40 protein-coding genes, 1 tRNA gene and 3 rRNA genes (1 of these 44 running past the window's edge) are annotated in these 57,671 nt (G+C 59.4%); 40 read left to right on the top strand and 4 right to left on the bottom strand.

Annotated features, from left to right (window positions below; genetic code table 11):
• The 15 genes from recJ to uvrB form a co-directional block, all read left to right on the top strand.
• Window positions 1-2,692, top strand: partial view of a single-stranded-DNA-specific exonuclease RecJ gene (gene recJ, locus DXD24_RS00220; protein ID WP_117563488.1) — the 3' portion only. 596 nt of this gene lie to the left of the window's left edge; only the last 2,692 of its 3,288 coding nucleotides appear in the window; its start codon lies off the left edge, out of view; its stop codon occupies window positions 2,690-2,692.
• Between the two features lie 15 nt (window positions 2,693-2,707).
• On the top strand, window positions 2,708-5,068 hold the full coding sequence (locus DXD24_RS00215; protein ID WP_089573299.1) for a bifunctional (p)ppGpp synthetase/guanosine-3',5'-bis(diphosphate) 3'-pyrophosphohydrolase: 2,361 nt from the start codon (window positions 2,708-2,710) through the stop codon (window positions 5,066-5,068).
• Window positions 5,069-5,152: 84 nt separating this feature from the next.
• The gene (locus DXD24_RS00210) at window positions 5,153-5,836 is read left to right on the top strand and encodes an MBL fold metallo-hydrolase (protein ID WP_089573298.1); all 684 of its coding nucleotides are present in this window, start codon (window positions 5,153-5,155) and stop codon (window positions 5,834-5,836) included.
• Window positions 5,837-6,030: 194 nt separating this feature from the next.
• Window positions 6,031-6,897, top strand: a complete 867-nt coding sequence (gene fba, locus DXD24_RS00205) for a class II fructose-1,6-bisphosphate aldolase (protein ID WP_035137086.1) — start codon at window positions 6,031-6,033, stop codon at window positions 6,895-6,897.
• Between the two features lie 351 nt (window positions 6,898-7,248).
• Window positions 7,249-8,682 (top strand): transglutaminase-like domain-containing protein, encoded by a 1,434-nt coding sequence (locus DXD24_RS00200; RefSeq protein ID WP_117645698.1) that lies wholly within the window; start codon window positions 7,249-7,251, stop codon window positions 8,680-8,682.
• Window positions 8,683-8,721: 39 nt separating this feature from the next.
• A tRNA-Leu gene (locus tag DXD24_RS00195) sits at window positions 8,722-8,808 on the top strand.
• 433 nt (window positions 8,809-9,241) lie between these two features.
• Window positions 9,242-9,811 (top strand): translation initiation factor IF-3, encoded by a 570-nt coding sequence (gene infC, locus DXD24_RS00190; RefSeq protein WP_006234423.1) that lies wholly within the window; start codon window positions 9,242-9,244, stop codon window positions 9,809-9,811.
• A 32-nt stretch (window positions 9,812-9,843) separates the two neighbouring features.
• Window positions 9,844-10,035 carry a 50S ribosomal protein L35 gene (gene rpmI / locus DXD24_RS00185; RefSeq protein ID WP_006234422.1) on the top strand — a complete coding sequence of 64 codons (192 nt, stop codon included), beginning with the start codon at window positions 9,844-9,846 and terminating at the stop codon, window positions 10,033-10,035.
• Window positions 10,036-10,081: 46 nt separating this feature from the next.
• Window positions 10,082-10,441, top strand: coding sequence for a 50S ribosomal protein L20 (gene rplT, locus DXD24_RS00180; RefSeq protein WP_006234421.1), 360 nt, complete (start codon window positions 10,082-10,084; stop codon window positions 10,439-10,441).
• 533 nt (window positions 10,442-10,974) lie between these two features.
• Window positions 10,975-12,480, top strand: a 16S ribosomal RNA gene (locus DXD24_RS00175).
• Between the two features lie 396 nt (window positions 12,481-12,876).
• Window positions 12,877-15,850 (top strand): 23S ribosomal RNA (locus tag DXD24_RS00170).
• Between the two features lie 146 nt (window positions 15,851-15,996).
• Window positions 15,997-16,112 (top strand): 5S ribosomal RNA (gene rrf / locus DXD24_RS00165).
• The 16S, 23S and 5S rRNA genes sit together here, the layout of an rRNA operon.
• A gap of 193 nt (window positions 16,113-16,305) precedes the next feature.
• Window positions 16,306-16,947, top strand: a complete 642-nt coding sequence (gene coaE, locus DXD24_RS00160) for a dephospho-CoA kinase (protein WP_117564883.1) — start codon at window positions 16,306-16,308, stop codon at window positions 16,945-16,947.
• A complete protein-coding gene (locus tag DXD24_RS00155; RefSeq protein WP_089573603.1) occupies window positions 16,940-17,521 on the top strand; it encodes a lytic transglycosylase domain-containing protein in 582 nt (193 codons plus the stop codon). The genes coaE and DXD24_RS00155 overlap by 8 nt, the downstream gene beginning before the upstream one ends.
• Before the next feature lie 51 nt (window positions 17,522-17,572).
• Entirely contained in the window at window positions 17,573-19,813 is a 2,241-nt protein-coding gene (gene uvrB / locus DXD24_RS00150) for an excinuclease ABC subunit UvrB (protein WP_089573604.1), read from the top strand.
• A 65-nt stretch (window positions 19,814-19,878) separates the two neighbouring features.
• On the opposite strand, the gene DXD24_RS00145 is transcribed toward uvrB, so the two are convergent.
• The 4 genes from DXD24_RS00145 to DXD24_RS00130 form a co-directional block, all read right to left on the bottom strand.
• Complete coding sequence (locus DXD24_RS00145; RefSeq protein ID WP_117564882.1) at window positions 19,879-21,519, bottom strand: NAD(P)/FAD-dependent oxidoreductase; 1,641 nt, start codon at window positions 21,517-21,519, stop codon at window positions 19,879-19,881.
• Between the two features lie 80 nt (window positions 21,520-21,599).
• Window positions 21,600-22,871 carry an NAD(P)/FAD-dependent oxidoreductase gene (locus DXD24_RS00140; protein WP_117564881.1) on the bottom strand — a complete coding sequence of 424 codons (1,272 nt, stop codon included), beginning with the start codon at window positions 22,869-22,871 and terminating at the stop codon, window positions 21,600-21,602.
• Window positions 22,872-23,702, bottom strand: coding sequence for an Mrp/NBP35 family ATP-binding protein (locus tag DXD24_RS00135; protein ID WP_022094864.1), 831 nt, complete (start codon window positions 23,700-23,702; stop codon window positions 22,872-22,874). It lies immediately after the preceding gene.
• 145 nt (window positions 23,703-23,847) lie between these two features.
• The gene (locus DXD24_RS00130; protein WP_158548973.1) at window positions 23,848-26,001 is read right to left on the bottom strand and encodes an LTA synthase family protein; all 2,154 of its coding nucleotides are present in this window, start codon (window positions 25,999-26,001) and stop codon (window positions 23,848-23,850) included.
• A 193-nt stretch (window positions 26,002-26,194) separates the two neighbouring features.
• Between DXD24_RS00130 and uvrA the strand changes: the two genes are divergently transcribed.
• From uvrA to DXD24_RS00005, 25 genes are all read left to right on the top strand, one after another.
• Window positions 26,195-29,074, top strand: coding sequence for an excinuclease ABC subunit UvrA (gene uvrA, locus DXD24_RS00125; RefSeq protein WP_117645696.1), 2,880 nt, complete (start codon window positions 26,195-26,197; stop codon window positions 29,072-29,074).
• A gap of 132 nt (window positions 29,075-29,206) precedes the next feature.
• Window positions 29,207-29,707 carry a Cys-tRNA(Pro) deacylase gene (ybaK, locus tag DXD24_RS00120; RefSeq protein WP_089573609.1) on the top strand — a complete coding sequence of 167 codons (501 nt, stop codon included), beginning with the start codon at window positions 29,207-29,209 and terminating at the stop codon, window positions 29,705-29,707.
• Window positions 29,708-29,812: 105 nt separating this feature from the next.
• On the top strand, window positions 29,813-31,393 hold the full coding sequence (gene murJ, locus DXD24_RS00115) for a murein biosynthesis integral membrane protein MurJ (RefSeq protein ID WP_117564878.1): 1,581 nt from the start codon (window positions 29,813-29,815) through the stop codon (window positions 31,391-31,393).
• Between the two features lie 6 nt (window positions 31,394-31,399).
• Window positions 31,400-33,340 carry an excinuclease ABC subunit UvrC gene (uvrC, locus tag DXD24_RS00110; RefSeq protein ID WP_370446213.1) on the top strand — a complete coding sequence of 647 codons (1,941 nt, stop codon included), beginning with the start codon at window positions 31,400-31,402 and terminating at the stop codon, window positions 33,338-33,340.
• 365 nt (window positions 33,341-33,705) lie between these two features.
• Complete coding sequence (locus DXD24_RS00105) at window positions 33,706-35,319, top strand: ABC transporter substrate-binding protein (RefSeq protein ID WP_117564876.1); 1,614 nt, start codon at window positions 33,706-33,708, stop codon at window positions 35,317-35,319.
• A gap of 157 nt (window positions 35,320-35,476) precedes the next feature.
• Window positions 35,477-36,433: an ABC transporter permease gene (locus DXD24_RS00100; protein WP_055251823.1), complete on the top strand. Its 957-nt coding sequence runs from the start codon at window positions 35,477-35,479 to the stop codon at window positions 36,431-36,433.
• A 3-nt stretch (window positions 36,434-36,436) separates the two neighbouring features.
• Window positions 36,437-38,452 (top strand): dipeptide/oligopeptide/nickel ABC transporter permease/ATP-binding protein, encoded by a 2,016-nt coding sequence (locus DXD24_RS00095; protein ID WP_035138893.1) that lies wholly within the window; start codon window positions 36,437-36,439, stop codon window positions 38,450-38,452.
• Window positions 38,453-39,280: an ABC transporter ATP-binding protein gene (locus DXD24_RS00090; protein ID WP_089573612.1), complete on the top strand. Its 828-nt coding sequence runs from the start codon at window positions 38,453-38,455 to the stop codon at window positions 39,278-39,280.
• A gap of 80 nt (window positions 39,281-39,360) precedes the next feature.
• Window positions 39,361-40,338, top strand: a complete 978-nt coding sequence (locus DXD24_RS00085) for an acetylxylan esterase (protein WP_117564875.1) — start codon at window positions 39,361-39,363, stop codon at window positions 40,336-40,338.
• Complete coding sequence (locus tag DXD24_RS00080; protein WP_117564874.1) at window positions 40,331-41,182, top strand: acetylxylan esterase; 852 nt, start codon at window positions 40,331-40,333, stop codon at window positions 41,180-41,182. Before DXD24_RS00085 ends, DXD24_RS00080 begins: the two co-directional genes overlap by 8 nt.
• A 68-nt stretch (window positions 41,183-41,250) precedes the next feature.
• The gene (locus DXD24_RS00075) at window positions 41,251-42,171 is read left to right on the top strand and encodes a dihydrodipicolinate synthase family protein (RefSeq protein WP_089573615.1); all 921 of its coding nucleotides are present in this window, start codon (window positions 41,251-41,253) and stop codon (window positions 42,169-42,171) included.
• Between the two features lie 172 nt (window positions 42,172-42,343).
• Complete coding sequence (locus DXD24_RS00070; RefSeq protein WP_022094876.1) at window positions 42,344-43,309, top strand: ROK family protein; 966 nt, start codon at window positions 42,344-42,346, stop codon at window positions 43,307-43,309.
• Window positions 43,310-43,379: 70 nt separating this feature from the next.
• Window positions 43,380-44,066 (top strand): N-acetylmannosamine-6-phosphate 2-epimerase, encoded by a 687-nt coding sequence (locus DXD24_RS00065; RefSeq protein WP_022094877.1) that lies wholly within the window; start codon window positions 43,380-43,382, stop codon window positions 44,064-44,066.
• A gap of 101 nt (window positions 44,067-44,167) precedes the next feature.
• A complete protein-coding gene (rapZ, locus tag DXD24_RS00060; protein ID WP_022094878.1) occupies window positions 44,168-45,088 on the top strand; it encodes an RNase adapter RapZ in 921 nt (306 codons plus the stop codon).
• A gap of 6 nt (window positions 45,089-45,094) precedes the next feature.
• Window positions 45,095-46,024 (top strand): DNA-binding protein WhiA, encoded by a 930-nt coding sequence (whiA, locus tag DXD24_RS00055; protein ID WP_117645694.1) that lies wholly within the window; start codon window positions 45,095-45,097, stop codon window positions 46,022-46,024.
• A gap of 193 nt (window positions 46,025-46,217) precedes the next feature.
• Window positions 46,218-47,243 carry a type I glyceraldehyde-3-phosphate dehydrogenase gene (gap, locus tag DXD24_RS00050; protein WP_099431436.1) on the top strand — a complete coding sequence of 342 codons (1,026 nt, stop codon included), beginning with the start codon at window positions 46,218-46,220 and terminating at the stop codon, window positions 47,241-47,243.
• A 140-nt stretch (window positions 47,244-47,383) separates the two neighbouring features.
• Window positions 47,384-48,574, top strand: a complete 1,191-nt coding sequence (pgk, locus tag DXD24_RS00045; RefSeq protein WP_117564871.1) for a phosphoglycerate kinase — start codon at window positions 47,384-47,386, stop codon at window positions 48,572-48,574.
• Window positions 48,567-49,334 (top strand): triose-phosphate isomerase, encoded by a 768-nt coding sequence (tpiA, locus tag DXD24_RS00040; RefSeq protein WP_117564870.1) that lies wholly within the window; start codon window positions 48,567-48,569, stop codon window positions 49,332-49,334. Before pgk ends, tpiA begins: the two co-directional genes overlap by 8 nt.
• A gap of 5 nt (window positions 49,335-49,339) precedes the next feature.
• Entirely contained in the window at window positions 49,340-50,893 is a 1,554-nt protein-coding gene (gene gpmI, locus DXD24_RS00035; protein WP_117564869.1) for a 2,3-bisphosphoglycerate-independent phosphoglycerate mutase, read from the top strand.
• Between the two features lie 164 nt (window positions 50,894-51,057).
• Window positions 51,058-51,312, top strand: a complete 255-nt coding sequence (gene secG, locus DXD24_RS00030) for a preprotein translocase subunit SecG (RefSeq protein WP_006236144.1) — start codon at window positions 51,058-51,060, stop codon at window positions 51,310-51,312.
• 290 nt (window positions 51,313-51,602) lie between these two features.
• Window positions 51,603-53,279, top strand: a complete 1,677-nt coding sequence (locus tag DXD24_RS00025) for an ABC transporter substrate-binding protein (RefSeq protein ID WP_117564868.1) — start codon at window positions 51,603-51,605, stop codon at window positions 53,277-53,279.
• Between the two features lie 156 nt (window positions 53,280-53,435).
• Complete coding sequence (locus DXD24_RS00020; protein WP_089572952.1) at window positions 53,436-54,473, top strand: ABC transporter permease; 1,038 nt, start codon at window positions 53,436-53,438, stop codon at window positions 54,471-54,473.
• A gap of 14 nt (window positions 54,474-54,487) precedes the next feature.
• Window positions 54,488-55,423: an ABC transporter permease gene (locus DXD24_RS00015; protein ID WP_089572954.1), complete on the top strand. Its 936-nt coding sequence runs from the start codon at window positions 54,488-54,490 to the stop codon at window positions 55,421-55,423.
• A 2-nt stretch (window positions 55,424-55,425) separates the two neighbouring features.
• Window positions 55,426-56,517, top strand: coding sequence for an ABC transporter ATP-binding protein (locus tag DXD24_RS00010; protein ID WP_117564867.1), 1,092 nt, complete (start codon window positions 55,426-55,428; stop codon window positions 56,515-56,517).
• A complete protein-coding gene (locus tag DXD24_RS00005) occupies window positions 56,518-57,546 on the top strand; it encodes an ABC transporter ATP-binding protein (RefSeq protein ID WP_117564866.1) in 1,029 nt (342 codons plus the stop codon). It begins immediately after the preceding gene.
• The last annotated feature ends 125 nt before the right edge of the window (window positions 57,547-57,671 follow it).

Below are 57,671 nucleotides of genomic sequence, written 5' to 3'. Positions count from 1 at the left end.
GCTTGCCGGTGCCGGCGTGGCGCTCAAGCTGGTGCAGGTCCTGGGCGAGCGTTTGGGCAAGCCGTCGTATTGGCGTTCGCTGATAGAGGTCGCAGCGCTGGGCACCGTGTCCGACATGATGCCGCTCACGCCCGAGAATCGCGCACTGGTCGCCGAGGGCATCCAGCAGATGCGCGTGACGGCCCGCCCCGGCTATATCGCGCTTGCCGCACTTGCCAAGGCCGACCTTTCTACCATTACGGCCGACGGCCTGTCGTTTTCGCTCATCCCTCGTCTGAATGCTGCCGGCCGCATGGCTGATCCCAAGCTGGCGCTCGACCTGCTGCTTGCCCGCGACCCCATCGAAGCGAGCACTCTTGCCGCCGAGCTCGAGGAAATCAATCGCCAACGCCGCGAGATCGAGGCCGAGCTTACGCGCGATGCCATGGCGAAGGTCGAGGAGACTTATGACGGCGGGCGCGCAATCGTCGTGGGTGGCGAGGGCTGGCACGAGGGCGTCAAGGGCATCGTGGCAAGCCGTCTGACCAACCGCTATCACGTGCCGGCGCTACTGTTCTCGATCGAGGACGGTATCGCGCGCGGCTCTGGTCGCTCGGTGGGCAAAGTTAACCTGTTTGACGCCGTCGAGCGCTGTTCCGACCTGCTGATTCGTCGCGGCGGACATGCCGGTGCGGTGGGTGTGACCATCGAGGCATCCAAGCTCGATGAGTTCCGCCGCCGCCTTTCCGCCGTGCTATCGGAGCTTCCCGCCGAGGACTTTGAAGACACCGACGAGGTCGCCGCCACCGTCGACCTTTCCGAGCTGAATATCGAGACCATCGAGCAGATCTCCCGTCTTGAGCCGTTTGGCCAGGGCAACAAGGTGCCGCTGCTGGCTGCCGAGGGCGTGACGATGTGCGACCGCGCCGTGGTGGGCAAAACCGGCGAGCACATGCGCTTTGTGGCGACCGATGGCGCCGCGAGTGTGCCGGCCATTATGTTCCGCGTGCCGCAGATCGATAAGCTCATCAATTGCGATAGCGCCGTCGACTTGGTGTTCGAGGCCGTGGCCGAGCATTGGCAAGGTCGCGTAAAGCCAAAGCTCATGATCAAGGATGTTCTGGTTCGCGATACCACGCTGCCCAGCGTCGATGATCCGGCGTGCGAGCTTCGCCGCGGCGTGCAGCCGGCGGATTCTGGCCTGCGCCTGGAGTCGCGTAAACGCGAGACGCTCGCCCAGCTTTCCTATACCGAGCTCACGCGCTCGCTTATCCATAGCTTTATCGGATCGAACCAGCCGCACCGCGCGCAGGTTGAGGCGCTCGATGCCTTGGCCGACCACCAGAGCGTCTTGGCCGTTATGGGAACGGGCCGCGGCAAGTCTCTCATCTTCCATGTACATGCTGCGCGCGAGGCTGTCCTTCGCGGACGTGCGAGCATCTTTGTCTATCCGCTGCGCGCGCTTGTTGCCGACCAGGCCTATCACCTCTCGTCGACGATGGCAGCGCTTGGCATTGGCGTTGGCGTGCTGACCGGCGAGACCGTGGAGGCCGCACGCGATGATGTGTTCGCCGGCCTAGCTTCGGGCCGCACCGGTATCGTGCTCACGACGCCCGAGTTCCTATCTATCCACCGTGACCGCTTCGCGCGTTCGGGCCGCATCGGCTTTGTCGTTATCGATGAGGCGCACCACGCCGGCCTTGCCAAGGGCGGCGACCGCAGCGCCTATCTCGACATGCCCGATATCCTCAAAGCCCTGGGCGACCCGGTTGTTATGGCTGCGACGGCCACCGCGACGGCTCCGGTCGTGGCCGAGCTTGCCCGCATGCTGCCGATTACTCGCACGGTGGTCGACGAGACGGTGCGCGAGAACCTGCAGCTCGAGGACGACCGCGACCTTGCGAGCCGCGAGAACCGTTTGGTGTCGATCGTGGCGACGGGGGAGAAGACCGTCATTTACGTCAATTCGCGCGACCAGTCCGTGGCGCTCGCCAAGACGTTGCGCAAGCGTGTGCCCGATTGCGCAACCCATATCGCGTTCTATAACGCGGGGCTTGCGCGCTCCGATCGCCGCCGCGTGGAGGAAGCATTCCGAGACGGAAGCCTCAGCTGCATCGTCTCGACCTCTGCCTTTGGCGAGGGTGTCAATCTGCCCGATATCCGCCATGTCGTGCTGTACCACATGCCGTTTGGCGCCATTGAGTTCAACCAGATGAGCGGGCGTGCCGGTCGTGACGGACAGCCCGCCGTGATCCACCTGCTCTATTCGTCGCGCGACGCCCGCATCAACGAGCGCCTGCTCGACTGCTACGCACCCGAGCGCGACGAACTCGTCACACTCTATCGTGCGTTGCAGACCATGTGGCGCTCCAACCGCGGTAAGACCGGGGATGATTCATTCTGCGCAAGCGATATCGACATCGCGCAGATGTGCCTTGCCATCGATGCTCGCACGCCGGTCGACGAGCGCTCGGTGGAAAGTGGCCTGGGAATCTTCGAAGAGCTTGGTTTCTGTCGCATTTCGGGGTTTGACGACACCCGTCGCATCGCGATGGCCGAAAACCCCGGCCGTGTGCAATTGAGCAGGTCAATTCGCTATTTGGAGGGCTTGCGCTCGCGCATGGAGTTCTCGGCTTTCCGGAGTTGGGCGCTCGATTCGTGCGCTTCTGATATGCTAGCCAAAGTTAACCGCCCGATCGTACCGCGGGCCTAGGGGAAGGGGACCTCGATGGATGCCGCAGCCCGTACCGCCCATGATTCCACCCTCCAGCCGTTCTCGGAGATGGAGCACTATAAGCATGCCGATGAGCTGCCGCCCGAGATTATGGCGGACAGCTACGACAAACTGGAGCGCCTGTGCCTCAAATATATGAATGAGGACGACTTTTCTAAGGTGGAGCAGGCCTATTGCTTTGCTGCCGAGAAGCACTGCAACCAAAAGCGCCGCTCGGGTGAGATGTACATCAACCATCCCGTCGAGGTGGCCATCATTTTGGCCGATCTCAAGATGGACTGCGATGTAGTGTGCGCCGCGCTGCTGCACGATACCGTCGAGGATACCGAGACCTCGCTTGCCGATGTTTCCGGCCTGTTTGGCGATACGGTGGCCGAGCTCGTCGATGGCGTGACCAAGCTCACCAACATCGAAGTCGACAGTATGGACGAGAAACAGGCGCTCACGCTGCGAAAGATGTTCCTCGCCATGTCCAAGGACATCCGCGTCATCATCGTTAAGCTTGCCGACCGTCTGCACAACATGCGCACCCTTGCAGCCCTGCGTGAGGACCGTCGCCTGTTTAAGGCTCGCGAGACCATGGACGTGTATGCGCCCCTGGCCGACCGTCTGGGCATGAGCTCCATTAAATGGGAGCTCGAGGACCTGTCCTTCTTCTACCTGGAGCCCGATGCCTACCAGCGCATCGCACGCATGGTGGCGGAGTCGCGCGAGGTCCGTGAGCGCTATCTGGCCGAGACCATCAAGACGCTCACCGACGAGCTCAACCGCATTGGCCTGGAAGACTTCCAGATCAACGGCCGTTCCAAGCACTATTGGTCCATCTACCAAAAGATGAAGCGCAAGGGCAAGGAATTCTCCGAGATCTACGACCTGGTGGCACTGCGCGTCATCACGCATTCGGTGCGCGATTGCTACTCCACGCTCGGCGCGGTGCACACGCTGTGGCACCCCATGCCCGGCCGCTTTAAAGACTATATCGCCATGCCCAAGGTCAATAACTACCAGTCGCTCCACACGACGGTCATCGGCCCCACGGCTCGCCCGCTCGAGATTCAGATTCGAACCTATGAGATGCATGAGCAGGCCGAGTACGGCATTGCCGCCCACTGGCTATATAAGAAGTCGGGCGGATCGTCTGCTTCCAAGACCAATGACGCTCAACGTTTGGACGACCAGATCAACTGGCTCAAGCATTCGCTCGATTGGGCGGCTTCCGACGAGATCACCGATGCCAAGGAATACCTGCATTCGCTGAAGGTCGACCTCTTCGATCAGGAGATCTTTGTCTTTACGCCCAAGGGCGAGGTCATGGCGCTTCGTGCCGGCTCCACGCCGCTCGACTTTGCCTACGCCGTTCACACCGAGGTGGGAAACCATTGCGTCGGCGCCAAAATCAACGGTGCGGTGGCTCCGCTCACGCACGAGATTAAGACGGGTGACCGTGTCGAGATTCTGACTAACAAGAGTTCCAAGCCGTCGCGTGATTGGCTCAAGATCGTTAAGACACCTTCCGCCAAGTCAAAGATCCGCCGCTATTTTGCCGCTGCGACCAAGGACGACGACGCTGCTGCTGGTCGCGATATGCTGGCTAAGGACCTGCGTAAGCGTGGCTATGGCATTTCTACGCCGCGTTCGACGCGTGCGCTCAACGCCGTGGCGGAGCAGTTTAACTTCAAGCAGCTCGAGGACCTGTTTGCCGCCGTCGGCGCCGGCAAGGTTGCCCCGCGCGCTGTGGGCAATAAGGTCGAGCAAATCTTGGACCCCAAGCCCGAGGAACAGCTCACCAAGGCCGAGGCTATCGCCGAGGTCGTGAAGCAGCCTGCTCGCGGCTCCAACCGCAAGCCGCAAAAGCGCGGCAAGAGCGCCAGTAACGGCATTATCGTCAAGGGCGAGAGCAACAGCGGCCTACTGGTCCGTCTGGCTCATTGCTGCAACCCCGTGACGGGCGACGACATCGTCGGCTTCATCACGCGCGGTCGTGGCGTTTCGGTGCATCGCGCCAACTGTCCCAACGTCAAGGGTCTTATGGAGCATCCCGAGCGCATGATCGAAGTGGAGTGGGACGGCGCTGCCGACACCCTCTTCCAGGTCGAGATCGTGGTCGAGTGCCTGGACCGCATGGGCCTGCTCAAGGATGTCACCATTGCCATTGGCGATGCGGGCGGCAATATCCTTTCTGCCGCCACGTCGACCAACCGCGAGGGTATTGCAACCCTGCGCTTTATGGTCGAGATCTCGGACGCGAGTGGTCTGGATCCGCTGCTGGCCTCCATCAGCAGCGTTGACTCGGTCTACGACGCGCGCCGCCTGATGCCCGGTGAGGGTGGAGCCCAGCTTAAGCGCCGCGTTTAGTCGCGACGAACGTGTCACATTATCGATATTCGCTACACTCGAGGCATCGTTTGATGCCTCGAGTTCTATAGAGAGGAGAGGGACATGAGTGCTGTGTCCTTGGATTTAACTCCCAAGGGATCGGTCGAGATCGAGACGCTCGTAAACGGTCCCATTCAGACCAATAGCTATGCTGTTATTTCGGACAATGAGTGCGTGATTATCGATCCCGCATGGGAAGGCGAACGCCTGGTGGAGCATATTCGAGCCGAGCATCCCGGCGTACGCGTGTTTGGCGCCGTATGCACTCATGGCCATGCCGATCATGTTGGTGGTGTTGCAGGCGTGCGAACCACCGTTGGCGAGGGCTGCCAGTATGAGCTGTGTGCTAAGGATGTGGCGGTGCCGCATGCGAACATCGAGGAACAGCGAGCTATGTGGGGCATTGAGACGCCTGACCCCGGGGAGCCGACGCACCTGCTCGCCGAGGGAGATGCTATCAAGGTGGGCGATATCTACCTGCAGGTGATCGAGACGCCAGGGCATACGCCGGGCGGGATCGTCTTGTTTGCTGCCACCGAGCAGGGGAACATTGCCTTTGTGGGCGACACCCTGTTTCCGGGTGGGCACGGCCGCACCGATCTTTCTGGAGGAGACGAGGCGGCGATTCTGCGCTCGCTCTCCAAGCTCGCCCGGCTTCTCCCGCCCGATACCGTTTGCCTAACCGGTCATGGCGATTCGACCACCATGGCACGCGAGCTCATGCAGAACCCTTTCATGCAGATTTAGCTTAATAGTCGGCTTTTGAAGCACGAGAAGCGTCCAAACGTCAAGCTATTTTTCCCCAATGGGTCGATTTCGTAGGGCAAACGGTCAAAAAAGTCTGTTTGGACGATATTCGTGAACAAACGAACGTTTATGCTCGGGTGCGCCGTGGTAAAATCTCAGGCGTTATCGGAGCAACCTTACAGGAGGTTTCTTTTATGCTCGTCAACGCAGCAGACATGCTCAAGAAGGCCGAGGCCGGCAAGTACGGTCTTGGTGCCTTCAACACCAACAACCTCGAGTGGACCCTGGCTATTCTCCAGGCCGCCGAGGAGGCCAAGTCTCCGCTGATCCTTCAGTGCACCGCTGGTGCCGCTAAGTGGATGGGCGGTTTCAAGGTCTGCGCCGACATGGTCAAGGCTGCCGTCGAGGCCACGGGCGTTACCGTTCCCGTCGCCCTTCACCTCGATCACGGTTCTTACGAGGACTGCTTCAAGTGCATCGAGGCCGGCTTCACGTCCATCATGTATGACGGCTCTCACGAGGAGACCTTCCAGCTTAACCTCGACCGCACCAAGGAGCTCGTTGAGCTTGCTCACTCCAAGGGCATGTCCATCGAGGCCGAGGTCGGCGGCATCGGCGGCACCGAGGACGGCGTGACCTCCAGCGGCGAGCTCGCTGATCCTGCTGAGTGCAAGCAGATCGCTGACCTGGGTGTCGACTTCCTCGCCTGCGGCATCGGCAACATCCACGGCGTGTACCCCGCCGACTGGGCTGGTCTTTCCTTCGAGCGTCTGGGCGAGATTAAGGCCCAGACCGGTGACCTGCCCCTCGTTCTGCACGGTGGCACCGGCATCCCCGAGGATCAGATCAAGAAGGCCATCTCCCTGGGCATCTCCAAGATCAACGTCAACACCGACCTGCAGCTCGTCTTCGCCAAGGGCGTCCGCGAGTACATCGAGGCTGGCAAGGATCAGCAGGGCAAGGGCTTTGACCCCCGCAAGCTCCTCAAGCCTGGTCGCGACAACATCGTTGCCCGCACCAAGGAGCTCATGGAGGAGTTTGGCTCCGTCAACAAGGCGTAAGCGTCGCTAAACTTCCCGCCGGAAGCCCCGTCCCCCTACACTGTTTCCTTTGCGCTCACCTGGCTTTGCCAGAAGTCGCGCCAAGAAAACAGCTCCGGGGGACGGGGCTTCCTTCGTTTAACGCCGCAGGGTTACGAGTCTGAATTAAGATGGCTACTGGCTTTGCCAGAAGTCGCGCGACGGAATCAGCTCCGGGGAAACGGGGCCTCCTTTGTTAACTTGCTACAGGGTTACTGGTCTGATTTTAGTTATATGGTTACCGTTCAGCGGTGTTGATGGCTCCCTTGTTGGGGCTTTCTTTTTATCTCGCTACAATGGGCTTCAAGCGTTCTAGTGACTTGGAGTTTTGGTATGGCTGTTATTAATGTGCTGCCTTCGGATGGGAAGGTTATTGACGAGGGTCCAGTTGGTTGCTCTGCTGATGTTTGCTGTGATGACTTTCGTCATCTCGATGTTGGACTGCCGCCCGAGATTCTTCGTCTTAAGGATGCCGGGTATTTGACGCAGGCTGTTGCTGCCTGCGATCGCCTTTTGGAGCAGAACCCCGAGCCTTCGCTGGCTGCTTGTGTTCGTGCCGAGCGGTATCGCATGCTCGAGACGCCGCTTCATTTTTCGGTGTCTCGCGATCAGGCTATTGCGATGATTCGCGAGGAGTGGCCAGAGTTTACCGAAGAGCAGTTTGATGACCTGATTAATCGTAAGCGTATTGACTGGCGCTTTATCGATGGTGAGCTGTTCGTTCTCGACAACTTCCTCGATTCGCTTCGCGTATATCCCAAAGAGGTTCCCGGCATGCGGCCCGATTCTGCGGACGGAATAGCACTGCGCAACGAGATGCTCAAGGAGATGGAGTCGCAAAACGGATTGGCTCGCGTCATTACGCTTAAAGCGTCCGTGTCTGTCCCCGGCGCTCTGGAAGGGGAGGCCGTTTGCGCTTGGCTTCCCGTCGCGGCTGCCTGCCGTCAGCAGTCTCGGGTCGAGATTCTCGACATGACGCCGGAGGGTGCTGTTGCTCCCGCGAATGCTTCGGCGCGTACCGTCTCGTGGTCTTCCTCGAGCGAGCACTTATTTTCGGTGACCTATCGTTATCACATCGATGCTGCTTATTGTGATGTCTACGGTGGCACACTTCCGGTTCACCCGCTTATGGATGCGCCTCTGCCCGAGGATATTTCCGAGGACCGTCCGCACATTGCATTCACGCCGTATCTGCAGCAGCTGACGGCCCGTGTCATTGACGGGCTCGAGGATCCGCTCGATCGCGCCCGTGCTATCTATGATTACCTGACGCAGTATATCGACTATCGCTATCAGCCGCCGTACTTGCTTTTGGGATCTATTGCCGATGGCTGCGCGCATTCGCTCCGCGGCGATTGCGGCGTTATGGCGCTCACGTTTATCACCATGTGCCGTATCGCGGGCGTGCCTGCCCGTTGGCAGAGCGGCCTGTATGTTGCGCCCGATTCGGTGGGGTCGCACGACTGGGCAGAGTTCTATACGCCGCAGACCGGTTGGCTCAACGCCGACGTGTCATTTGGATCTTCTGCTCGCAGGATGGGGGAGGAGCGGCGCCGCCGTCACTACTTTGGCAATCTCGACCCGTGGCGTATGGTGGCCAACAATCGATTCCAGGCAGAGTTTGAGCCCTCTTTCGACGGCATGCGCGAGGACCCTTACGATAACCAGATGGGTGAGGCTTCGGTTGACGGTCGCGGATGCCGTCGGCGCGAGATGCTCCGCACGGTCGAACTCATCGAAATGCTCGAAGTTCCATTTTCGGACTAATCGGTAGAAAGCTGTGATAAACTAACTCACGCATTGTGTGCCCGAGTGGCGGAATTGGCAGACGCAGTGGACTCAAAATCCACCGTTGGCAACAACGTGCGAGTTCGAGTCTCGCCTCGGGCACCATTCATGCAAGCGAGCGTTCAAGGGGGTTGCGGCCCCCTTTTTGTGCCGAACTCGCGTGAGCGCGCGAAGCGTTAAGCAAACAGGCTTGTGGCCTGTTTGTAACGGAGCGTGGCGAGGGCGCCACGCGCCCGAAGCCTGGAGCTTCGCGAAGCGAAGGCCCTTCGAGTCTCGCCTCGGGCACCATACATACAAGCGAGTGTTCAAGGGGGGGGTCAAGGCCCCTTTTTCGTGTACGTAATGTGATAACGTGCTGTACGTGTTATTATTCGCAAGGCGTTGTTCCCGCAATGCCCTAAAGAGGAACCTGAGGGTTCCCACCTTTTGGCGCCAATGAGCAGCTGACTGGTCATACAACTTAGATTCCCTTCCTCAAATCGAGGAAGTCTATGTGTACGACCTGGTTGCAAAGAAGCGCCGGGTTATTTTTTTATGAATGGAGGTAGGGAAAATAGCTAAGTCTGATGACACCCGCATCAACGACGAGATCACTGCATCTTCGTGCCGTTTGATTGGCGTCGATGGCTCACAGCTCGGCCTGTTCGCCATCCGCGATGCCCAGCGCGTCGCTGACGATCAGGGTCTCGACCTGGTCGAGATCGCTCCCAACGCGGAGCCGCCGGTCTGCAAGGTCATGGACTACGGTAAGTTCAAGTACCAGCAGGCCATGAAGGCCAAGGCCGCTCGTAAGAACCAGTCCAAGGTCGAGGTCAAGGAAATGAAGTTCCGACCCAAGATCGACGTTGGCGATTACGAGACCAAGAAGGGCCACGTTCTGCGTTTCCTCAAGAAGGGCGCACGCGTTAAGATCACCATCATGTTCCGCGGCCGTGAGATGGCTCATCCGGAGCAGGGTCTTAACGTTCTCGAGCGTCTCGCCGAGGATCTCAAGCCTTACGCTACGGTCGAGTCCAAGCCTAAGATGGAAGGCCGTAACATGCTTATGCTGCTCGCCCCGATTAAGGGCGCCTTCGATGAGGATAAAGCGGCAAGCGATACCAAGTAACTAGTGTTCTGTAACCGATTAAGGAGTATTTCATGCCTAAGATGAAGTCCCACAGCGGCACCAAGAAGCGTTTCCGCAAGACTGGTACCGGCAAGCTTATGCGCGCCAAGGCTTTCAAGAGCCACATCCTGAGCAAGAAGTCCACCAAGCGTAAGCGTGGCTTCCGTCAGGAGACCGAGATCGCCGCTGCCGACCGCAAGGTCATCAAGTCGCGTCTCGCCTAAGTTCGCGTTCCCGTTTTTCGTTTTACCGTCTAGGAGTTGATAGAACATGGCACGTATTAAGCGCGCTGTTGCCGCCAAGAAGAAGCGCCGTACCGTTATGCACCGTGCGAAGGGTTACTACGGTGCCGCTTCGCGTACTTACAAGCATGCTAAAGAGCAGGTCCAGCACTCCCTGCAGTATCAGTATCGTGATCGCCGCAACAAGAAGCGCGAGATCCGTTCTCTCTGGATTACTCGTATCAACGCTGCTGCTCGTCTGAACGACATCTCTTACTCTCAGTTCATGCACGGCCTGAAGGTTGCCGGCATCGAGCTCGACCGCAAGGTCCTGGCTCAGATGGCTTACGAGGACATCGAGTCCTTCAACGAGCTGGCTACCATCGCCAAGAAGGCTCTCGAGGCCTAATAGATTCTCTTGAATCGCTAGGGGAGTGTCGCGTTGTGCGCGGCGCTCCCTCTTTTTATCTGAAGCGCGGTTTACATTGCTAAAAGCGCGGGTAGATAAACACTTATAGGTGACCGATCTCTATATATTCCTGAACCAAAGGGTCATCATCTGATACGTGCGGAAGATCCGCACCAGTCTTTCTATTACCTATAGAAAGCAATATGTTGTGTAGGACTTGTGAAGAGTGGAATTGACGTCCCACAGGGCTTCGCGGTCTGGCAATATATCTCCTTGCCGCGCGGCCCGGTCGGACCGGATCAGCCGCCAGGCGTGCACCTTGAGAACCGGATACTGCGAGGATGGACACATTCAGTGTCGCATCCGGGCAGACATCGAACCATTTGAAATGGTCTAACTTGGATTTGTTTTTCGCAAGGCCGCCGAGAGGCGGCCCCGAGAAATTCCTTTTCCTATACTAAAACCATATGAATCGAACGGAACCGATCAGCTAATAGTTGTGAGGACCGGACGGGCTCGAAGCCCATACATTTTGGACGGAGAGTTCGATCCTGGCTCAGGATGAACGCTGGCGGCGCGCCTAACACATGCAAGTCGAACGGCACCCCTCTCCGGAGGGAAGCGAGTGGCGAACGGCTGAGTAACACGTGGAGAACCTGCCCCCTCCCCCGGGATAGCCGCCCGAAAGGACGGGTAATACCGGATACCCCGGGGTGCCGCATGGCACCCCGGCTAAAGCCCCGACGGGAGGGGATGGCTCCGCGGCCCATCAGGTAGACGGCGGGGTGACGGCCCACCGTGCCGACAACGGGTAGCCGGGTTGAGAGACCGACCGGCCAGATTGGGACTGAGACACGGCCCAGACTCCTACGGGAGGCAGCAGTGGGGAATCTTGCGCAATGGGGGGAACCCTGACGCAGCGACGCCGCGTGCGGGACGGAGGCCTTCGGGTCGTAAACCGCTTTCAGCAGGGAAGAGTCAAGACTGTACCTGCAGAAGAAGCCCCGGCTAACTACGTGCCAGCAGCCGCGGTAATACGTAGGGGGCGAGCGTTATCCGGATTCATTGGGCGTAAAGCGCGCGTAGGCGGCCCGGCAGGCCGGGGGTCGAAGCGGGGGGCTCAACCCCCCGAAGCCCCCGGAACCTCCGCGGCTTGGGTCCGGTAGGGGAGGGTGGAACACCCGGTGTAGCGGTGGAATGCGCAGATATCGGGTGGAACACCGGTGGCGAAGGCGGCCCTCTGGGCCGAGACCGACGCTGAGGCGCGAAAGCTGGGGGAGCGAACAGGATTAGATACCCTGGTAGTCCCAGCCGTAAACGATGGACGCTGGGTGTGGGGGGACGATCCCCCCGTGCCGCAGCCAACGCATTAAGCGTCCCGCCTGGGGAGTACGGCCGCAAGGCTAAAACTCAAAGGAATTGACGGGGGCCCGCACAAGCAGCGGAGCATGTGGCTTAATTCGAAGCAACGCGAAGAACCTTACCAGGGCTTGACATATGGGTGAAGCGGGGGAGACCCCGTGGCCGAGAGGAGCCCATACAGGTGGTGCATGGCTGTCGTCAGCTCGTGTCGTGAGATGTTGGGTTAAGTCCCGCAACGAGCGCAACCCCCGCCGCGTGTTGCCATCGGGTGATGCCGGGAACCCACGCGGGACCGCCGCCGTCAAGGCGGAGGAGGGCGGGGACGACGTCAAGTCATCATGCCCCTTATGCCCTGGGCTGCACACGTGCTACAATGGCCGGTACAGAGGGATGCCACCCCGCGAGGGGGAGCGGATCCCGGAAAGCCGGCCCCAGTTCGGATTGGGGGCTGCAACCCGCCCCCATGAAGTCGGAGTTGCTAGTAATCGCGGATCAGCATGCCGCGGTGAATGCGTTCCCGGGCCTTGTACACACCGCCCGTCACACCACCCGAGTCGTCTGCACCCGAAGTCGCCGGCCCAACCGAGAGGGGGGAGGCGCCGAAGGTGTGGAGGGTGAGGGGGGTGAAGTCGTAACAAGGTAGCCGTACCGGAAGGTGCGGCTGGATCACCTCCTTTCTAGGGAGATACATTCTTAGAGAGACAAACTTTAACTCGAATAGAGGGCAGGAGCCCGTCCGGTAGATGTCCGCCAGGATATGTCCCCGCAGCACCCGGTCCCCGGGGTCGCACCCGCGTACCTTGAGAGCCGCATAGCGATAGGAGAGAGATGGAAGATCCGAATCTTCCAGACTCGATTCTTTTCTGCGATTAAAGAAAGAATGATAGCAATCATTCATCCGATCCAAACAAGAAGAATTCACTTATAAATGAGTGAGGAGCATCTGATCGCGAGCACAGTCAACTACTGTGCCGCGGTATGAGATACCCGAATTGCGACATACGAGCGCTATTCATGATATCGATTAATTAATTTTAGCGACACGTGGATATCCCGCGGGCCCGAGAGCGGTCCCGCAAGATACCACGGGCGCACGGCGGATGCCTTGGCACAGGGAGCCGATGAAGGACGCGGCAAGCTGCGATAATCCCCGGCGAGGAGCACACATCCTTCGACCCGGGGGTCTCCGAATGGGCGAACCCATCCACAGCAGTGTGGATATCCCGACCCCGAACACATAGGGGTGGGGAGGACAACCCGGGGAACTGAAACATCTAAGTACCCGGAGGAGAGGAAATCAATCTCGAGACTCCCCGAGTAGCGGCGAGCGAAAGGGGACCGATGGCCAAACCGTCGAGCGGGCATACCCGGCAGGGGTTCCGCCGGCGGGGTTGCAGGGCCGCGCATCCGGGGGCTGCCGCCCCCGGGCGCAGGTCCGGCTGGGGAGCGGAACGGCATGGGAGGGCCGGCCGCAGCGGGTGACAGCCCCGTACGCGAACCCAGACCGGACGGCGCGACGCGGTCCCTGAGTAGGGCCGGGCACGTGAAACCCGGTCCGAACCTGGGTGGACCACCATCCAAGCCTGAGTACTACCCTGTGACCGATAGCGCACCAGTACCGTGAGGGAAAGGTGAAAAGCACCCCGGGAGGGGAGTGAAACAGTACCTGAAACCGTGCGCCCACGAGCAGTCGGAGCACCCTTGTGGTGTGACGGCGTGCCTTTTGTAGAATGAGCCAGCGAGTCGCTGGCGCGGGGCGAGGTTAACCGAAAGGGAGCCGGAGCGAAAGCGAGCCTTAACAGGGCGACTTGAGTCCCGCGCCGCGGACGCGAAGCCGGGTGAGCTATCCGTGGGCAGGCTGAAGCGGGGGTAAGACCCCGTGGAGGGCCGAACGCACGTCGGTTGAAAACGGCGGCGATGACCTGCGGATAGGGGTGAAAGGCCAATCAAACCCGGAGATATCTCGTTCTCCCCGAAATAGCTTTAGGGCTAGCGTCGCGCGTTCACCGCCGGAGGTAGAGCACCGGATGGACGAGGGGGCTTCGCCGCCTACCGAATCCAACCGAACTCCGAATGCCGGCGGCCCAGAGCGCGGCAGTCAGAGCATGTGGGCTAAGCTGTGTGCTCGAGAGGGAAACAGCCCGGACCGCCCGCTAAGGTCCCCAAGTTCCAGCCGAGTGGCAAAGGATGTGCGTCCGCCCAGACAACCAGGATGTTGGCTTAGAAGCAGCCATCCATTCAAAGAGTGCGTAACAGCTCACTGGTCGAGTGGACATGCGCCGACAATACACGGGGCTAAGCTGGACACCGAAGCGGCGGGATTTTAATTCATTAGAATCGGTAGGGGAGCTTCCCATGGGCGGGGAAGCCGCCGGGCGACCGGCGGTGGAGCGCATGGGAGTGAGAATGCTGGCATGAGTAGCGAGAGACGAGAGAGTAACTCGTCCGCCGTGAACCCGAGGTTTCCTGGGCAAGGCTAATCCTCCCAGGGTCAGTCGGGGGCTAAGGCGAGGCCGGGAGGCGTAGCCGACGCGCAGCAGGCAGACATTCCTGCACCGCGCACGCGGCGCTACGACCGACGGGGCGACGGATGGGGGTGGCTCGGCGGGGTTCTGGACGTCCCCGTGATGGAGCGCGGCCCGCGGACCAGGGAAATCCGGTCCGCACGAGGGCGAGGCTCCGGACGAAGCGATCAAGCGAAGCGAGTGAGCCCGAGGTCCCTAGAAAAACCCCTAGGCAGGCGCGTGCGCGCCCGTACCGCAAACCGACACAGGTGGGTGGGTAGAACATACCGAGGCGATCGGGTCAACCATGGTCAAGGAACTCGGCACAATGGCCCCGTAACTTCGGGAGAAGGGGTGCCCGCGCGTACGTGAACGGACTTGCTCCGGGAGCGGAGGCGGGCCGCAGTGGAGAGGCCCAAGCGACTGTTTACCAAAAACACAGGACTCTGCAGAAGCCGCAAGGCGACGTATAGGGTCTGACGCCTGCCCGGTGCCGGAAGGTCACGCGGAGGAGTTAGCCGCAAGGCGAAGCCCCGAAGCCAAGCCCCGGTAAACGGCGGCCGTAACTATAACGGTCCTAAGGTAGCGAAATTCCTTGTCGGGTAAGTTCCGACCTGCACGAAAGGCGCAACGACTTGGGCGCTGTCTCGACCATGGACCCGGTGAAATTGCACTGGTCGTGAAGATGCGACTTACCCGCGGAAGGACGGAGAGACCCCGTGAACCTTCACTGCAGCTTGGCATTGGCCGCTGGTCCCGCGTGTAGAGGATAGGCAGGAGGCATCGATCCGGAGGCGCCAGCCCCCGGGGAGCCGCCCTTGGAATACTGCCCTCGCGCGACCGGCGTCCTAACCCGAGGCCGTCGACCGGCTCGGGGACCGTGCCAGGCGGGCAGTTTGACTGGGGCGGTCGCCTCCTAAAGGGTAACGGAGGCGCGCGAAGGTCCGCTCGGGACGGTCGGCAACCGTCCTTTTGAATGCAAGAGTACAAGCGGGCTTGACTGCGAGGCCCACAAGCCGAGCAGGTGCGAAAGCAGGCTCTAGTGATCCGGCGGCCCCGAGTGGGTGGGCCGTCGCTCAACGGATAAAAGGTACTCCGGGGATAACAGGCTGATCTTGCCCAAGAGTCCACATCGACGGCAAGGTTTGGCACCTCGATGTCGGCTCATCGCATCCTGGGGCTGGAGCAGGTCCCAAGGGTACGGCTGTTCGCCGTTTAAAGCGGTACGCGAGCTGGGTTCAGAACGTCGTGAGACAGTTCGGTCCCTATCCTCCGTGGGCGCAGGAGAATCGATGGAGGCTGCCCCCAGTACGAGAGGACCGGGGTGGACGCACCTCCGGTGAACCGGTTGTCGACCAACGGCACGGCCGGGTAGCCGCGTGCGGCGCGGATAACCGCTGAAGGCATCTAAGCGGGAAGCCGTTCCAGGGATTAGTTCTCCTTCCGGTAAGGGCCCAGGTAGACTACCTGGTCGATAGACGGCAGGTGCAAGGCTGGCGACAGCCTCAGCCGAGCCGCACTAATCGCCCGAGCTCTTCCGGAACCGCACCTCGCGGCCCGCGGGACCCAGCGCTCATGCGCGCGGTCCGGGCACGAGGATGCCCCCGAGTCACCTCCCCTATGCGCCATGCGGCCCCCAGGGCACGTAGATGAGACCCAGGACACCGTAACGGTGGGCGCCGCCCACCGGTCAGCGGCCAGAGCATGGGGGGCACGCCCGGTCCCGTTCCGAACCCGGAAGCTAAGCCCCATCGCGCCGAGAGTACTGCGGGGCCAGCCCGTGGGAGGCCAGGGCGCCGCTGACCGGTGGACGGCACCGAGCCGTCGGATGACTTGAAGAAGGGGGAGGCCTCGCGGCCTCCCCCTTTTTTGCGTTTTATAAAGAGCTGTAATACAAGAACTCGCCTTCTTTTAGCTTGTCTTACTGTTTGGCTGTATTTTGAGTCCTTCTTTTGTATTTGCGCGATAATAACTCCCATTGGCGTTAGGGAGGACTTGATGTTTACCGTTTTTGTCTTGGGCAATATTGCTTCGGGTAAGTCGACTGCCTGCCGCTATCTCGAATCTCATGGCGCCATGCTTATCGATCTGGACGAGCTTGCCAAATCGCTGTATGTGCCAGGCTCCGATATCGTCAATGCCCTCGCGGAAGAATTTGGCTGGGATATTTTGGATGAGGAGGGCGGCATTCGCCGCAGCATCCTCGCTTCTCGAGCTTTCGCTTCTCCTGATTCGGTCGCACGGCTCAATGGCCTTGTGCACCCCGTTCTCATTGAACAGCTTTCGCTTAGGATTCTCGATCCGGTTTGTTGTACGGTTTCGTCCCCCCGTTATCCCTTTGCGGTTGTCGAGGTTTCTGCCCCGACTGGTTTTGAGGATGCTTTTGGCCTGGCTGATGAAATTCTGGTTATCAGTGCTCCTTTGGCAGTTCGTCGCGAGCGTGCCATTCATCGTGGTATGGAGTCCTCTGATTTTGATGCTCGCTCTGCATGCCAACCTGATGAGGCTTCGCTTTGCAATCTCGCTACGACGGTAATCGATAATGCGGGAGGCGATAATTCGCTCTTTGAACAACTGGACGCATGGCTTGTGCGCCATGGCTTCGGGGATGTAACGGATAAGGAGGAGGCCGATGCCTAAGACACGTTTCTTTACGTGGTATCGCGTTGCGCCACTTGCCGTTGTGCTCGTCTTCGGCTTTATTTCGCTCGTCTACTCGTATGCTCCTGCCGCCTTCTTTAAGCCTTTGTATCCAATTGACTACGAGGCGTATGTAAAGCAATCGAGCATTTCGCACAATCTTGATCCATATCTGGTGTGTGCTGTCATAAAGTCGGAATCGAATTGGGATCCCGAGGCTGAGTCGAATCAAGGCGCTCGGGGATTGATGCAGCTGATGCCCGAGACTGCCCAGGATATGATTGCCAAGGGTCTTGTCGATGGTAGCGAGTATTCCGCCGACAACCTTAACGATCCCGCTACGAACATCGAGTTTGGCTGTGCGTATCTTTCGTATCTTCTAACGTATTTTAACGGGTCGACTGACAGCGCCATTGCCGCCTATAACGCCGGCATGGGCAATGTCGACGGATGGGCGCAGCAGAGCACGTCGCTTCATAATGCAATCACCTTTCCCGAGACGCAGGCGTATCTGATTCGTGTCAATAATGCCTGGGTTCGCTACAAGACCCTCTATCCCGATCGGTTCGTATAGGACTATGCCTGCCGCCTGCGTATACTGCAGATATATGAGTTAGGAGTATCCATGGCGGAATTTGAAGTTGAGCGTGTTGGAGGAGAGCTCAAACGTTTTGGCGTTGAGGGCTCTGAGGTGCCGTTTGAGGTCGTGTCTCCCTATGAGCCTGCAGGTTCTCAGCCTAAGGCCATTGAGTCGCTTGTGCAGGGTGTGAGGGACGGAGATCGCTATCAGGTTTTGCTGGGCGTGACTGGTTCGGGCAAGACCTTCACGATGGCTAAGACTATTGAGGCCCTGGGGAAGCCGACGCTGGTCATGGCTCCCAATAAAACGCTCGCCGCTCAGCTTGCGAGCGAGCTCAAAGAGTTCTTTCCCAACAACGCTGTGGTCTACTTTGTCTCGTACTACGACTACTATCAGCCCGAGGCGTATGTGCCGCAAAGCGATACATATATCGAGAAAGACTCCTCGATTAACGAAGAGGTCGAGATGCTGCGCCATCAGGCGACCGCGTCACTGCTCTCTCGACGCGATGTGATCGTTGTCGCATCGGTCTCGTGTATCTATGGCATTGGCTCTCCTGAGGACTATGCGGGTCTGGCTCCAAACGTCGACAAGAAGGTGCCGCTCGAGCGCGATGACTTTATCCATGCACTTATCGACATTCAATATGATCGCAATGACTATGACCTAGCGCGCGGCACGTTCCGCGTGCGCGGCGATGTTGTCGACGTGTATCCGCCTTATGCCGAGCATCCGTTGCGGTTTGAGTTCTTTGGCGACGAGGTTGAGCTTATTGCCGAGATCGATGAGGTTACCGGTGAGATGCTTCGTGAGTACGAGGCCATCCCCGTATGGCCGGCATCGCACTACGTGACCGAGAAGCCGAAGGTCAAGGCGGCTCTGAAATCAATCAGTGAAGAGTGCGAGAAGCGTGTGGCCGAGCTCAAGGCGACCGACAAGTTGCTCGAGGCACAGCGTCTGCAGCAGCGCACCGACTATGATCTCGAGATGCTCGAGACCATGGGTTTTTGTAACGGTATCGAGAACTACTCGCGTCATCTGGACGGTCGAAAACCGGGCGAGCCGCCGTTTACCCTGATCGATTACTTCCCTAAGGACATGCTCTGCATCATCGATGAGAGCCATGTGACGGTGCCGCAGATTCGCGGCATGCACGAAGGTGACCGCTCGCGTAAGGTGACGCTGGTGGAACACGGTTTTCGCCTTCCTTCGGCACTCGATAACCGCCCGCTTCGTTTCGATGAGTTTGAGGCAAGGATCCCCCAGTTCATCTACGTTTCGGCCACGCCGGGCGACTACGAGCTGCGGGTGAGCCAGAACGATGTTGAGCAGATTATTCGTCCGACCGGCCTGCTCGATCCCAAGATCGATGTGCGTCCGGTTCGCGGTCAGATTGACGATCTTGAGGACGAGATTCGCGAGCGCGTTGCCCGCAAGGAGCGCGTGCTGGTGACCACGTTGACCAAGCGCATGGCCGAGGACCTGACCGACCATCTGCTTGATGCGGGCATTAAGGTCAATTACATGCATTCTGATACGGCGACAATGGACCGTGTCGAGATCCTGCGAACGCTGCGCGAGGGCAAGATCGATGTTCTCGTTGGCATCAACCTGCTTCGCGAGGGCTTGGATCTTCCCGAGGTCTCACTGGTGGCAATTCTCGATGCCGATAAGGAAGGCTTCTTGCGCAACCGCCGTTCGCTGATTCAGACGATTGGCCGCGCGGCCCGTAACGCCGATGGCGAAGTCATCATGTATGCTGACGTTGTGACCGATTCGATGAAAGAGGCCATCGAGGAGACGCAGCGCCGTCGCGAGATTCAGATGGCATATAACGAAGAGCATGGCATTGTGCCCAAGACGGTGCGCAAGGCCATCAACGACATCTCAAGTTTTATTGCCGAGGCCGAAAAAACCGTGGGTTCCAAGGGACGCTCGAAGGGCGACTCTCTTGGCCATGGCGCATTCTATACGCCCGATGAGTCGGGCGAGGGTGGCGTGCCGGAAACGGTGGCGCCCGAGCAGACACTTGCGGAGCAGTTGGAAGAACTGCCGCATGACGAGCTCGTGCGGATCGTCGAAACCATGGAAGAGGATATGCGTAACGCTTCTGCCGCCATGGACTTTGAGGAGGCGGCGCGCCTGCGCGATGCCGTCGTTCAGATTCGGGCGATGCTCGAGGGTGCGTCTGAGGACGAGACGATCGAGCGCTTACGTTCGCAGGCTCGCAAGGGTTCCACGTTCGCATCGGGCAGAAAACGCCAGGGTGCACGGTTTAAGAAATAGCGAACATGCCCCGAGTTCCCTGCGGAGCTCGAGGCATGCGTCTTTTGCGCGCTGGAATTCGTGCGTTAGAGGTCTGCGATCAGGGCTTCGGCACAACGGATGCCGTCGGTGGCGGCGCTCATGATGCCGCCGGCATATCCAGCTCCCTCACCGCAAGGGTAGAGGCCCGGGGTCGACACGGCATGGCATGTTCGGTCTCGGGTGACGGTGACCGGTGAGCTCGAGCGAGTCTCCACGCCGGTAAGGACAGCATCGGAGCGGTCGTAGCCTCGTAGCTTTTTTCCAAGTAGGGGAAGTCCCAGGCGGAGCGACTCGACGATATGCTGCGGCAGGGCTTCGTCAATTGCCGTCCAGGTCACACCGAGCGGATAGGTGGGCTTTACCTTTCCGGGCGCCTTGCTGGCGCGTCCTGCGAGGAAATCTCCGACGAGCTGTGCCGGTGCGTTCCAGTTGGAACCGCCCAGGCGGTAGGCGGCCGCCTCGCAGGCGCGCTGGAGCTCGATGCCGGCGAGTGGGTCATCGTTGGGAAGGTCCTCAGGCGTGACGTTAACGAGCAGGGCGGCATTTGCGTTGCGTCCGTCGCGGGCATTGAGACTGGCGCCGTTGACGCACAAGTGGCCCTGCTCGGAAGAGGCGGCGACAACCTGCCCGCCGGGACACATGCAAAACGAGAACACGCTGCGGCCGTTGGGAAGATGGGCGACGAGCTTGTAGGGGGCTGCTCCGAGGGCAGGATGTCCCGCCGAGGCTCCGAATTGGGCTCGGTCGATGTCGCGCTGCGGATGCTCGATGCGAACGCCCATGGCAAAGGTCTTTTGTGCGAGGACCACGTTGTGGTCCTTAAGGAGCTCAAAAATATCGCGAGCAGAATGCCCGCAGGCGAGGATGAGGTGCTTTGTCTCGATTGGCTCGCAAGCGGTGTCTTGGGACGATTGGACATCAATACCGGTGATGGCGCCAGACGCGTCGATGCGAATGTCGACGAGCTTCGTTCGATAACGGACGACACCTCCGAGCTGCTCGATGCGCTGGGATATAGCGGTGACGACCGTGGGAAGGATGTCGGAGCCAATGTGCGGCTTGGCATCCCACAGAATATCGCGGGGCGCACCCGCCTCGACGAAGGTTTCGAGGATAAGGCGATGGGCGGGATTTTTGGTTCCCGTATTGAGCTTGCCGTCCGAGAAGGTCCCCGCGCCGCCCAGGCCAAACTGGATATTGCTCTCGGGGTCGAGGATGCGCTCCTTTAGAAAGAGGTCGATCGCCTGCGAGCGGCGAAATGCCGGGTCGCCGCGCTCGATGAGCAAGGGCTTAAGACCTGCTTCGGCGAGCGTAAGCGCAGCGAAAAGGCCGGCGCATCCGGCGCCGACAACGACAGGGCGTTCTTGAGGTACGTCGGAGGCGGAGGAGGGGAATGAAGGCTCATCGTCTTCTATCGCGCGTACGCGCGAGCGGTCACGCTCGGCAACGCTGTCGACCGCTTCTCGCTCGAGGTGGGGACTAGTCAGCTCAACACGAAAGCTCAGGATAAAATGGACGTCTCGTTTTTTGCGAGCGTCGATTGACTTGCGGTGGAGCTCGATGGACTTGATCTCGGAGTCCTTGCAACGTAGGACGCGCTTGGCGACTCGCTTGCCAACAATGAGACAGGCATTTTCATCGTCGGCTTCATCGAGCGACGCGTTGACTTGGGTGATTTCGATCATCGAGGTCTCCTTAGAGGCAAGAAAGAGGCCGTCCGGTATCCCAGACGGCCCGAATGCGTTTTTGATTATAGACTGCGCGGCTACAGGCTGCTTGCAGCGCGAATGCCCGAGATCCAGGCCCACGCAAGGTTAAAGCCTCCGCAATCGGCGTCGATGTCGAGCGCTTCACCGCAGACGTAAAGCGGGGCGTCGACAACGCTGCGCGCGCGTAGGCTGGGTGTTGAGATGCTCTCGACAGATACGCCACCACGCGTGACCTGCGCTGAGCGCTCCTCGGCTGTTCCCTTGACGAGCAACTTAAAGTGCTTGAGGATCGAGACCAGGTGGATGACATCGTTGGAGCCTGGATGGCACTGCTCGAACGCTGTGCAGACGACGCGGGAGAGTTGCGGGGCGAGCATGCCGTCGAGCCAACGGGGATCGCGGGGCGAAAAGCCGCCGAGCAGCTCAACGCGCCGGTTGAGCGTATCGAGCAACTCGTCTTTGGAGAGGTCGGGGAAAACGTCGAGCAGGATCGTATCGCCGTGCTGGATACGACGAGAGAGGTTGAAGACAGCGACGCCCGAGATACCGAAGGTTCGAAACAGCACTTCACCGTCTTCGTGCCAGAGCTCATTATGATTGCGGGCGAGCGTCAAGCGGGCGCGGACGCGCAGGCCATCCAACGTCTTGAGCGCCGCCCGATCGCCAAAGACCGTTGCCGATACGGGGCAGAGGATGGGGCGCAGCGAAGTGAGGGGGAGGCGAAACGTATCGGCGATACCGGTGGGGTTGCCGCCCGTGGCGATAATTACGGCATGTGCCTGCAGGGCCACGTTCTTGCGAGGGACATCAGCGAGCGCTTTCCGAAGCGAGCGGAGCTCCGATTTTCGGTCGTCGTGCTTTTTTGCCTTGAGCGCCCGCGCTGGACGGTCTATTTGGAGTGCCCAGCCTTCGGAAGCTTTGTGCGCCGAGGCAACGTAGGCTCCGCAGATTAAGGTGATACCTAGGCGGTCGCAAACGTTGAGAAGCGCGTCGCGCACCGATTCGGCGCGAAGGGAGCGCGGGTACAGCCGGCCTTCCTCGGAGGTTGTCATGATACCCAGCGAGGAGAAGAAACCCATAAGCTCTTGTTCGGGCTGGGGGCCCATGACGGATGTGACGAATGCTGGGTGGTTATACCGCTGAGGATCGATCGATTCGTTGGAGAGGTTGCAGCGGCCGTTACCGGTCGCAAGGAGCTTAAGGCCGCAGGCGACATCGCGCTCAACGATGCAGACGCTTTTGCCAACGCGTGCGGCCGTAATGGCGGCGGCGAGGCCTGAAGCCCCGCCGCCGATTACCAGGACGTCATAGAAGGCGCTCGCGTTCACTTAGGCCTCGTCGGTCTCGTGCGGGGTAATAGCCTCGACGGCAGAGACTGCCTTGGGCAACATGCCATCGGGCAGCGCGGTCTCGACCTCGCCCTTATCGCAGGCCTCGGCGAGTGCCGGATTAATGGGAAGCTGCCCCAAGATGTCGAGGTTATAGCGCTCTGCGACCTCGGGGAGCTTGCTCTTGCCAAAGACCTCGATCTTCTTGCCGCAGTCGGGGCACTCAATATAGCTCATGTTCTCGACAATGCCCAGAATGGGGACGTTCATCTTCTCGGCCATGTTGACCGCCTTGGCGACGATCATCGAGACCAGATCCTGCGGGCTCGTGACGATGACGATGCCGTCGACGGGCAGCGACTGGAAGACGGTGAGCGCGACGTCGCCTGTTCCCGGAGGCATGTCGACCAGCAGGTAGTCGATGGGGCCCCACGAGGTCTCGCTCCAGAACTGCCTAATGGCGCCTGCGATGACCGGACCGCGCCAAAGGACGGGGTCGGTCTCGTTTTGGAGCAGCAGGTTGGAGCTCATGACCTTGACGCCGTGCTCGGAGATTTCGGGCAGCATAAGGTTGCCAAGGGCATGGACGTGGCGTCCACTCATACCGAACATCTTGGGGATAGAGGGACCGGTGATGTCGGCATCGAGGACGCCGACCTTGTGGCCGTGACGGGCAAGCTCGGTGGCGATGGCACCGGTGACAAATGACTTGCCGACACCGCCCTTGCCGGAAAGCACGGCGATGACGCGCTTGACCTCGGACAGCGTGTTCTCCTCAAATTGCGACGGCGACGTTTGTCCGCCGGCGGCCTGTGCGTGTTCGCAACCCATGTATGACTCCTTTGTATATGCTGGGGCCGGGGCCCCGCGATGTGACACGAGCGTCATTGTACCCTCGTTTGCGAGCGGGAGTCATTTGCGATGCGTTTGGGCCGAGCGTGCTTGCAATACGATGGGCCCAAGCGAATGGGCGGGCTTACTGAACTTTGCTGGCGAACTCGAGGTATTGCATGCGCTGCAGCTTGTCGATCGTCGAGGCGTAGGGGCTGTCTTCCGATTCCAAGTCGTAGCGCAGCCCGTCGGCACCGAGATAGCCGGCGACATTGATGGTGGGCACATCTGACCTTGTCGCAAGCAGGGCCTTTTGGTAATTGGTGAGCGGGGCGCCGATCTTATTAAGGGTAATGGCTGCAATCTCGTTTGCCCCGACGGTGTCGTAGACGTTGAGCTCGGTATTGCCGGCGATCTCATAGTTAGCCCAGACGAGATATGTCGACTGATAGATACGGAAAGCGTGGCTTGCCGTATCTTCCTGAGGGTACAGCCCGTCGTTGAGAGTCGTTGCGGCGCTCGGCTGATGGTCGCCAAAAAAGACAAGAACAACCGGTCTGCCGATGTTGCGGAGCTCGTTGATAAAGTACTCGAGGTCCCGGTCGGATGCGTTGATGCAGGTGAGATAGGTGTTGAGCGCGCTGTTGGCGCCTTCGCTGGCTCCCTCGACCCAATAGTTTGTCAGCTCTTCGGCGGGAACGGTGCCATCGTCGTAGCCGCCGTGATTTTGCATCGTGACGTCAAAGATGAACTGCGGCGCTTCGTCGGTTCTAAGCAGGTCGAGTATCTTGTCGTAGGTGGCGTAGTCGCATACGCCGGCATGGTAATAGGGCGCACCTTCGAAATCGCCGATTGAAAGAAAGTCTCCAAAGCCCAGCTGCTGATAGATTTTATCTCGATGGTAGTTGACGGGGTTTTGCGGGTGCATAGCGGTAGTGGTATACCCAAGCTCTTTAAGGTCCTTTGCCAGGCTGTTTACGCCATTCATCTGATACAGCTGATAGGGGATCTTGCCTAATCCGACAAAGGCCGTTGTCGCTCCGGTCAAAAATTCGAATTCGGAGTTCGCCGTTCCGCCACCGGCGACCGAAGCGAGCATGGTGCCGCGAACAAGTGTGTCGGGAAGCGAGTTGTAGAATGCGGGGCCGAAGTACCCGGCCGCCTGGAGCTGCTCAAAGCACGAAAGGTCGCTAAAACTCTCGTTCATGACGGCAACAATCGTCGGCTTGATTTCATTGAACTGGGCAACGGCCGCCGCGCGCTGTTCGCTCGAGCCATATGTGCTGTCGTAGACGGCGGCGAGCTCCTGCTCGATGCTCTGCGCCTCATCGGGCGTATAGTCTTCGGGCTTCTCAATGGGCAACTCGTTGACCATTTCGGTGAACGAAGTGATAAAACCCTGAGACGCATACGTGGTGATGGGCTGCCAACGGTCAAATCCAAAATCCAGCGCCTGCTCCAAGTCGATGTTGGAAAAGCCTGAGAGCCCCACAACGGTCACTAGCAGAAAAGCACAGAGGTTAGCGGCGATAGCGGGGAAGACATGGGTGGGCGTACGGAGCTTTCGCGGTCGGATGAGCGAAAGAAGCCCCAGGGAAATCTCCAGCAGGGCGAGAGAGGTTACGATTCCGGCGGTAAAGGTAAACTCGTATCCCTCGCTCACTTCCATTGCGGTGCCAAGGGCCAAGATATCGCTTGGCAGGATGGCTTCGCCTTTAAACGTTATGACGAAGTGCTCGGCAATGCCAAGGACGCAACAGACGACGGGCACGAGGACCATGACGCCTCCATGACGCTGTCCCAGCAAATAAAGGGAGAGCAGAACCGTCGCGAGCAACCCGACGGAAAACCCGAATGAGTTGGCGGGAATGCGATAGAACGTTTCGTTGCAGGCAATTTCGATTGAAACGAACGAGAGCGCTGAAACAGCGGCGATGACAAGGATGTCGCGGCAAATACAGGCAACCGTTCCCGTCGCAAGGTCGGTTTGGTCGATAAGTCCCGAAACCAAGGGCTCGACAAGAAGCATGACGGCGGCAGCACCGAGCGCCGAATAAGAAAGGACCCATAGGGAGCTGCCCTCATTTACGAGCGATTGATTCGTAATCCATGCAGCTACCACGCCGAGCGGGATGAGGAGCGTCGCGCACCAAAAGACGCGGGCAATGGGTGGCTTTTCGTTGCGTTTGATTGAAAAATACACGCGCACGACGACGGCGGCCACGATAAGGACGGCGATGAATATGGGCAGATTGGCCATGTCGCTCGAAGTGATTTCAAGGGGGATATCTTCGGTCATGGACGTTCCTCTGGTACAGCAAATTAAGTTCAGTATTAGATTACTGTAACCTTTCCACGGCATTTCGAGAAACAAAGCGCCCGATACGCAAAGCTAAAGGTCTGCGAATCTTGTATTACGAACATCTGTGCGCGTCGAGTGCGCTAAACTCATCGGCAGTATGATTCGATGCAATAGGAGGCAAGGAGCTTCCATGTCTGATTCCTCTATCGTTATTCGCGGCGCTCGTGAGCACAACCTCCGTGATATCGATGTTTCCATTCCGCGTGACCAACTCGTGGTCATTACCGGTCTTTCTGGCTCGGGCAAGAGTTCGCTGGCATTCGACACTATCTATGCCGAGGGCCAGCGTCGATACGTCGAGAGCCTTTCGAGTTATGCGCGCCAGTTCTTGGGCCAGATGGACAAACCCGACTTGGATTCAATCGACGGCCTTTCGCCGGCGGTGTCGATCGACCAAAAGACGACATCTAAAAACCCTCGCTCGACGGTTGGCACCGTAACCGAGATTTATGACTATCTGCGTCTGCTGTTCGCCCGTGTGGGCACCCCGCACTGTCCCGAATGCGGCCGCGTCATTGAGCGCCAGACGACCGACCAGGTCGCCGATAAGGTCCTGGCGGCGGGGGAGGGCCGCCGCGCGTTTGTGCTGGCACCGGTGGTGCGCGGGCGAAAAGGCGAGTACACCAAGCTGTTTGAGGACCTTCGCGCCGAGGGCTTTAGCCGCGTGCGTGTCGACGGCGAGGTTCGCTCGCTTGATGCCCCTATCGATTTGGATAAGAAATTCAAGCACGATATCGAGGTCGTGGTCGACCGCATCGTGATTCGCGAGAACTCGCTGGGCCGTATTGCCGAGTCCGTTGAACAGGCGACTGCGCTGGCGCACGGCAATGTGAACGTATACTTGCTGCCCGACCGCGACGCTCCCGAGGGGACCGAAGGCGAGTTGCTGGAGTATTCGCTGGCGTTAGCGTGCCCGGAGCATGGACACTCCATCGATGACCTGCAGCCGCGTGATTTCTCGTTCAACGCGCCCTATGGCGCGTGCCCCGAGTGCGATGGCCTGGGCTTTAAGAAGACGGTCGATGCCGAGGCCCTAATCGAAGACCCCTCGAAGTCGATCGCCGACGGGGTCTTTGGCAGCCTGTTTGGCAACTCTAACTACTATCCGCAGATTTTCGCTGCGGTCTGCAAACACTTTAAGGTGAGCGTCGATACGCCGTGGGAGGATCTGCCTCCGCGGGTGTGTCGTGCGTTTTTAGACGGCATGGGCGACCAGAAGATTTCGGTCGACTATCAAAAGCTCGATGGGCGCCGCAGCCAGTGGGACACCAAGTTCTCGGGTGTGCGCAATATCCTGTACGAGCGCTATACCGAGACGACGAATGAGAACACCAAGGCGCGCTTGGAGAAGTACATCCGCGAGGAGCCGTGCTCGAGCTGCCACGGCGCTCGTTTGCGCCCCGAGATGCTCGCCGTCACCGTGGGCGGCAAGTCCATTTACGAGGTTTGTTGTCTGTCGTGCCGTGAGTCGCTCGAGTTTTTTGAGGGCCTGGAACTCACCGAGCGCCAACAGTTTATCGGCGGACGCATCGTCAAGGAAATCCTGGAGCGCCTGCGTTTTCTGGTCGATGTCGGACTCGACTATCTGACCCTCGATCGTGCCTCGGCGACGCTTTCCGGAGGCGAGGCCCAGCGCATTCGCCTGGCAACGCAGATCGGCGCCGGCCTCATGGGTGTCCTGTACATTTTGGACGAGCCATCGATTGGCCTCCATCAGCGCGATAACGAGCGCCTGATCAAGACGCTTGAGCGCCTACGCGATATCGGCAATACCGTCATCGTCGTCGAGCATGATGAGGATACGATTCGTGCTGCCGACTATGTGATCGACATGGGCCCCGGCGCGGGCGTGAACGGCGGACACGTAGTCGCGGCGGGAACGCCTGCCGATATCATGGCGTGTCCCGAGTCGATGACGGGCGCTTATCTGACCGGCAAACGAATGATCCGGGTTCCCGATGAGCGCCGCAAGCCCGGTCGCGGCTGCCTTAAGATCACGGGCGCCCGCGCCAACAACCTCAAAAACGTTACCGCCAAGATCGAGTTTGGTACGCTTACGGTCGTTACCGGCGTGTCGGGATCGGGTAAGAGCTCCCTGGTTACCGACACTATCGCACCTGCCCTTACGAATGCCATTCACCGTTCGACGCGCCCTGTGGGTCCGTATAAGAAAATCGAGGGCATCGAGTGTATCGATAAGGTTATCGATATCGACCAGTCGCCGATTGGCCGCACGCCGCGTTCCAACCCTGCTACGTACATTGGCCTGTGGGATGATCTTCGCGCGCTGTTTGCGAGTACGCCGGAGTCGAAGGCGCGCGGCTACTCGCCGGGACGTTTCTCCTTTAACGTGAGCGGCGGTCGCTGCGAAGCATGCAAGGGCGACGGACAAATTAAGATCGAGATGCACTTCCTTCCCGATATCTATGTCCCCTGTGAGGTCTGCGGCGGCAAACGCTATAACCGCGAGACGCTTGAGGTCACCTACCGTGGTAAGACCATCTCGGACGTGCTCGACATGAGCGTCACCGAGGCACTGGCCTTCTTTGGGAATATCCCGCAGATTAAGCGCAAGCTCCAGACGCTGTACGATGTAGGCTTGGGCTACGTGAGCCTGGGCCAGCCCGCTACGACGCTCTCGGGCGGCGAGGCGCAGCGTGTGAAGCTCGCCAAGGAGCTTCATCGACGCCAGACGGGCAAGACGTTCTATATTTTGGATGAGCCGACGACCGGCCTTCATTTTGAGGACGTCCGCCAGCTGCTCGATGTGCTGCAGCGCTTGGTCGATGCGGGCAACACGGTGCTGGTGATTGAACACAACCTTGATGTCATCAAGGTTGCCGACCGCCTGATCGATATGGGCCCCGAGGGCGGTAACGGCGGCGGAACCGTCGTGGTTTCGGGCACACCGGAGCAGGTTGCGGACTGTCCGCAGAGTTATACGGGCAAGTTTTTGGCGCCGTTGCTCAGGCGTGACCGGGAGCGTCAGGCTCAACTTGATGCTCAATAAATAGGCGATTCAGTTTATGGGCGCCATCGACTCCTTGTGATTCGATGGCGCTTGCTGTGTCGAAGTGACGTATGCAGCCGAATTGGACATATACTTAATCCTTGCGTCCGAATGCGAGGGAAAGGATATGCCATGGCAAAGGCTGTAAAGACGCCAAAAACCAATGCGATGCGCGAGCTGGAAAGCGCCGGCATTTCCTATGTTCTACATACGTACGAAGACGATGGTGATGAGTCGGCGGGCCTGGGGGTCGCGATTTCGGAGCAGCTTGGCGAGGAGCCCGGACAAGGATTTAAGACCTTGGTCTGCGTGACGCCGTCCAACGACCACGTCGTGTGCTGCATCCCTGTTGCCGACGAGCTCGATCTAAAGTCCGCCGCGCGTGCCGCGGGGGAGAAGTCCTTGGCCATGATGCATGTGAAGGATTTGCTTGCGGCGACTGGCTACGTTCGCGGCGGCTGCAGTCCGGTCGGTATGAAAAAACGCTACCGGACGCTCATTGATGAGACATGTGTCCTTTGGGATACCATTTTTATTTCGGGAGGCAAGCGTGGTTATCAGCTTGAGCTTGCACCTGATGATTTAATTGCATTTTGCGGGGCGACGGTCGCCCCGATTACGAGAGAGGACTGAGCGATGCCGCAGGAAGAATTGAAGTGCGGAGCTCATTTTGCAAAAGAATCTGCGCCTCAGACACCCTCATCCGAAGCTTCTTCGTCGCGAGACGACACTGACGACATGGGCTCGTCGGACTACTCCACGGTTGGTCGTTCCGCCGGGCTTATGACCATCCTGACCATCGTGTCTCGCGTCACCGGTTTTATCCGCACGTGGGCAATGGCGGCCGCTATCGGCATGTCGCTGCTCTCGTCTTCCTATCAGGTCGCCAACAACCTGCCCAATATGCTCTACGAACTCGTGATGGGCGGCATGCTCGTGACGGCGTTTTTGCCCGTGTACATGGGCGTGAGGCGTGAGCAGGGTCGCGAGGCCTCTAACGAGTACGTGGGCAACCTGCTCGGTATTCTGCTATTGGTGCTGGGTGGCATTTCGTTGCTGGGGACCGTGTTCGCCCCGGGCTTTATCTGGACGCAATCGTTCCTTTCGGGTGACGGCGGCAGCATGGATACCGCTGCGTTCATGTTCCGTTTCTTTGCCATCCAGATTCTGTTTTATGGTTTGGGCTCGGTGTTTTCGGGCGTCCTCAACGCACACCGCGACTACTTCTGGTCGACGTTTGCCCCGGTCCTCAACAATGTGATCGTCATTGCGAGCTTTATGGGCTTTGCGCCCGTGTCCGCACAGTTTGGCGAACGTGCCGGCATCATCTTGATTGCGGCCGGTACGACCCTCGGTGTCTTTGTTCAGATGGCATGTCAGATCCCCGCGCTTGGCAAGCACGGCGTGCATCCCCATATCCATATCGACTTTAAGGACCCCGCACTGCGCCAGACGATTGCGCTCGGTATCCCGACGCTGCTCGCCACGGTGTGCATGTTTGTCTCGACTTCTATCACCAACGCTGCTGCGCTGGTGGTCCAGCCCGAGACTGGTCCTTCCGTCATCGCCTATGCGCGCCTGTGGTACACGCTGCCCTACGCGCTGATTGCCGCCTCGCTTTCGACGGCGCTCTATACCGAGCTCTCTCACGACGCACAGGAGAAGGATTACGACAGCGTCCGCACGGGCATTTCGCGTGGCGTCGCCCAGATGCTGTTCTTCCTGATTCCATTCGCGCTGTACCTGATTGTCTTCGCGCGTCCGCTCAACATGATCTACTGCGCTGGCAAGTTCGATGAGTCCGGTGTGGCGCTGGTGTCGGAGTTCCTTATCTACCTGGCACTTTCCCTGCCGCTCTACGGCGTGGTCGTGCTGATGCAGAAGAGCTTCTCTGCCTTGCTCGACATGAAGCCCTATAGCCGCTATTGTCTGTATTCCGCCATCGGCCAGGCCGGCTCGGTTCTGCTGTTTGGCGTTGTGCTGGGCTTCGGTATGCCGGCAATCGCGCTTTCGTATGTCGTCGACTACGTGATCTTGGTCGGTTGCTCGCTGTGGTGGCTGCGTCGTCGTCTGCGTGGTCTTCAGGTTAAATCTATCCTGCATGGCGGTTTCTTTGGCCTTTTGCTCGGTGGCCTGGGTGCTGCCGCAGGCGCCGGCGTCATGTGGGCGCTTGAGCACTTTGTCGGGGCACTTGGCGGCTCGATTCTGATTACTCTTGGCTACGTTTGCGTTGCGGGTGTCGTCTCGCTTGCTGTTACCTTTGGCCTTGCCGTCGTCCTTAAGATGCCCGAGGTCTCGGCGCTGATTCGTCGCAAGTAGGTGCGCGTGGCCGGTCACGACAACATTCCAACGCTTGCCGAGCAGGTTTCGCGCGTTCCCACGCAGCCCGGCTGCTACCTTTGGAAAGACGCCAAGGGCGATGTCATCTACGTGGGCAAGGCGAAAAACCTGCGCGCCCGTATGCGTCAGTACGTGACGCTGCAGGACGAGCGCCAGAAGATCCCGCTGATGATGCAGCTGGTGGCGAGCTTTGACTATATCGTGGTGGAGACCGAGCACGAGGCGTTGGTGCTCGAGCGCAATTTGATTGGTCAGTACCATCCGTACTTTAACGTCGACCTCAAGGATGACAAGAGCTACCCCTTTATCGCCATTACAAAGGGCGACCTGTATCCCGCTATCAAATACACGCGTGAGCGTCATAAGCCGGGAACGCGCTATTTTGGACCTTATACCGATAGCCGCGCGGCACGTGAGACGATAGATACGCTGCGCAAGGTTATCCCCATCTGCTCCGCATCCTGTGCGGAGTGGCGTCGTTGTCGCCGTATCGTCGAGTCCCACAAGGGCGAGGAAGACATCGTCAATATGATTTGCGCGCAAAACGGGCGCCCCTGCTTTGACTACCATGTCGGGCGCGGCCCGGGTGCGTGTGTCGGCGTGATTTCCCCGGCAGACTATGCCAAGAACGTCAAGCGTGTCGAGCGCTTTTTGTCGGGCCATCGCAAGGATGTCGTCGATGAGCTGACCTCCGAGATGACGGATGCCGCTGAGGCGCTCGACTTTGAGCGCGCGGCACGCGTCAAACGTCGTTTGGAGGTCATCAGGGGTCTGGACGATCGTCAGCAAGTCGTTTTTCCCTCCAGTGTCGATATAGATGTCATCGGTTTCTATCGCGAGGAGACCATCTCCGCCGCTTGCGTCTTCGTCGTTCGCGAGGGCCGAACAGTTCGCACCTGCGAGTTCATTCTCGACAAGGGTCTTGATGTTGACGAGGAAGAGCTCCAGTCGGGCTTTCTTAAGCGCTATTACGACGAGACGGCTGATATTCCAGCTGAGGTCAACCTTTCCGTCGAGCTTGAGGATGCGGAGGCGCTGGGGGAGTGGCTTGCGGGCAAGCGTGAGCGTTCCTGCCATCTCCATAGGCCGCAGCGTGGCGAAAAGCACCGTCTGCTCGATATGGCATCCAAAAATGCGCGCCATGCTCTCATGCGCTACATGATGCGAACGGGGTACGCTGACGACCGCACCAATCAAGCGCTCCTGGAGCTCGAAAGTGCGTTGGCGCTGCCATCGCCGCCGTTGCGTATCGAGTGCTTCGATATCTCTACACTGCATGGCACCTTCACGGTCGCCTCGATGGTGGTGTTTACCAACGGGCGCGCCGACAAGAGTCAGTATCGTCGTTTTAAAATTCAGGCCGAATTGGACGAGGCAAACGACTTCGTGTCGATGTCCGAGGTTTTGGGACGACGTTATGCTCCCGAGCGTATGACCGACGAGCGCTTTGGCTCGCGCCCCGATTTGCTCGTTGTCGATGGCGGTAAGCCGCAATTGACCGCTGCGATCAAGCAACTTGAGGCTCTTGGGCTCGATATACCAGTTTGTGGCTTGGCAAAGGCCGATGAGGAGGTTTTCGTGCCTTGGGACGAGACTCCAGTCGTGCTGCCGACCGGGTCCGCGTCGCTCTATCTAATTAAACAGGTGCGCGATGAATCGCACCGTTTTGCCATCACGTTCCATCGCGAATTGCGCGATAAAGCCATGACGGTTTCGGTACTCGATGACGTTCCAGGCGTGGGACCCACCAGAAAACGTGCCCTTATGCGCCATTTTGGCTCGATGAAGCGTTTGCGCGCGGCGAGCGAGCAAGAGATCGCGGAAGTTCGAGGCATTCCTGCCGATGTCGCCAAAGCGGTTCACGAGGCGCTCGTTGCATGGAATGCCGAGCGCGCCGAGGCGGCGGCAAAGCAATCCGAAAACTAAACACGCCTCTAAACAACTGATATACATGATTGCGTGATTTTCAATCATTTATTTCACGGCGATTACCAGCCGATTTCGGGTTTAATTAACGCTAAAACGTTTGACTAGCCATGGTGAACAACCCTGCTATCCTGCGGGTTGACGAAGACTGATATCTCACCTCGTCGATACATACTGTCTGGCGAATCGTTTGTCAATGAATTCGGTGAACGGTAGTAAATACCGTTCAAGCGTATGTATGTATCGGTCGCCGAGCGCGGCACCTCAGTTGGGTTCGTCGGTAGGTAAGGTATATATCGTCCGCAAGTTGCGCGGGGGCACGTCTAGGTGCTCCCGGGTAAGATTCTCTATTGATAGGAGAAGACATGGCCATCATCAACAAGGGTATGTCCAGGCGTTCGTTCCTCGGCCTCACCGGCAGCGTCGCTGCTGTCGCAGGGCTTGGTCTCACCGGCTGCGGTGGCAGCTCCAACGACGAGGGTTCCGCTTCCGGTTCCACCGATTCCGCCAACCGTGGCGGCGGCGTGATCACCGCTGGTTCCGCTTACGCTCCGTCCAGCTTCGATCCCGCCAGCACCGGCTCCGCTGTGGGCCTGGGTGCTAACTGGCACGTCGTCGAGGGCCTCTACGGCATCGATTACCACGACTACAGCACCTTCAACGAGCTCGCCACCGACGATCCCAAGTCTGTGGACGACACCACTTTCGAGGTCACCATCCGCAAGGGCGCCAAGTTTTCCGATGGCACCGAGGTCACCGCTGACGATGTCGTTGCCTCCTACACCGCTTGCGCCGCTTCCGCTACCTATGCTCCGTTCTTCCAGCCCTTCGAGTCCATCGAGGCCAAGGACGCCAGCACCGTGACGGTCAAGACCAAGGTCCCCAACTTCTCCCTGCTCAAGGATCGTCTGGCCATCGTCCGCGTTACCCCGGCCACCCAGACCGAGGAGGATCGCGCCAAGCAGCCGATCGGCTCCGGCCCCTGGATGTACGACTCTATCTCCGATACCGAGATCACCCTGGTTCCCAACCCCGAGTACAACGGTGAGTATGCTGCTGAGGATAAGAAGATCCAGTACAGCATCCTGACCGACCCCACCGCTCGCGTTACCGCTCAGCAGGAGGGCTCCACGCTCGTTATGGAGCTCGTTACCGCTGACGCCGTCGACCAGCTCGAGAGCGCCGGCTGCAAGATCGATAACGTTCAGGGTTTCGGCACCCGCTTCATCATGTTCAACGTCGCCAAGGAGCCTTGGAACAACGTCAAGGTCCGTCAGGCTGTCATGTATGCGCTCGACACCGAGAAGATGGTCAGCAACACCTTCGCCGGCCTTGCCACCGCTGCCAGCTGCTACCTGCCCAAGAGCTTCACCAACTATCATGAGGCTTCCACGGTGTACAAGACCGACGCCAAGAAGGCTAAGAAGCTCATCGAGGAGTCTGGCATCACCCCGGGTGCCATCACCCTGCGCACCACCGACAACGAGCAGATTAAGGGCATGGCCGCCCAGGTCAAGAACGACCTCGACGCTCTCGGCTTCGATGTGACCATCCAGACCGATACCTCGCCGGCCACCTACGCTGCCATCGACGGCGGCGAGGCCTACGATATCCTCCTTGCCCCTGGCGATCCTTCCTGCTTCGGCGCCGACCCCGACCTGCTGCTCAACTGGTGGTACGGCGACAACGTCTGGATGCAGACCCGTTGCCCGTGGAAGGAGTCCGCTGAGTGGCAGAAGCTCCACAGTCTCATGGACGAGGCTCTTGCCGCCGAGGGCGACGAGCAGCAGAAGAAGTGGAACGAGTGCTTCGACATCATTGCCGACAACGCCGTTCTGTACCCCGTTGTCCACGTCAAGACCGTCTCCGCTTCCTGGGACGATCCGTCCACTGCGCCCAACGGCGAGGCCCTCGATGGCTTCAAGGGCATCGGCACGACGAGCATGTCCTTCAGGGGCGTTGCGACCGTCAAGGCGTAAGACTCGCTTGAGTCTGTATGCAGGATGTCGGTCGTTGGGACCGTATCCTCATAGTTGAAACAAAGACCCGGGCGACCTCGATGTCGCTCGGGTCTTGTAATGAGTATCCGTACTCATATACCAGTTGGTCCTACCGACAAAAGAAAGGGGAGAGAACGTGAACAACTTGCTACGTTTGATTGGAAGGCGTCTTGTGGCGCTGCCGATCATGGCATTGGGCGTCACCGTCCTGGTGTTCTTCCTTATGTCGTTCTCCAAGACCGACCCCGCCTACACGGCGTTGGGTGACGGTGCCTCGCCCGAGGCGGTTGCCGAGTACCATGAGAAGTATGGTCTGGACGACCCCTGGCCCGTGCGCTACGTGCGCTATATGGGCGATTTGATCCATGGCGACATGGGCACCTATGGTGCTGCTCGCAACTCCGTTGCCAAGCGCATCTCCACGGCCCTGCCCGTCACGATGCAGCTGACCTTCATCGGCCTTGCCATCGGTGCGGTCGTTTCGTTTTTGCTCGGCGTCATCGCGGCACTGTATCGCGACAAATGGCCGGACCAAGTGATCCGCGTCTTTTCCATCGCCGGCTTGGCAACCCCGTCGTTCTGGCTTGCCGTTCTGTTGATCCTGCTGTTCTCTTCCTACCTTAAGGTGCTCCCGGCATCGGGTGCTCTGCCTCACTTCACCACGAATCCGGCTGGTTATCTGGGCCGCATGATTATGCCCGCCATCGCCTTGGCATTTCCGCTGACGGGCCAGATGACTCGTATCGTGCGTACCGCCATGGTCGAGGAGCTCGACAAGGACTATGTCCGTATGGCTCGCGGTGCCGGCGTTCCCGAGAAGGTCGTCGTCGGTATCAACGTTCTTCGCAATGCGCTGATCACCCCGGTCACCACCCTCGGTCTTAAGATCGGTTACCTCATGGGCGGCGCCGTCGTCATCGAGGTTATCTTCAACCTCCCCGGCATGGGCACCGCGATTCTGCAGGGCGTTCAGGGCAACGAGGCGAACCTGGTTCAGGGCGTCGTTATCGTCGTTGCTCTTGCCTTCATCATCATCAACATCGTGGTTGACATGCTCTACCTGCTCATCAACCCGCGCATCAGGACGGTGTAGATTATGGTAAAGATTCGAGAGAAGCAAACCGAGCAGCTCGAGAAGGCTGCCTCCAAGGGGCTCAAGCTCGGTGGCTGGAAGAAGATGACGCTGTCTTCTAAGATTGCCGCCGTCGTGCTGGTGCTGGTCGCCCTGACTGCGATTCTGGCGCCCCTTCTTGCCCCCTATAGCCCGGTCGAGATCTTTACGGCTCGCCAGGCTCCCGGCAACGGATTTATCTTCGGTACCGACGATAAGGGTCGCGATATTCTGTCGCGTATGCTCTACGGTGGTCGTTACTCGCTGATTATCGGCTTTGGCGCCACTGCCATGGCTCTGGTCTGCGGCTCGGTCGTGGGCGCCCTTGCAGCGGTTTCGCGCAAGGCCGTCTCCGAGACGATCATGCGTATCTTGGACATCATCATGTCCATCCCGGGCATCGCCCTCGCGGCCGTCTTCGTCTCCATCCTGGGCAACTCCGTGCCGTCGATCATCTTCGCCATCGGCTTTATGTACACTCCGCAGATTGCCCGTATCGTGCGCGCCAACATCGTGTCCGAGTACGGCGAGGACTATGTCCGCGCGGTCATCGTTTCCGGCGCCAAGGCTCCGTGGATTTTAATCAAGCATGTTCTGCGTAACTGCATCGCCCCGATCATGGTCTTCACCGTTACCCTAGTCGCCGACGCCATCATCTTCGAGGCTTCGCTGACCTTCATCGGCGCTGGTATCCAGGAGCCCACCGCTACCTGGGGCAACATCCTCGCCGACGCCCGCGGCGGCGTGCTCGCCGGCCGTTGGTGGCAGGCGTTGTTCCCGGGCCTGGCCATCATGATCACCTGCCTGGCGCTCAACATCCTCTCCGAGGGCATTACCGACGCCATGGCCGCTGCTCCCTCCGCCGCCCTGGATCCGACCGATTCCTCCAAGCGCCGCGAGGCCGACCTGCTGGTCTCCGACCCCGTTCGCGCCTACAAGGAGCAGGCCCAGTCCCTCTCCGCTCGCCTTGGCGCCCTGCGCGATGTCGAGCTCAAGCGTGACGATCGCCATGTGCCCGACGAGTCTGTCGAACCGATTCTCTCGGTCCGTGACTTCTGCATTCAGTTTGAGCATCACGGTGATATCAACGTCGTCGACCATGTCAACTTTGACGTCCGTCCTGGTCAGACCATGGGCCTGGTGGGCGAGTCCGGTTGCGGTAAGTCCATCACCACGCTGGCCATCATGGGCCTGACCGACGACGATGAGCACCTTTCCGGCGAGGTCCTCTGGGAGGGCCGCGACCTGCTCAAGATGAGTAAGAAGGAGTGGTTCGGCCTGCGCGGTACCGATATCGCTATGGTCTATCAGGACGCCCTGTCCTCGCTCAATCCCTCCATGCTCATCTCTGCCCAGATGAAGCAGCTCACCAAGCGTGGCGGCACCCGTAGCGCCGAGGAGCTCCTGGAGCTCGTGGGCCTCGACCCCAAGCGTACGCTCGAGAGCTATCCGCACGAGCTTTCCGGTGGTCAGCGTCAGCGCGTTCTGATTGCTATGGCCCTTACCCGCGACCCCAAGCTGGTCATCTGCGACGAGCCCACGACCGCCCTGGACGTTACCGTCCAGAAGCAGGTCATCAAGCTGCTCAACGATCTTCAGGCCAAGCTCGGCTTTGCCATGATCTTCGTCTCGCATGACCTGGCGCTGGTCGCCGAGGTCGCCCATAACATCACGGTGATGTACGCCGGTCAGGTTATCGAGCAGGCGCCCACCAAGGAGCTGCTCACCAACCCGATCCACGAGTACACCCGCGGTCTTCTGGGTTCCGTCCTGTCCATCGAGAGCGGTTCGGGCCGCCTGCACCAGGTGCCCGGCGCCGTTCCGAGCCCGCGCGATTTCCCCAAGGGCGATCGCTTCGCGCCCCGCTCGAGCCATCCGCGTATTGGCCTGGACACCCGTCCGGTCTTCAAGCGCGTGCCCGGCACCGAGCACTTCTATTCCGAGCTCCCCGACGAGGTGCTCAAGGCAAATGGTTTGACCCCTCACGCGGAGGTGATGTAGATGAGCGAGACCGCAGTCAACGGCGTCGAGCCGATCATCTTCCTTGATGACGTCCACGTCACCTTTAGGACCCGTACCGGCTCGATTCTGCACCCTAACCTGGTTCACGCCGTCCAGGGTGTAACGATTAGGCTCATGCCCGGTCAGACGATCGGCATCGTCGGCGAGTCCGGTTGCGGTAAGTCCACCACCGCCAACGTCATGTGCGGCCTGCAGGCCCCCACGAGCGGCAAGGTCTACTTTAAGGGCAAGGACGTTACCAAGCGTACCGCCGAGGACCGTCGCCACATGGGTCGCGTCATCTCGGTCGTGTTCCAGAACCCGGCCACGGCACTCAACCCCCGCATGGTCGTTCGCGAGCAACTGCTCGACCCCATGCGCGTCCACAACCTGGGTACCGAGGCCGAGCAGGAGAAGCGCGTCAAGGAGCTCTTGGAGCTCACCGGTCTGCCCAGCTCCGCCGCCGAGGTTCTTCCCGGCCAGCTTTCGGGCGGCCAGCGCCAGCGCGTCGCAATTGCCCGTGCCCTGTCGCTGAACCCCGATGCCATCATCGCCGACGAGCCCACCTCGGCTCTGGACGTTTCGGTCCGCGCGCAGATTCTGAACCTGCTGACCGACCTTAAGAAGGAGCTCGGCCTGGCCATGGTGTTCATCAGCCATGACATCCAAACGGTCCGCTATATCTCTGACGACATCATCGTTATGAATGGCGGCAAGATCGTCGAGCAGGGCGAGGCCAAGCAGGTCTTCCAGCACCCCCAGGACCCCTACACCAAGATGCTGCTCGGCGCTGCGCCGTCGCTGCTGCATCCCAAGCTCGGCGAGTAGCCTCGCTTTCCCTCCCGTGCGCCCGGTTCCCTTGCCGGGCGCACCTCCGTTGCGATTTCGAAAGGTTGGGTTCACGAGCCATGCCAAGTGCTCAGGAGCTACAACATCAATTTGGTGAATATCGAGGCGCCATGCCCCGTCCATCAGATTTCGATCTCTTTTGGAAGGATCGCATGGCCGAGGCCGACGCGGTCGGGCTTGACTATGCGATCGAGACGGCATCGGTCACAGATGCCGTGACCTGCCAGCTTTTCGACCTCTGGTATACCGGCATGTGTGGCGCTCGCCTGCATGCCAAGTACCTTAAACCCGTCTCGGACGAGCCCGTGCCATTGGTACTTCAGTTCCATGGATATCCGGGTGCAAGCCGCAGCTGGTTTGAGCAGGCGTCGTTTGCGGGCATGGGCATGGCACTCATCGCCCTCGACTGCCCCGGTCAAGGAGGTCCCTCCGAGGACATTGGTGGATTTGAGGGCACAACGGTCGCGGGCCATATCGTCGCCGGTATCGACGGCGACCCGGCCAACCTCTACTATGTCCGCTTGCACCAAGATATTCGCATCCTGTGTCGCATCGTTCGCGAGCTCGAGGGCATCAATCTTGCCCGTGTGTTTGTGAACGGCGCGTCGCAGGGCGGCGGTTTGGGCATTGCGACCTGTGCACTTAACAGCGAGCTTATCAATCGCGCCGCCATCCTCTATCCCTTCCTGTCGGATTTCCGCCTGGTCTGGGATTTGGATGCCGACGACATTGCCTACGAGGGCCTGCGCTATTGGTCTCGCTGGTTTGACGAGGACTCGACTCGTATCGACGAAGCCTATGCCAAGCTGGCGTACTTCGATTCCAAGAACTTTGCCCCTATGGTCAAATGCCCCGTGCTGTTTGGCACCGGCACAGCCGATACCGTCTGTCCGCCAGCGACGCAGTTTGCGGTCTATAACAACCTGACCTGTGAAAAGCGTCATGAGTTCTTTGAAGGCTTTGGCCACGAGGAGATTCAGGATTTTGACGATCTGATCATTCCGTTTTTCTGCAAGGGAGGGGAGGCTCATGTCTAAGTGCGAGAGCAATGTCGGCGAGCTGATTGTCCCCGACCTTGTGGGGATTCCCGGGACGGTTTCGTCAAGGCTCGCTGAATATCGGGACTGGCACGGTGATGTTCAGGCAGATGTTTCTGATTTGGAGACATGTGCTATGGATCTTGAGATTCAAAGCCTGACCATTACGGCGATCGATTTCGCCAATCCGTATGCCCGCTACTCTGAGGTTTCCTTTGAGCTTGGTGGCGATGTGGTCCACGCACGTTTGATCGAGCCTGCCGGTCGCGCCCGAGCATCCGAGCTTGTGCCGCTATGTCTGATGTTTCACGACATCGACCGACCCGTGCGGGGATGGCATCACATGACGAGGTTTGCGGCCATGGGATATGCCGTGCTTGCGCTGGACGATGAGGCGATTGGACCCAGCGATCTGCGGCAGGGGATTACCTCGCCTGCTTTTGTCAGGCGCGTCCGTTGGGGCTGCGCGTTGGCGGAGGTCGCGCGCAATCTTGATGGCATGGACCCCGACCGCATCTTTGCATGGGGCGAGGGTCTTGGCGGCGGAGTCGCGCTGGCGGTTTCTGCTCTGGACGAGCGGGGCCTCGCCCGCACGGCGGTTGCCAATCCGCTTCCTGGCGGCCTCGAGGTGCTGTCGTCTCGGGTGCGCGGATCGGTGCTCATGGACACATCGCTTATGGATACCGTGAGCGATCCCAAGGATCAGTTTGCCGTATTCAACGGTCTTGAGTGTGACCGGAGGCATATCATCTATGCAAAATACGCTCACGAGCGCATCAATGCGTTCGAAAACGAAGTCGTAGACTTTTTTAACCAAACGTTCCACTCGTGTTCTTTGGCCTAGACGGCCTGGACACTGCCAACAAGAGTGGGTGGCATAGGGCCGCCCGCCAGACAACTAAGGAGATTCTTGTGGCAACTCAGAAATTCACCGGCGTTATCCCTCCCGTCGTTGTTCCCGATACCGAAGATCACCAGCTCGATGTTGCCTCCTTTGAGCGCAGCATCAACCGCATGATCGATGCCGGCGTCGATGGCCTGTTCTTCTTGGGCTCTTCGGGTGAGGTCGTTTTCTCCACCGACGAGCGTCGTCGCCAGATCATCGCCGAGGCCGTCCGCATCGTCGACCACCGCGTGCCTGTTCTGGTCGGCATCATCGATACCGAGACCGAGCGCATGATTGAGCACGGCAAGGTCGCTCAGGAGCTGGGCGCCGATGCCCTCGTCGCCACCTGCCCGTTCTATGCCCTGCAGGGCATGACCGAGGTCGAGGAGCACTTCCGCATCCTGCACGAGGAGCTTGACCTGCCCATCTTTGCCTATGACATCCCCGTCTGCGTTCACACCAAGCTCCCCTGGAAGCTCCTTGCCAAGCTCGGCGCCGAGGGCGTCCTTGCTGGCGTCAAGGATTCCTCGGGTGATGACATCTCGTTCCGCTACCTCGTTCAGGAGAACGAGAAGAACGGCCATCCGATGAGCATCCTCACCGGCCACGAGGTTGTTGTCGACGGCGCTTACCTCGGTGGCGCCGACGGCTCTGTCCCGGGTCTCGCCAACGTTGAGCCCGAGGGCTACGTTCGTCAGTGGAAGGCCGCTCAGGCTGGTGACTGGGCTACCGTCAAGGCCGAGCAGGATCGCCTCAATGAGATTTCGCACATCTGGGATGTCACCTCGGGCGTCCAGGGCTATGCCGGTGGCGTCGGCGCCTTCAAGACCGCTATGAACCTCATGGGTATCTTCGACAGCCCGACCATGCCGCGCCCGGTGAAGGCCATGACCGGCGAGAACGTCGAGGCTATTAGGAAGGTCCTCCAGGACAACGGCCTCCTGTAAAGCTTTCCCAGGCACCCGACCTCGCCGTTCAACCGTGTGGCCATGACTATTAGGTCAATGGCCACACGGTTTCTCGGCGATCTTGGGCACCAGGAAAACCTTTACTGCGCTGTGACGGCTAGCCTGACGGCGCATTTCCTATAGTTGTTTTTTATCTCCGAAGGAGAGCGACATGGAGAACAAGTACGTCTGCTCTGTCGATATCGGCGGAACTAAGATTGCGACTGCCATTATGGAGTATCCGGCTGATGGCAGCGTGCCCCATCCGGTCTTTGAAGCTGAGGTTCCCACCGAGGCCCAAGAGGGCGGTGAGGCCGTCTTCCAGCGTATCGAGGCGTCCATCAAGGCTGCTCTCGAGGCGAATCCCGATGTCGAGGTCCTTGGCGTCGGTATCGGTGCCGCCGGCGTCGTCGATCCCAAGACGGGCGCCATCGCGTATGCCAATGAGATCATGCCCGGCTGGTCCGGCGTTCAGTTGGGGCCGCGTCTGCGCGAGGATCTCGGTCTTCCCGTTGCCGTTGTAGGCGACGTGCAAGCTCATGCTCTGGGCGAGGCCCACTGGGGCGTCGGCAAGGGCAAGTTCTCCGTCTTGTGTCTTGGCATCGGTACGGGCATCGGCGGCGCATATGTCGAGAACGGCCGCGTGATGCAGGGCTTCCATGGTGCTGCTGGCCATATGGGCCACATCGAGTGCTCGGCTGCCGCCGGCATTCCCTGCGCCTGCGGGCGTTCCGGCCATCTGGAGTCGGTTGCTTCGGGCACTTCCATTGGTCGTATGTACGATGAGCGCTTTGGCCGTGTCGACCCCAGCCGTCCTTCGGTCGGTCGCGATGTGAACGACCTGTGCCGTGCAGGCGACGCAAAGGCGACCGAGGTCATCCATGATGCCGGCTTTGCGTTGGGTGCCAGCTTGGGCTCGCTCGCTAACATCCTGGACCCTGAGGTCATCGTGCTTTCGGGCGGCGTGATTCACCAAGGTCCCGATTGGCGTTCGCAGACGTGGAAGGATTCGGTGCACGAGGGCTATGCCAGCCAGGCGCTCGATCCGCTTCAGGACACGCCGATCCTCATCGGTTCTCTGGAGGGCGATGCTCCGCTCATCGGTGCCGCTGAGCATCTTCTTGCCTCGTTGAAGTAAACGTATCTGCTGTAGGAGCCTCCCGAGACAACACGCCTCGGGAGGCTGTTCTGAGAAAGGTTGCAGCCTTATGACCGTCGATCCTTTGATTCAATCCCTGAAGGGCAAGCTCGTCGTGAGCGTTCAGGCGTATATGGGCGAGCCGCTTCGTACGCCCGAGACCATGGCTCAAATGTCTCGCGCTTGCGAGCTTGGCGGCGCCGCCGCCATTCGCTGTCAGGGCCTTGCCGACATTGCCGCCATTAAGGGTCGCTGTGAGGTTCCTGTTATCGGCCTGTGGAAGGATGGGCACGAGGGCGTTTACATCACGCCGACGCTGCGTCACGCTCGCGCCTGCGTTGCCGCGGGTGCCGATATCGTGGCGATCGATGCCACCGATCGTCCGCGCCCCGATGGCAAGACGGTCGAGGATACCTTCCGTCCGCTGCACGAGGAGGGTGTGCTCCTGATGGCGGATTGTGCCACCATCGAGGACATTCGCCGTGCGGTTGATATGGGCTTCGACCTGGTATCTACCACGCTCTCTCACGGTGTCGCCGCCATCGACTGCACCATGGCCGATGGCCCCGACCTGCCGCTCCTGCGTCAGGCGACCGAGGAATTCCCCGGCCTTCCCATCATTTGCGAGGGTCGCGTGCATACGCCCGAGGAGGCTCGCGCCGCGATCGATGCTGGCGCCTGGGCCGTTGTCGTCGGCACCGCCATCACGCACCCCACGAGTATTACAAGTTGGTTCAAGGCTGCGCTTGAGGCGTAAGACAGGCCTCGTATCCGCTCGGGGCGGTATACTCAATAAAGGCAATTGACCGCGCGGGATCCGGGTTGCTGGGTCCCGCGCTTGTTTTCGGGAGGCAGCACATGCAAAAGGGAGATGCCATGGATGCGGCGGAGCGCTCGGAGCGCATCCCCGATATCGTCATCATCACCGGAATGTCCGGATCGGGCCGCACGCAGGCCATGCACGTGTTCGAGGACATGGGCTATTTTTGCATCGATAACCTGCCTCCGCGTCTGATCGCCCAGCTTGCCGAGCTCGTCGGCATTAATACGGGCGTGGGCAGGCATCTCGCCGTCACCTGCGATTTGCGTAGCCAGGGCTTGTTCGATGAGCTGCTCGATGCGGTCGCCGCGCTCGAAGAGCGCGAGATGAGCTGCGACATCGTGTTCCTGGAGGCTTCTGACGAGGTGCTGATTCGTCGCTACAGCGAAAATCGCCGCCGTCATCCCATTGCCAAGCCGGGGGAGACTACGGCCGATGCCATTCAGCGCGAGCGCCTTCAGCTGCAGGGCGTGCGCGATCGAGCCGATATGATTATCGACACGAGTCGTCTGCGCACCTCTGCGCTGCGCAACAAGCTACGTATGGCATTTTCCGAGCTGTCCGACCAACAGCTCATGGACGTCCATGTGTTCTCGTTTGGCTTTAAGCACGGCATGCCCGTCGAGGCGGACATTATGATCGACGTCCGCTTCCTGCCCAATCCGTTTTACGATCCCGAGATGCGCACGATGACCGGTCTCGATAAAAAGGTCTCCGATTTTGTTCTGGACCACCCCAAGACGCAGGAGTTTTGGAAGGCTTGGACACAGCTGCTCGATACGGTGATGCCGGGCTATATCGCGGAGGGTAAGCCGCAGCTTTCTATCGCCATCGGCTGCACGGGCGGACAGCACCGTAGCGTCGCCATTGCCGAGGCCACGGCCCGTTACCTGGAAGGCGCCCAGTATCACGTGAGCATCTCCCACCGCGACCTGTCGCGCGCCAACACGAAGGCATAGGCCTGCATGTCGTTTACCGCTGAGGTGCGCGACGAGCTTGCGCGCTGCGAACCCGAATGTGAATACTGCGATTTGTCGACGCTTGCCGCCCTGACGCGTGTGAGCGGTACGCTTTCGTTGGCCGGCTCCGGGCGGTATCGTTTGACGGTCGCGACCGAGACGGGAGCCGTCGCGCGCACGATGATCACGCTGACGCATCGCATCCTTAAGCTCAAAACGGAATTCACCGTTCGTAAATCGGTCTTGCATAAGGTCCGTAACTATCTCATTACCCTGCCCGATCAACCCGACTTGGACAAGGCTCTGGTGCTGCTGGGCATTCTAGACCGCAGAGGAGGGCTCGTCGCTGGTGTTCCCCGACACATCGTTGCCCGTCCCTGCTGCAGGCTTGCCTACATCCGCGGCGCGCTCATCGCGGGCGGCTTCGTGGCCGATCCACGCGGCGATTTCCATTTGGAGATCGCGGTGCAGGGCGAGCAGTATGCCCGGGGACTTTGCGACCTGTTGGGGCAGATTGGGGTCCATGCTCGTGTTAATGCGCGGCGGGGGTCATATGCCGTGTACATTAAGAGCGCCGAGGAAATCGAGCATCTATTAAAGCTGATTGGTGCCAAGCGCAGCGTTGCCGAGATTGAGGAGGCGCGCGCGGTCAAGTTGGTTAAGAACGATGTGAACCGTCGCGTGAACGCCGAGCTCGCCAACCAGACCAGAAGCGCCGGTGCTGCCCAACATCAGCTTGCGCTTATCGATGAGCTCGAGCAGCGCGGCCTTCGCGATGCGCTTCCGGATGCCTTGGCGGTCTTTTGCGACCTGCGCGAGCGCTATCCCGATCTGTCGCTGCGTGATTTAGGGGAGAGGGCTGACCCTCCCTTGTCGAAGTCGGCCCTCTACCATCGAGTTTTGAGGCTTGAAAAGCTCATTGAAGCAAACAGGTAGTTTATAGTATCGACTTATATACGGATTTAGCTGCTATTTTATTCTTTAAAACGTTTTAACGTAAATTTGATTTTCAATTTCGACTATTCTCGTGAAATTCAAGTCAAAAAAAAGGTATATTAGGCGAGTGGTTAGTTTGTGGGCCTCAACGGCGGGCGCTGTAGCTTGCGGGGGCCTTACGAAAGGAGACACAATGGCAGTAAAGGTTGCTATTAACGGCTTCGGTCGCATCGGTCGTCTGGCTTTCCGTCAGATGTTCGGTCATGAGGGCTCCGAGATCGTCGCTATCAACGACCTCACCTCTCCCGACATGCTCGCTTACCTGCTGAAGTACGACTCCACGCAGGGCAACTACGCTCGCGATCACGAGGTCGTTGCTGGCGAGGATTCCATCACCGTTGACGGCAAGGAGATCAAGATCTACAAGGAGGCCGACGCCAACAACCTGCCTTGGGGCGACCTCGACGTCGACGTCGTTCTCGAGTGCACCGGTTTCTATACCAGCAAGGCTAAGGCTCAGGCCCACATCAACGCTGGCGCCAAGAAGGTCGTCATCTCCGCTCCGGCCGGCAGCGATCTGCCCACCATCGTGTACAACGTCAACCACGAGACGCTGACCGCTGAGGACAACATCATCTCCGCTGCTTCCTGCACCACCAACTGCCTCGCCCCGATGGCCAAGGGTCTGAACGACTTCGCTCCCATCGTGTCCGGCATCATGACCACCATTCACGCCTGGACCGGCGACCAGATGCCGCTCGACGGCCCGCAGCGCAAGGGCAACAAGCGTCGTAGCCGCGCCTGCGCCGTCAACATCGTCCCCAACACCACCGGTGCTGCCAAGGCTATCGGCCTGGTTCTCCCCGAGCTCAACGGTAAGCTCATCGGTGCCGCCCAGCGCGTCCCGACGCCGACCGGCTCCATCACCAACCTCTACGCTGTTGTTGACAAGAAGGTCACCGTCGACGAGGTCAACGCCGCTATGAAGGCCTACGCTTCCACCATCTCCGAGACCTTCGGTTACAACGAGGACGACATCGTCTCCACCGACATCATCGGCGAGACCCACGGCTCCATCTTCGACGCCACTCAGACCATGTGCTCTGACCTCGGCAACGGCCAGACCCTCGTTCAGGTCACCTCTTGGTACGACAACGAGAACTCCTACACCTCTCAGATGGTCCGCACCATCAAGTACTTCGAGAAGTTCGTTGCTTAATTTAGCTTTTAGCGAATAGCTCGTTGAGCGTCTAAAGAAGGGCGCGGCCTCATAGGGCTTACACCCTAGGGTCGCGCCCTTTTTATAGGAAATCGTCTGCCGTAATGGGAGGCAGACACGTACGAAAGGTAGAAGCAAACATGGCCTTTACCAAGAAGACCGTCCGCGACATCGATGTCGACGGCAAGCGCGTTCTCGTCCGCGTTGACTTCAACGTGCCTATCAAGGATGGCGTCGTTGGCGATACCACCCGCATCAAGGCTGCCCTGCCCACCATCAACTACCTCGTTGAGCACAACGCTCGCGTCATCCTCATGAGCCACCTCGGCCGTCCCGATGGCACCGGCTTCCAGCCCGAGCTCTCCCTTGAGCCTGTCGCCAAGAAGCTCGCTGAGCTCTCTGGTCTCGATGTTGCCTTTGTCGCCGACACCTACGGCGAGAAGGCTGCTGAGGCTGTTGCCGCCGTCGAGCCGGGCAAGGTCCTCGTTCTCGAGAACGTCCGTTTTGACAAGCGCGAGAAGAAGAACGATCCCGAGATCGCCAAGAAGCTCGCTTCCTATGGTGACGTCTTCGTTCTCGATGCTTTCGGTACCGCTCACCGCGCCCAGGGTTCCGTCGTGGGTCCCGCCGCTTACCTGCCTGCCGTCGCCGGCTTCCTGCTCGAGAAGGAGGTCGACACGCTGACCGGCATCTTCGCCGAGCCCGAGCGCCCCTTCGTTGCTATCGTCGGCGGTTCCAAGGTTTCCTCCAAGATCGGCGTTCTCGATCACCTCATCGACTCCGCTGACACCCTGATCATCGGTGGCGGCATGGCCTACACCTTCTTCCTGGCTCAGGGCCTGACCGTCGGTCAGTCCCTCAAGGAAGAGGACTGGGTCGAGCGCGCCGGCGAGATGCTCAAGAAGGCCGAGGAGAAGGGCGTCAAGATCCTGCTCCCCATCGACAACCGCGTTGCCGATCACTTTGGCGAGGACGCTGTCCCCGAGGTTGTCGCTTCCGACGCTATCCCCGACGATCGTGAGGGCATGGACATCGGCCCCAAGACCGAGGAGCTCTACGCCGAGGCCGTCAAGGGCGCCAAGACCGTGTTCTGGAACGGCCCCATGGGTGTATTCGAGTTCGACAACTTCGCTCACGGCACCCAGGCTATCGCCGAGGCCGTCGCCGAGGCCGACTGCACCTCGATCATCGGCGGTGGCGACTCTGTCGCGGCTGTCAACAAGTTCAACCTGGCCGACAAGATGAGCTGGATCTCCACCGGTGGTGGCGCTTCCATGGAGCTCGTCGAGGGTAAGGCCCTGCCCGGAGTGGAGGCGCTTCTCGATGCCTAATCGTACCCTTCTTATCGCTGGTAACTGGAAGATGAACAACGACGTCGCCGAGGCCGCCAAGCTCGCCGATGAGCTGGCTCAGGCTCTGCCCGAGGTTCCGGCTGGCGTCGAGGTGCTCGTCTGCCCTCCGAACATTGACATCACCACGGTTCATGACCGCATTCAGGCTGCCCCCATCGCCCTCGGTGCACAGAACGTGTACTGGGAGGCCAAGGGTGCCTTCACCGGTGAGTCCTCTTGCGACATGCTCAAGTCCGCTGGCTGCACCTACTGCATCATCGGTCACTCCGAGCGTCGCGACTACTTCCACGAGACCGACGAGGATCAGAACAAGAAGGCCAAGGCCCTCGTTGCCGCCGGTCTTGTTCCCGTCTTCTGCTGCGGCGAGTCCCTCGAGGTCCGCGAGGCTGGCACCTATGTCGAGCACGTCGTGAACCAGGTCAAGGCTGGCCTTGCCGGTCTTGAGATCACCTGCCCCAAGCAGGTCGTCGTCGCCTACGAGCCCATCTGGGCCATCGGCACCGGCAAGACCGCTACCGCTGAGGACGCCCAGGAGGTCTGCGGCGCTATCCGTGAGACCCTCAAGGAGATGTTTGGCGAGGAGCTCGCTAACGGCATCCGCGTTCTCTATGGTGGCTCTGCCAAGCCCGGCAACATCGCCGAGCTCGTCGCTAAGCCTGACGTTGACGGCGCCCTCGTGGGCGGCGCTTCGCTCAAGGCTGCCGACTTCGCCTCTATGGTCGTCAAGGCAGGCGAGTAGGACATATGGCACAGCGTCATCTTCCTGCACTCCTGATCATCATGGATGGCTGCGGCCTTGCTCCGGCCGATGGCGAGAACGCCGTCGCCGCTGCCAAGACGCCCTTCCTTGATAGCCTGTACGAGAAGTATCCTCACACCACGCTCGGTGCTTCGGGCGAGGACGTGGGCCTTCCCGACGGTCAGATGGGCAACTCCGAGGTAGGCCACCTCAACATCGGTGCCGGCCGCATCGTGTTCCAGGAGCTTTCGCGCATCAACAACGCCATCAAGGACGGCTCCATCGCCAAGAACGAGGTTTTCGTCAAAGCTATGGACGACGTCAAGGCCGAAGGCAAGACCCTGCACCTCATGGGCCTTATGAGCCCTGGCGGTGTTCATTCTCACATGAACCACGTCGAGGCTCTGGTCAAGATGGCTGCCCAGCATGGCGTCAAGACCGTTCGCGTCCACGCCTTCATGGATGGCCGCGACGTCGACCCGCAGTCCGGTGCCGGCTACATGAGCGAGTTCTGCGCTTTCCTGGCTAAGATCTCCGAGGAGACCGGTTGCGACGCTCGCGTTGCCACCGTTTCGGGCCGCTATTGGGCCATGGACCGCGACAACCGTTGGGAGCGCATCCAGCGCGCCTACGACGTCATGGTCAACGCGTCCGATGCCGATACCGACCCCGTTGCCGGTATCAAGGCCTACTACGAGAAGGATCCGCGCGGCGACGAGTTCGTCGAGCCTTTCGCGGCCCACAACGAGGGCATCCACGAGGGCGACGCGGCCATCTTCTTCAACTTCCGTCCCGACCGCGCTCGTCAGATGACCCGCGTGTTCACGGACAAGGAGTTCGATGGCTTTGAGCGCGAGCAGATTAAGCTCTCGCACTTTGTGACGATGACCGAGTACGATCCGACGTTTGACGTCGAGGTCGCCTTCCCCAAGACGTTCCCCGAGAACGTCCTGGCCGACGTTATCGCCGCCAATGGCCTGAAGCAGCTGCACACCGCCGAGACCGAGAAGTACGCTCACGTGACGTTCTTCCTCAACGGCGGCATCGAGGAGCCCAAGGAGGGCGAGGAGCGCGTGCTCGTCGCTTCCCCCAAGGTCGCTACCTACGATCTGCAGCCCGAGATGAGCGCTCCCGAGGTTACCGAGAAGCTTGTCGCCGCTATCAACGAGGATCGCGCTGATTTCTACATCGTGAACTTCGCAAATTGCGACATGGTTGGTCACACCGGTGTCTTCGACGCCGCCGTTAAGGCCGTCGAGGCTGTTGACGATGCTCTGTCCAAGGTTGTCCCGGCGATTCTCGCCAAGGGCGGCTTTGCGCTGATTACCGCCGACCATGGCAACGCCGATCACATGTTTGACGTTGCTTCCGACGGTTCCAAGCATCCGTTTACGGCTCACACCACCAACCGCGTGCCGTTCATCATCGTTGATGATAAGGCCAAGCTCACCGGTATCGAGGACGGCCGTCTTTCCGATATCGCTCCGACCATGCTCATCATGGCTGGTATTGAGCCTTCCGCCGAGATGACGGGTCGCGTGCTCGCCACCGAGGCCTAATAGAAAACAAATACCGTTTTCTAGTAAGGGGGTTGTCCACAACCGGACGACCCCCTTTTTGGTATTTCTGCCATTTCTGCCCCGTCCCTAAATGGCAGGTGGGGGAGTGTTGGAGGTTGTGGTACAGTACTGGAGTTTGAATCGTTCTATTAAGGAGCTTATCTATGGGTCCGTTTCAGATTCTTCTGTTTGTCGTTTGGGCTGTTTCTGCCGTGGCGCTGACGATTCTCGTTCTGATGCATTCCGGTAAGGGCACCGGCGTTTCGGATATGATCGCTAGCTCGCTGTATAACTCCAGCTCTGCCACGGGCGTCATGGAGCAGAACCTCGATCGCCTGACGGTAATTATGGCCGTCGTTTTTGCCGTGTGTGTCGTTCTGTGCATGTTCTTCTTCCCGCAGGGCATCGTCGGCTACTAAGCATCGGCGTATATACGTTTGTAAAGGGTCCCGCATGTGCGGGGCCCTTTTTGTTTACAGACTTGTAACAGAGCCAAAATATCCCCACATACTTCGCCCAACTAAAGAAATTCTCGACCGTTAACCGGAATCAGCGCCAAATTGTGCATAAAATGCGCTACTGTATTGCAAAACGTTGGCCCGCATTGCATAACCAGCCATAACAGCGGACCGCGTTTGAATGGTTCGATTGGGCTGTCTCGACGTTGCCCGGCCGAATTCACTTTGTCCTATCTCATAAGGAGGATGGCATGGCTGATTCTATGTTCCACCAGCCCGTTATGGGTCGTCGCGCCTTTGTTGGCGGCACCCTCGCTGCGAGCTCCATGGCTTTTCTTGCCGCATGCGGCAAGAAGGGCGGCGACGCTTCCGGTTCTGAGTCCGGTTCGACGCTGAACTTCTACATCAACAACCCGGTCTGCATCGACCCCTACAACGTCCAGGAGGATCAGGGCACTCAGGTCGAATACCAGCTCTTCGACGCTCTGACGGAGTACGATAACGAGAAGGGCGAGATCGTTCCGCTGGCTTGCGAGTCCTTTGAGGCTAACGACGACGCCACCGAGTTCACCTTCAAGATCAAGAAGGCCAAGTTCCATAACGGTGACGACGTTACCTCCAAGTCCTTCAAGCTCGGTTGGGAGCGCCTGGTCAACACCAAGTCGGCCATCGCTACCGAGTATGGTCCTTCCGAGGTCTCCTATCACCTTTCCATGGTCGAGGGCTATGACGATCTGGTTGCCGGTAAGGCTACCGAGCTGACCGGTGTCACCTGCCCGGATGACGAGACCCTCGTCGTCAAGCTGACTTCTGCCTACGCCGACTTCCCCTTCGTCGCCTCTCACCCGGCTCTGTCCCCGGTTCCCGAGTGCGCCGAGACCGATGTCAAGAGCTTCTATCTTGCCCCGGTCGGCAACGGCCCGTTCATGATGGACGGTAAGTGGGAGGATGGTCAGGAGATCAACCTCAAGAAGTTCGACGATTATTATGGCGACAAGGCCAAGATCGACGCCATCCACTTCCAGGTCATCAAGGACGTGGAGACCGCTTACAAGGAGTTCCAGGCCGGTAACCTTGATGTCTGCGACGTTCCCGTTGCTCAGATCGACGCCGCCAAGAAGGACCGCGGCGAGTCCAAGGATGGCTACACCATGAGTGATGGTGCGCGCATGCTACTCGGTTCCGAGCCTTCCACGTACTATCTGACGTGCAACACCACGGCCGAGCCGTTCAACAACGCTGACCTGCGCAGGGGCATTTCCTTGGCTATCAACCGTGAGGCCATCTGCAAGACCATCTTCAAGGGTACCCGTACCCCCGCTGACGGCATCGTTCCTCCGGGAATCGCCGGCTACAAGGAGGGTGCATGGGAGTTCTGCGAGTACAACGTTGATAAGGCCAATGAGTACCTCGACAAGGTCGCTCCTGCCGGCGCTAACGGCGACCGCGGTATCAACGTGACCCTTTCCTACAACCAGGACGGTGGTCACAAGGAGATCATGGAGTCCATCATCGGCGACCTCGCCAAGGTGGGCGTCACCGCCGTCTCCGATACCCCTGAGTGGTCTGCCCTGCTCGAGCAGTATCAGAACTTCAACTATCAGTTCGGCCGTCTGGGCTGGATCGCCGATTACCCGATCATGGACAACTTCCTGTATCCGCTGTTCCACTCCGACTCCCTGGGTGGCGACAACCGCTCCGGTTACAGCAACCCCGACTTTGACGCCAAGGTTGACGAGGCCCGTGCCACGGTTGACGACGACGAGCGTATCGCCAAGATGCAGGAGGCCGACGCCATGGTCGCCGCCGACTGCCCGGTCATCCCGGTGATGTTCTACACGCACACCATCGCTGGCTCCGACCGCGTCAAGTACCTCTACGTTGATCCGCAGAAGCACGCCGATCTGGGTACCGCTGAGCTCGCCTAAGAGTTTGCAGCTTCCGTGAGGGTCAAGTATTTACGTAGACCTCATGGGAAACATACAGTTCCCCCTAACCTGGGGTAAACTGGCTGATGGTAATTTTGGGATGCCGGTCTGGCGATCGGCATCCCATTTAGGTTAATCCCTAGATAGGGGAGTGGTATGGGTAAGTACATCGTTAAACGTGTGCTTCAGTTCATCCCGGTGTTTTTGGGCGTCACGCTGATTCTGTTCGCCCTCCAGAATATCGTGCCGGGAGATCCGATCAAGCTGATCGGTGGAGACAAGGCTCTGTCCCCCGAGGTAGAGCTTCAGCTTCGCGTACGCTATCACCTGGTCCAGACGGACGAGGACGGTAACGCGATCCTTGACGAGAACGGCGATCCCGTTCAGACGTCGCTTGTAGACCGTTATCTGTATTACATGAACGGTCTGCTTCATGGCGATCTGGGTAATTCGTACCAGCGCAAGCTGCCGGTTACGGAAATCTTTGCCCAGAAGTATCCGTATACGGTCAAACTCGCCGCGTGCGCCATCGTGCTCGAGGCGATCATGGGTATCGGTGCGGGTATCATTTCGGCGGTAAAGCGTTATTCCTTCTGGGATATTTTGGTAACGCTGACCACGTCGATCCTCGTTGCCGTTCCCGCCTTCTGGCTCGGCATGCTGCTGCAGCTGTTCTTCGGCGTCATCCTTAAGGACCTCACCGGCGGCGCATTCTCCATGCCGATTTCGGGTGCCGGCGGTTCCAGCTCTCAGTATCAGGATTGGATGCACTATGTGCTTCCGACCATTACGCTGGCTTCGGTTTCGACCGCTTATGCTGCCCGCATTATGCGTTCGCAGCTGCTTGACGTCATGAACCAAGATTACATCCGTACGGCAAAGGCCAAGGGTCTCTCCAATCGCGCGATCATCATCAAGCATGCGCTTAAGAATGCACTCATCCCCGTCGTTACCTATATTGGTGTCGACTTTGGCGGCATGCTTTCGGGTGCCATCCTGACCGAAACGGTCTTTAACTGGCCCGGTATCGGCTATGAGGTCTATCGCGCCATTAGCATGCGTGACTGGCCCATCGTTATGGGCGGCGTTACGCTCATCGTCGTCGTCGTCATGGTGATCAACCTGCTCGTCGACATTAGCTATGCATTCCTCGACCCGCGCATCCGCCTTGGCGGTCCGTCGGATAAGGCCTAAGGGAGGTACGTCTCATGCAGGAAACTGATTCTCAGTCTCAGGAGCAGGCTACCGCCACCAAGGCCGCATCTGCTCCCGCCAAGTCCCGCACGCTGTGGGGCGACGCTTTTAAGCGTCTTCGCAAGAACAAGCTCGCCGTTATCGGTGTCTGCTGGATCATCGTCGTCGTTTTGGTTGCCCTGACCGCAGATCTGTGGGCTAAGCCCTGGCTCGGTTCGCCGACGGCTTCCGACTCGACCACCATGGCCGAGACGTCGCTGCTGGCTCCGTGTGCCGAGCACCCGTTTGGCACCGACGCCCTTGGCCGCGACATTCTCGTTCGTGTTATCTACGGTGCACGTGTTTCGCTTTCCGTCGGTATTATGGCCACCGCCATCTCCACGGTGATCGGTCTGGTCATGGGCGCCCTTGCCGGTTTCTATGGCGGCATCTGGGATACGATTATCATGCGCTGCGCGGACATCTTCCTGGCGTTCCCGTACGTGCTGTTCGTCGTCGCCATGATCGCCGTTATCGGCCGTGGTCTTCAGAACGTCTTTATCGCCATCGGTATTCTCGGCTGGCCTTCGATTGCGCGCGTCTTCCGATCCGCGATCCTGACGGTCAAGGAAAACGACTATGTTGACGCTGCGCGCGCGATGGGCGCATCCGATGCTCGTATCGTCGTGCGTCACATCTTCCCGAACTCCGTCGCCTCCATCGTGGTCTACGCGACCATGAACATTGGTGGTGCCATTTTGACCGAGTCCGCTCTGTCCTTCCTCGGCATGGGCGTTATCCCGCCTACGCCTTCGTGGGGCTCCATGATTCAGGACGGTCAGCAGTATCTTCTGACTGCTCCCTGGATGATGATCATGCCCGGTCTGGCAATTCTCTCGACGGTGCTCGCCTTCACCCTGCTGGGTGACGGTCTGCGCGACGCCCTCGACGTCAAGATGAAGGACGCATAAGGATGAAGAAGAACAAGAACTATGTGGACCTGAAGGACCAGCCGGTTCCCGAGGGCCAGCATTTGCTCGAGGTCGATGACCTTAAGATGTATTTCCACACCGAGGATGGCGTCGTTCGCGCTGTCGACGGTGTCTCCTACACGCTCGATCGCGGCGAGACCTTGGGCGTCGTCGGTGAGTCCGGCTCCGGTAAGTCCGTGACCGCCATGACCATCATGGGCCTCATTTCGATGCCTCCGGGAAAGATCGAGGGCGGCGACGTTCGCTATCGCGGTCGTTCTATCCTCGAAATGACCGAGGAAGAGATGCAGCACATTCGCGGTAACGATATCGCGATGATCTTCCAGGATCCTATGACCTCCTTGAACCCGGTCTATAAGATCGGCAAGCAGGTGGGCGAGGGCCTTCGTCTGCACCGTGGCTATTCCAAGCAGGAGGCGCTCAAGCGCGCTACCGAGCTTTTGGACCTCGTGGGTATCCCCGAGCCCGAGAAGCGCGTCAATGAATATCCGCACCAGTTCTCCGGCGGAATGCGTCAGCGTGTCATGATCGCTATGGCTCTTGCCTGCGACCCCGATATCCTGATTGCCGACGAGCCCACGACTGCCCTGGACGTTACCATTCAGGCTCAGATTATTGAGCTTATGCAGGAGATGCAGGAGAAGAACGGCAACGCCATTATCATGATTACCCATGACCTGGGCGTTGTCGCCGATATGGCCGACAAAATCATGGTTATGTACGCCGGCCGTCCCGTCGAGTTCGGTACTGCTGAGGAAATCTTCTACGAGAGCCGCCATCCCTACACCTGGGGTCTTATTCGCTCCATCCCGGAGCAGGCCATCGATGAGAAGAAGCCGCTGACGCCGATTCACGGCAACCCGCCTTCGCTCATGAACCTGCCCGAGGGCTGCGTCTTCTCTCCTCGCTGCCCCTATGCGACGGACAAGTGCCGCAAGCAGCGCCCCGAGCGCGTTGTTACCGAGTCCGGCCACTATTCTGCGTGCCATTATTCCGGTGACCCCGAGTTCCTCAAGAACGCCCCTGAGACGTCCCGCACGCGCAAGGATTCCAAGAAGGGAGGCGAGGCGTAAATGACAGACAATAACGAGCGCACTCCGCTGCTGAAGGTCGAGCATCTTTCTAAGGAGTTCCCCGCAGAGTCCGGCATGTTCGCCAAGCGTTTTTCCAAGCGCGTCGTCTCTGCTGTGAATGACATTTCGTTCGAGATTTATCCGGGCGAGACCTTTGGCCTGGTCGGCGAGTCTGGTTGCGGTAAGTCCACCACGGGCCGCACCATCATGCGCCTGACGAAGCCGACGGCAGGTAAGGTGTTCTTCCAGGGCAAAGATGTTGCCGAGATGAGCAAGCACGAGATCAAGGATATGCGTCGCGAGATGCAGTTTATCTTTCAGGATCCCTATGCTTCGCTGAACCCTCGTATGACGATTGGTGAGATCGTCTCCGAGCCCATGACCATTCATGGTGTGGGCACCAAGGAAGAGCGTATCGAGCGTGTCCGCGAGCTGCTGGATGTCGTCGGTCTGAACCCCGAGCACATCAACCGCTATCCGCACGAGTTCTCGGGCGGCCAGCGTCAGCGTGTCGGCATCGCCCGCGCTTTTGCGCTGAAGCCCAAGCTGATTATCTGTGACGAGCCGGTATCCGCTTTGGATGTTTCCATTCAGGCCCAGGTTCTGAACCTGCTTAAGGAACTGCAGGACAAGTTTGGTACGGCGTATCTCTTTATCGCCCACGACCTGTCCGTCGTGCAGCACATCTCCGATCGCGTTGCCGTTATGTATCTGGGTAAGATGGTCGAGGTTTCGGATTGGAAGACGCTCTATAGCGAGCCTCACCACCCGTACACGCAGTCGCTGCTGTCTGCCGTGCCGGTGCCCGATCCGGATATCCAGAAGACCCGCAAGCGCATCATTCTCGCTGGCGATCCGCCGTCGCCGCTGGATCCGCCGACCGGTTGCCGTTTCCACACGCGCTGCCCGATCGCGCAGGGCATCTGCTCCGAGAAGCTTCCCGAGTTTAAGGAAGTCGCACCGGGTCACTGCTGCGCCTGCCACTTCGCCGAGCCGTTCCCGATCAAGGAATCGCACATCGACCTGTAGTCGGTGTTCTCGTTCGGGCCCGCCCTGGTGTTGCTTTTCAGAACGTCCTCGGACATGTCGGAAGCCCCGCTGCGCGCTACGCGCTGCGGGGCTTCCTCCGTCCTGCGGGACGTTCTGAAAAGCAA

The organism is Collinsella sp. TF12-2AT (assembly GCF_003436735.1).
In the GTDB taxonomy this organism is placed as follows: domain Bacteria; phylum Actinomycetota; class Coriobacteriia; order Coriobacteriales; family Coriobacteriaceae; genus Collinsella.
This window is presented reverse-complemented; position numbering and strand designations above follow the sequence as displayed.

Coding starts and splice junctions, on each gene's coding strand:
- DXD24_RS00155 (WP_089573603.1), top strand. CDS start 16,940: ATGCCTAAGACACGTTTCTTTACGTGGTATCGCGTTGCGCCACTTGCC.
- whiA (WP_117645694.1), top strand. CDS start 45,095: ATGTCGTTTACCGCTGAGGTGCGCGACGAGCTTGCGCGCTGCGAACCC.
- gap (WP_099431436.1), top strand. CDS start 46,218: ATGGCAGTAAAGGTTGCTATTAACGGCTTCGGTCGCATCGGTCGTCTG.
- DXD24_RS00080 (WP_117564874.1), top strand. CDS start 40,331: ATGTCTAAGTGCGAGAGCAATGTCGGCGAGCTGATTGTCCCCGACCTT.
- tpiA (WP_117564870.1), top strand. CDS start 48,567: ATGCCTAATCGTACCCTTCTTATCGCTGGTAACTGGAAGATGAACAAC.
- rapZ (WP_022094878.1), top strand. CDS start 44,168: ATGCAAAAGGGAGATGCCATGGATGCGGCGGAGCGCTCGGAGCGCATC.
- DXD24_RS00130 (WP_158548973.1), bottom strand. CDS start 26,001: ATGACCGAAGATATCCCCCTTGAAATCACTTCGAGCGACATGGCCAAT.
- murJ (WP_117564878.1), top strand. CDS start 29,813: ATGGGCTCGTCGGACTACTCCACGGTTGGTCGTTCCGCCGGGCTTATG.
- DXD24_RS00015 (WP_089572954.1), top strand. CDS start 54,488: ATGCAGGAAACTGATTCTCAGTCTCAGGAGCAGGCTACCGCCACCAAG.
- uvrB (WP_089573604.1), top strand. CDS start 17,573: ATGGCGGAATTTGAAGTTGAGCGTGTTGGAGGAGAGCTCAAACGTTTT.
- DXD24_RS00090 (WP_089573612.1), top strand. CDS start 38,453: ATGAGCGAGACCGCAGTCAACGGCGTCGAGCCGATCATCTTCCTTGAT.
- gpmI (WP_117564869.1), top strand. CDS start 49,340: ATGGCACAGCGTCATCTTCCTGCACTCCTGATCATCATGGATGGCTGC.
- DXD24_RS00010 (WP_117564867.1), top strand. CDS start 55,426: ATGAAGAAGAACAAGAACTATGTGGACCTGAAGGACCAGCCGGTTCCC.
- DXD24_RS00145 (WP_117564882.1), bottom strand. CDS start 21,519: ATGATCGAAATCACCCAAGTCAACGCGTCGCTCGATGAAGCCGACGAT.
- pgk (WP_117564871.1), top strand. CDS start 47,384: ATGGCCTTTACCAAGAAGACCGTCCGCGACATCGATGTCGACGGCAAG.
- DXD24_RS00210 (WP_089573298.1), top strand. CDS start 5,153: ATGAGTGCTGTGTCCTTGGATTTAACTCCCAAGGGATCGGTCGAGATC.
- rplT (WP_006234421.1), top strand. CDS start 10,082: ATGGCACGTATTAAGCGCGCTGTTGCCGCCAAGAAGAAGCGCCGTACC.
- DXD24_RS00070 (WP_022094876.1), top strand. CDS start 42,344: ATGGAGAACAAGTACGTCTGCTCTGTCGATATCGGCGGAACTAAGATT.
- DXD24_RS00065 (WP_022094877.1), top strand. CDS start 43,380: ATGACCGTCGATCCTTTGATTCAATCCCTGAAGGGCAAGCTCGTCGTG.
- secG (WP_006236144.1), top strand. CDS start 51,058: ATGGGTCCGTTTCAGATTCTTCTGTTTGTCGTTTGGGCTGTTTCTGCC.
- DXD24_RS00020 (WP_089572952.1), top strand. CDS start 53,436: ATGGGTAAGTACATCGTTAAACGTGTGCTTCAGTTCATCCCGGTGTTT.
- infC (WP_006234423.1), top strand. CDS start 9,242: ATGGAGGTAGGGAAAATAGCTAAGTCTGATGACACCCGCATCAACGAC.
- ybaK (WP_089573609.1), top strand. CDS start 29,207: ATGGCAAAGGCTGTAAAGACGCCAAAAACCAATGCGATGCGCGAGCTG.
- DXD24_RS00135 (WP_022094864.1), bottom strand. CDS start 23,702: ATGGGTTGCGAACACGCACAGGCCGCCGGCGGACAAACGTCGCCGTCG.
- DXD24_RS00025 (WP_117564868.1), top strand. CDS start 51,603: ATGGCTGATTCTATGTTCCACCAGCCCGTTATGGGTCGTCGCGCCTTT.
- DXD24_RS00095 (WP_035138893.1), top strand. CDS start 36,437: ATGGTAAAGATTCGAGAGAAGCAAACCGAGCAGCTCGAGAAGGCTGCC.
- DXD24_RS00005 (WP_117564866.1), top strand. CDS start 56,518: ATGACAGACAATAACGAGCGCACTCCGCTGCTGAAGGTCGAGCATCTT.
- coaE (WP_117564883.1), top strand. CDS start 16,306: ATGTTTACCGTTTTTGTCTTGGGCAATATTGCTTCGGGTAAGTCGACT.
- DXD24_RS00085 (WP_117564875.1), top strand. CDS start 39,361: ATGCCAAGTGCTCAGGAGCTACAACATCAATTTGGTGAATATCGAGGC.
- DXD24_RS00215 (WP_089573299.1), top strand. CDS start 2,708: ATGGATGCCGCAGCCCGTACCGCCCATGATTCCACCCTCCAGCCGTTC.
- DXD24_RS00200 (WP_117645698.1), top strand. CDS start 7,249: ATGGCTGTTATTAATGTGCTGCCTTCGGATGGGAAGGTTATTGACGAG.
- uvrA (WP_117645696.1), top strand. CDS start 26,195: ATGTCTGATTCCTCTATCGTTATTCGCGGCGCTCGTGAGCACAACCTC.
- DXD24_RS00105 (WP_117564876.1), top strand. CDS start 33,706: ATGGCCATCATCAACAAGGGTATGTCCAGGCGTTCGTTCCTCGGCCTC.
- fba (WP_035137086.1), top strand. CDS start 6,031: ATGCTCGTCAACGCAGCAGACATGCTCAAGAAGGCCGAGGCCGGCAAG.
- rpmI (WP_006234422.1), top strand. CDS start 9,844: ATGCCTAAGATGAAGTCCCACAGCGGCACCAAGAAGCGTTTCCGCAAG.